Raw genomic sequence first — 56,085 nt, 5'->3', positions numbered from 1 at the left:
GCTTCGCCTACGACGTGGACGACACGATCGTGGACAAGCTCACCGCCATCGCGACCAAGGTCTACCATGCCGACGGCGTCGACTTCACGAGTGCGGCGGCAAAGCAGCTGAAGCAGCTCGAGGAGCAGGGCTTTGGCAACCTGCCCATCTGTGTGGCGAAGACGCAGTACTCGTTCTCGGACGACCAGACCAAGCTCGGCGCCCCGCGCGGCTTCCGCATCACGGTCCGCAACCTCAAGGTGTCCGCCGGCGCCGGCTTCATCGTCGCCCTCACCGGCGACATCATGACGATGCCGGGTCTGCCGAAGGTGCCCGCCGCCGAGAAGATCGACGTCACGTCCGACGGACGCATCGTCGGCCTGTTCTAGGGCCCGCCCGTGGCACCCACGAAGAAGAGGCTCACGGAGCTGAGCTGCGAGGAGTTCGGTGACAGACTCGCCTCGGAGGAGGGCGTGCCCGGCGGCGGCGGTGCTGCTGCGCTCGTGGGCTCCCTCGCCGCGGCGCTCTGCTCCATGGCGGGCGCCCTGACGGTCGGAAAGCCGCGCTTCGCCGACGTCGAGCAAGAGGTCTCCCAGATCATGGAGGAGACCGAGGATGTCCGGTTCCGGCTCCTGGCGCTCGTCGACGACGACGCCGAGGGCTTCTTGCCCCTTCTCGATGCCTACGCGCTCCCGCGCGAGGACCCCTCCCGCGCGGACGCGGTCGTGAGGGCGACGAAGGGCGCCTGCATGGCCCCCCTCGCCATGATGGGGGAGTGCTGCCGCGCGATCGTGCTTCTCGAGGAGATGTCCGAGAGATGCTCGCGCCTGCTCGCCTCCGACGTGGCCTGCGGTGCCCTGCTCGCCGCCGCCGCCCTCCAGGCCGCGAGCGTCAACGTCTTCGTCAACACCTCGTCTCTCCCCGGGGACGACACCGTCGCGAGCATCGAGGCCGCGTGCGACGAGATGCTCGACGAGTTCGTCCCGCGGGCCCGCGCGCTCGCCCGTCGACTGGCGGGGAGGTCGGTTCGCTGATGGCCGTCGAGCTGCGCGGTGCGCCCGTCGCCGCCGCGCTCACCGAGAGGCTCGCCGCGCGCGTCGTCCCTCTCGCCGAGCGCGGACTCGTCCCGACGCTCGCGATCGTGCGCGTCGGCGAGCGTGAGGACGACCTCGCCTACGAGCGGGGCGCGCTGAAGCGCTGCGAGCGCGTCGGCATAGACGTGCGTCGGGTCACGCTTCCGGCAGACTGCGGGCAGGATGACCTTCTCGCCGTGATCGACCGCGTCAACCGGGACGGCTCCGTCCACGGCTGCCTCATGCTCCGCCCGCTTCCGCCGACTCTGGACGAGGCCGCCGCCTGCGCCGCCCTCGCGCCCGAGAAGGACGTCGACTGCGCGACCGACGCGTCGCTCGCCGGCGTCTTCTCAGGCCGTCCCGTCGGCTTCCCGCCGTGCACGGCCGCGGCCGTCCTCGAGATTCTCGACCACTACGATGTGCCCCTCGCCGGGGCCCGCGTCACGGTCGTCGGGCGCTCCCTCGTGATCGGGCGCCCCGTCTCGCTCATGCTCCAGGCTCGCGACGCGACCGTCACCATGTGCCACTCGAGAACCCGCGACCTGGCCTCCGTCTGCCGGCAGGCGGACGTCCTCGTCGTCGCGGCGGGCCGTCCGGGCATCGTCGGACGCGAGTCGGTGCGCGAGGGCCAGGTCGTGGTCGATGTCGGCATCAACTGGGACGAGCGGAGCGCGCGCCTCGTCGGTGACGTAGACTATGACGCCGTCAGCGGCGTCGTCGACGCCATCACGCCCGTCCCGGGAGGGGTGGGCTCCGTCACCACCGCGGTCCTTGCCAAGCACGTCGTCGAGGCCGCCGAGAGGAGCTGCCGATGAGGGTTACCGAGAAGCCGTCCTCGTCCTACAGCGGGGCGATGACGCCGGCGTCGATGGAGCTCAAGAACGAGCGCGTCGCCGAGACGAAGGCGGGCACCGACGTCGTGAGCGCCCTGGTGCTCTCCGTGCTGGCCGGCGTCTTCATCTCCATGGGGGCGACGTTCATGCTCGTCGTCAAGTCCGACGCGACGCTGCCCTTCGCCGCCACCCAGCTCCTTGGCGGGTTCTCCTTCGCGCTGGGCCTCTTCCTGATCCTGGCGGCCGGCGCCGAGCTCTTCACGGGGAACTGCCTCATGGTCATGGGCCCGCTCGCCGGCCGGTTCTCCTGGGGCAGGCTGCTCGCGAGCTGGGGCGTCGTCCTTCTCGGCAACCTGCTGGGGAGCGTGCTCGCCGCGGCGCTCGTGCTCGCCGCCGACGTCGCCTCCGCGAACGGCGGAGCGCTCGGTCAGGCTGCGATCGCCGTGGCGGAGGGCAAGGTCGCGCTCGGGTGGGGCGTCGCCTTCTCCCGCGCGGTCCTGTGTAACCTGCTCGTCTGCCTGGCGGTCTGGGTTGGCCACTCCGCCAACTCCGTTACCGACAAGTTCTTCTCGGCGCTCCTGCCCGTCATGGCCTTCATGGCGGCCGGCTTCGAGCACTGCGTCGCCAACATGTTCTTCCTGCCCTACGCCCTCATGCTCCAGGCGACGGGCGTGGTCGCGGGGGGCGTCGAGCTCTCCGGTGTCATCTCCAACCTGACTGCCGCCACCCTGGGCAACCTCGTGGGCGGCGTGGTACTCGTCGGCGTCTCGTACTGGTTCGTGTACGGGCGCGGAAGGGGGCGCGCGTGAGCGTGGTCGAGAAGAACGAGCAGGGCTTCGGCCCCATCGACAAGCCGCGCGTGGAGGCGGCGGTCCGTGAGCTGCTGCTCGCGATCGGGGAGGACCCGGACCGCGAGGGGCTTCTCGGCACGCCGGATCGCGTGGCGAGGGCCTGCGAGGAGGTCCTCGGGGGCATGCAGGAGGATCCCGGCGCGCACCTGAGGAAGCAGTTCCATGAGCCGGGCAACCAGGAGATGGTGATCGTCAAGGACATCCCGTTCTCGTCGCTGTGCGAGCACCACATCCTTCCGTTCACCGGACGTGCCCACGTCTGCTACATCCCGCGCGACGGGCGCATCACCGGGCTCTCCAAGATCGCCCGCTGCGTCTCGGGCTACGCACGGCGCCTGCAGGTCCAGGAGCGGCTCACGGGCCAGATCGCCGACGCCATGGTGCGGGAGCTCGACCCGCTCGGGGTGCTCGTGGTCCTCGAGGCCGAGCACACCTGTATGACCATGCGCGGCATCCGCGCGGCCGGCGCGCTCACCACGACCTCCGCGGTGCGCGGCTGCCTGCGCGACCTCAAGACCCGCGAGGAGGCCCTGCGCCTGCTCGGGCTGTAGGCCTCGACGCGAGCGCCCGGGCGAGGAACATCCGGCGCTCAAACGGCTTGCCGAGAAGGACGCTCGGCAAGAACTCGCGGCGGACGTTCCCCGCCCGCGCGCCCGCCGCGCGCAATACGAGCTCGTTAACCTCGCGTCAGGGTCTGTGGGCGTGTCCCGCCGCGAGTTCTTTGCCGGACCGGAGGTACGGCAAAGCTGTCTGAGCGCCGGGGCACGCCCACAGACCCCGCCGAACGAGTGACAAGGGAGATAGTTGTGTATCAGCTGCCGTTCGAGGTACCGGAGATGACGTATGCGGAGGCGCTCGCGCACGTGCGCGGGGCGCTGCGCTTCGGGATCTGCCCGCTGCTGGAGACCGTGGAGGACATGCTCGCCGAGCTCGGCGACCCCGACCTCGCGTTCGAGTGCGTGCAGATCGCGGGCACCAACGGGAAGACGTCCACGGCGCGCTACACGGCCGCCATCCTCGCGGGGGAGGGGCTCGACGTTGCCCTCTACACCTCGCCCGAGCTCGTGAGCTACACGGAGCGCATGGAGGTCGGCGGGAGGCCTGTGTCGGAGGAGGCGTTCGCCCACGGCGTCTCCGCAGCCAAGGTCGCCGGCGAGCGCGTGAACGCGCGGCGCTCGGCGGTGGGGGAGCGGCCCTACGACATCACCGAGTTCGACACGCTCACCGTCGCGGCGATGGTCGTCTTCGCCGAGGCCGGCGTCGACGTCGCCGTGCTCGAGTGCGGGCTCGGCGGACGCTGGGACGCCACGTCGGCGGCCAAGTCGATCCGCTCGGTCGCGGTGACCGGCATCGGCCTCGACCACACGCGCATCCTCGGGGACACGCTCGAGGAGATCGCGGGCGAGAAGGCCGCCATCATCAAGCCGGGTCGCACCTGCGTGCTCGGTGCCGGGACCGCGGAGCCCGCTTCGGTTGAGCGGGTCCTTCTCGACCAGGCGCGCACGGCGGGAGTGGTGCCCGTGCTTGTCCTCCCGTCCGAGGAGTCCACGCTTGCCCCTGGCTCAGCGCTCGCTTCGCTCGCTCGCTGCGCGAAATCGCCAGAAACAAGCGCGGGCCCATCGGACGGGCTGCCCGTTGCCAGCTTCCACGTCACCAAGCATCCGCACCGTCTCGGCGCGCCGCTCGAGCTTGACGTGACTACGCCGCGCGCGACCTATGCCGAGCTGGCGGCTCTGAAGCCCGCCTACCAGGCGCAGAACATCGCCTGCGCGGTGGCACTCTGCGAGGAGTACCTCGGCCGCGCGCTCGACGCGGACGCGCTCTTTACCTCGGTCGTCCAGTGCCCGACGCCCGGGCGTTTCCAGCTGCTGCGTCCCGAGCCCCCCGTCCTCATTGACGCCTGCCACAACCCCCAGTCGGTCGAGGCGTTTCTCGCCGCGCTCGCCGACGTCGCCCCCGACCGCGACGAGCGGCCGGTCCTTCTCGCCGCCGTGCTCGCCGACAAGGACGTCGACGGCATCGTCGAGCTTCTCGCCGGGGCGTTCCCCCGCGTCGCGGTCACGCAGACCGCGAGCCCGCGGGCACTTCCCGCCGCGGAGCTGGCGCGCGCCTTCTCGGACGCCGGCGCGGACGTGCTCGGGGCGTACCCCACGGTCGGGGAGGCAACGTCGGCATTGTGTGGAGAATCGTACGTCGCGTGCGGCTCCATCACCCTCGCGGGAGAGCTTGCGGCCCTCTTCCGGTAGCTTTTGCTACAATCCTGCTTGTATGTGGCGGCGTGACGCCGCGCCCATAGTCCGAAGGAGTTCCCGACATGCAAGAACTTATCGACCAGCTCATCACCCCTGAGGTTCGCATGGTCCTCTACCTGATGGTCGTGTGCGTCGTCATGCTCTACGTCCTCTCCATCGTCTACGTCATCCGCGACGCGCAGCGCCGCGGCGCCGAGCCCTGGTGGATGTGGGCCATCATCTCCGTCATCCCCATCGTGGGCCTGCTCGCCTACGTGATCCTGCGCCCCAGCTCCTACCTGATCGACCGCGAGGAGCAGGACCTGGACATCGCCCTGCGCGAGCACCAGCTCTCGCACTACGGCATCTGCCCCAAGTGCGGCGCCCCGATCGACCGCGACTTCGTGGTCTGCCCGATCTGCAACACGCAGGTCCGCAACGTCTGCCCCACCTGCCACCGCCCGCTCAACGCCGACTGGAAGGTGTGCCCCTACTGCCGCACGCGCATCCAGCAGTAGTGCGTCTCGAACATCGTCTCTTCAGGGCCCCGTTCGCGGGGCCTTTTTCGTGCGCGACCGACCCGGCCGGCCCGTTGTGCCGGCGTGCGCTTAAGAAAGTGGAGTAGTTGTAGGTTGGCGTGGCCGCGCTGCTTAGAGAATCGGGGTAGTTGTAGGTCGAGAGGGACTATTCGCTTGTCGAGAAGTGTTTCTTGGCGAGAAACCCCAGTTGGCGCCTCCATGCCGCCAGGCCTCCGCCCCCGCGAACCTACAACGACCCCGATTTCTTAAGCGATCCGCCGACACGGGGCGCGGCGCCACGTCCGGCCCGGGCGAGAGGGGAGTGCGCGCGCTCGCCACTTGTGGTAAACCTATACAGGACCGATTACGAAAGGCAGCACGCAGATGCAGCGCTTCGCCGCACATATCTCCCGAACGCAGACTATCTAGGCGTCTGTCCATCCCGGCCGGCAGGCCCCGGGCAGGCGCCGCATATCGCTCGGCACCGCATGCGCGGTGTGCGGGCGTTTTTCATGTTCACACCCCGCTAGAAAGGTGCATCCCATGAAGGTCCTGTACAACGACGGTCACATCGACGAGTGCCCGGCCGAGGAGGTCACCCACGTCGTCCGTCACAGCGCCGCCCACATCATGGCGCAGGCCATCAAGCGTCTGTACCCCGAGGCCGACTTCGCCTACGGCCCGGCCACCGACAACGGCTTCTACTATGACATCGACCTCCCCGAGGGCCAGAAGATCTCCGAGGAGGACTTCCCGGCCATCGAGGCGGAGATGAAGAAGATCGTGAAGGAGAACCTCAAGTTCACGGTCTTCGAGCTCCCGCGCGCCGAGGCCATCGCCCTCATGGAGGAGCGCGGCGAGAAGTACAAGGTCGAGCACATCGGAGACCTCGACCCGGACGCTCGCATCACCTTCTACCAGCAGGGCGAGTACGTCGACATGTGCGTGGGCCCGCACCTCACCTACACCAAGGCGCTCAAGGCCTTCAAGCTCACCGGCGTCTCGGGCGCCTACTGGAAGGGCGACAAGGACAACAAGATGCTCATCCGCGTCAACGGCACCGCCTTCGCCACGAAGGAGGAGCTCGACGAGCACCTGCGCCTGCTCGAGGAGGCCAAGAAGCGCGACCACCGCAGGATCGGCCGCGAGATGGACATCTTCATGATGCGCGACGAGGCCCCCGGCTTCCCGTTCTTCCTGCCCAACGGCATGACGCTCAAGAACGAGCTGCTCGACTACTGGCGCGAGATCCACCGCGCCGCGGGCTACGTGGAGATCTCCACGCCCATGATCATGAGCAAGGAGCTCTGGAAGACCTCCGGCCACTGGGACCACTACAAGGACAACATGTACTCCACGATCATCGACGACGAGGAGTACTGCGTTAAGCCCATGAACTGCCCGGGCGGCGTGCTCGTGTACTCCTCCAAGCCGCACAGCTACCGCGAGCTGCCCATCCGTGCCGGCGAGATCGGCCTGGTGCACCGCCACGAGATGCGCGGCGCCCTGCACGGCCTCTTCCGCGTGCGCTGCTTCAACCAGGACGACGCCCACCTCTTCGTGCGTCCCGACCAGCTCACCGACGAGATCGTCGGCGTCGTGAACCTCATCGACTCGGTGTACGAGAAGTTCGGCTTCACCTACCACCTCGAGCTCTCCACGCGTCCCGAGGACTCCATGGGCTCCGACGAGGACTGGGCGCGCGCCGAGGAGGCCCTGCGAGTGGCCCTCGAGAAGCTCGGCAAGGACTACGTGGTCAACGAGGGCGACGGCGCCTTCTACGGCCCCAAGATCGACTTCCACCTGGAGGACTCGCTCGGCCGCACCTGGCAGTGCGGCACCGTGCAGCTGGACTTCCAGATGCCGATCAACTTCGACCTCGAGTACACGGACGCCGACGGCTCCAAGAAGCGCCCGATCATGCTTCACCGCGTGTGCTTCGGCTCCATCGAGCGCTTCATCGGCATTCTGATCGAGCACTTCGCCGGCAAGTTCCCCACCTGGCTCGCGCCCTGCCAGGTGAAGGTGCTGCCCGTCTCCGAGAAGAGCCGCGACTACGCGCGCTCGGTCACCGAGAAGCTCGAGGCTGCCGGCATCCGCGCGGTCCTCGACGAGCGCGACGAGAAGATCGGCTACAAGATCCGCGAGGCGCGCAACATCGACCGCCCGCCCTACATGCTGATCATCGGCGAGCAGGAGGTCGAGGCCGGCAACATCTCCGTGCGCGACCGCTCCAACGAGACCGTCACGCGCGAGCTCGACGAGTTCGTCGCCGACGTCACGGCCGAGATCGCCGAGCGCCGCTAGGTGGGCGAGGGACATCTCGACATAGATGCGCTCTCAGCGCTCTCGTCCCAGATAGGGCGGGAGCGCTGGCGCGCCCTGTCCGACTCGGCCCAGGTCGTCGCCAACTACCTTGCGGCCCACCCTCGCGTCGAGGCCGTGCGCTATCCCGGCCTCAAGACGGACCCGGACTTCCCGCGGGCGGCCAACGAGCTCGTCGGCGGCTTCGGCCCGCGCGTGGCGTATCTCGCGGCGGGGGAGTGGCGCCTCTGGGAGGCCGACGAGCGCGACCCGCGCGATCAGGTCATGGAGCTCGAGGCCCTTCTCGCCGGCTGACGTCGGGCTGCGCGCGTCGCTTCACGCCCCGCCCGCCGCCCGCGCCGGCGCGCGCGGCTCCCGATGACGGTCGTTCGTTGCGTCATGGTATACTCAACGCGTATGCACAAATGCGTGCATGTAGGTCCGTACCACAGCGCTTTACCTTGTCCTTTGTACGACCGAGCTGCGATGCGTCGCTGTCCGGTCCGAGAAATAGGAGGAACGCATGGCAGACTACGTCAGGACCCCGATTGACAGCGTCGAGGCGCTGCAGGAGCGCATCAGGGAGATGCGCGTCGCGCAGGCCGAGTTCGCTACGTTCACCCAGGAGCAGGTGGACAAGATCTTCTATGAGGCCGCCATGGCCGCCAACAAGGCCCGCATCCCGCTGGCCAAGATGGCCGTCGAGGAGACCGGCTACGGCGTCATGGAGGACAAGGTCATCAAGAACCACTATGCCTCCGAGTACATCTACAACAAGTACAAGGACATGAAGACGTGCGACGTCATCTCCGACGACCCCGCCTTCGGCTACAAGCAGATCGCCGAGCCGCTCGGCATCGTCGCCGCCGTCATCCCGACGACCAACCCCACCTCCACCGCGATCTTCAAGACGCTCATCTCCCTGAAGACCCGCAACGCGATCCTCATCTCCCCGCACCCGCGCGCCGGCAAGTGCACCGCCGAGGCCGCCCGCATCGTGCGCGAGGCCGCCGAGGCCGCGGGTGCCCCCAAGGGCATCATCGACTGGGTCGACGTCCCGTCCCTCGACATGACCTCCGAGCTCATGCGCTCCGCTGACATCATCCTGGCCACCGGTGGCCCGGGCATGGTCAACGCGGCCTACTCCTCCGGCAAGCCCGCCCTGGGCGTCGGCCCGGGCAACAACCCGGCCATCATCGACGACACCGCCGACATCGAGCTCTCCGTCAACTCGATCATCCACTCCAAGACCTTCGACTACGGCATGATCTGCGCCACCGAGCAGAACGTCATCGTCCTCGACAAGGTCTACAACAAGGTCAAGGCCGAGTTCGAGAAGCGCGGCTGCTACTTCCTCAAGGGCGACGAGATCGCCAAGGTCGGCAACACTGTCATCGTCAACGGCGGCGTCAACGCCAAGATGGTCGGCCAGCCCGCTCCCAAGATCGCCGAGGCCGCCGGCGTGACCGTCCCGGCCAGCACCAAGGTCCTCATCGGCGAGGTCGAGTCCGTCGAGCCGTCCGAGCCGTGGGCGCACGAGAAGCTCACCACGATCCTCGGCATGTACCGCGCCAAGAACTGGGAGGACGCCCTCTCCAAGGCCGAGCGCCTCATCGCCGACGGCGGCTACGGCCACACGAGCTCGCTGTTCATCGACACCCGCGAGACCGAGAAGATGGCCGAGCACGCCAAGCGAATGAAGACGTGCCGCATCCTCATCAACACCCCGGCCGCTCAGGGCGGCATCGGCGACATCTACAACTTCAAGATGCCGCCCTCGCTGACGCTCGGCTGCGGCTCCTGGGGCGGCAACTCCGTCTCGGGCAACGTCGGCCCCCAGCACCTGCTCAACATCAAGTCCGTCGCAGAGAGGCGTGAGAACATGCTGTGGTTCCGTGTTCCCGAGAAGGTCTTCTTCAAGAAGGGCTGCATGCCCGTGGCGCTTCGCGAGCTCTCCGAGGTCTACGGCAAGAAGCGCGCCTTCATCGTCACCGACTCCTTCCTCTACAAGAGCGGCTTCACCAAGAAGATCGAGGCGTCCCTCGACGAGCAGGGCATCGTCTACTCCAGCTTCTGGTCGATCTCGCCTGACCCCAAGCTCCAGGACTGCGAGCGCGGCCTCGAGCAGGTCAAGGCCTTCGAGCCCGACTGCATCATCGCCATCGGCGGCGGCTCCGCGATGGACGCCGGCAAGATCATGTGGATGATGTACGAGCACCCCGAGGCCAAGTTCGAGGACATGGCCATGGACTTCATGGACATCCGCAAGCGTGTCTACACGTTCCCGCAGATGGGCGAGAAGGCCTTCTTCGTGGCCATCCCCACCTCCTCCGGCACCGGCTCCGAGGTGACGCCCTTCTCGATCATCACCGACGCCAACACGGGCACCAAGTGGCCGATTGCCGACTACCAGCTCCTGCCCAACATGGCCATCGTCGACACCGACAACATGATGACCCAGCCCAAGGGCCTGACCGCTGCCTCCGGCGTCGACGTCCTCACGCACGCCCTCGAGGCCTATGTCTCCATCATGGCGTCCGACTACACCGACGGCCTCGCGCTGCGCGCCATGAAGCTCGTCCTCACCTACCTCGAGCGCGCCTATGACGACGGCACCGACGTCGAGGCCCGTGACCACATGGCCAACGCGTCCTGCCTCGCCGGCATGGCCTTCGCCAACGCCTTCCTCGGCGTCAACCACTCCATGGCCCACAAGCTCGGCGCCTACCACCACATCGCGCACGGCCTGGCCAACGCCGTCATCCTCACCCGCGTCATGCGCTACAACGCCGCCGAGCGCCCGGTGAAGATGGGCACCTTCCCGCAGTATGACCACCCCAAGACCCTGGCGCGCTACGCCGAGGCCGGTCGCTTCTGCGGCATCAAGGGCCGCAACGACCAGGAGGTCTTCGAGAACTTCATCGCCCGCATCGAGGAGCTCAAGGCTCACGTGGGCGTGCCCGAGACCATCGCCGGCTTCGGCGTCACCGAGGAGGACTTCCTCGCCACGCTCGACGAGATGTCCGAGAACGCGTTCAACGACCAGTGCACCGGCGCCAACCCGCGCTACCCGCTCATCTCCGAGATCAAGGAGCTCTACCTCGACGCCTTCTACGGCCGCGAGCCCAGCTCCTACGAGGACTAGTCCGCACACGTTCTTCTCGTTGCCCAGAAGGAGGCAGCAATGGAACTTTCTGACAGCAAGCAGGTCATCGTCGAGCGCCACAACAAGGTCGTCTATGTCGACGGCGGTCGCATCGTCAAGGTCTTCAAGTCCACGAAGCCCGCGTCGGACGTCTTCAACGAGGCGCTCAACATCGCCCGCGTCATCGAGGCCGGCGTCCGCGTCCCCAAGGTCCTCGAGGTCTCCCAGGTCGCCGACGGCTCCTGGGCCCTCTCCACGGAGTACGTCGAGGGCGTCACCATGCGCTCGCTGATGGACGCCGCCGAGGGCACCCCCGAGTACGACAAGCTCCTCGAGCAGTTCGTCGACTTCCAGATCGAGATCCAGGGCATCTACGGCTCCGATCTCATGAAGGACCAGAAGACCAAGATTGCCGGCATGGTGGGCAAGGCTCCCGAGCTTGATCCGTCCGTGCGCTACGACCTCCAGATGAGGGCCGACCGCATGGCGCCGGGCCGCAGCATCTGCCACTGCGACTTCAACCCGTCCAACGTGATCGTCGCCGAGGACGGCACCCTCTACGCCTGCGACTGGACCCACGTCACCCGTGGCCTGCCCGAGGCCGACGCCGCGATGACCTACATCCTCTTCAAGATGTATCACCCCGGCCACGCCGACGCCTACCTCGACCTCTTCTCCAAGAAGGCCGACATCGCCAAGCAGAAGGTGCACTACTGGGTGCCCGTCATGGCCGCCGCCGAGCTCTCCCGCGGCCGCAAGGACGCCGAGGAGTTCCTCCGCAGCCAGGTCGACGCCGCGGTCGACACCGACTAGCGTCCGTCGCATCGCACGACTTCGGACCCGTCAGCCTCCCGGCTGGCGGGCCCTTTTCGTCCGCGCTAGTTTGTGGCGCCGCGCGTCATAACCCCATGTCAAACGACCCGAGTGACGGGTTTTACGCATGCGGGCAGGCTTTTCGACCTGGCAGTGCGTGAAACCCGTCACTCGCTCGGGAGGCGTGCTCTGAGAGGCGATAAGGACGAGCGGCTAGCGACGCCCGTAGGTCACGAAGTCGAAGGGGACGCCCTCGGGGGTGACGCCACCCGCGCGGGTCTCGACGATCTCCCAGGCAGGGTCGGCGTCCAGGTCGGGGAAGCGCGTGTCGCAGGGTCGCACGCAGTGGTTGCGCGTCACGACGGCGCGGTTGCAGTGGGGGAGGAGCAGCTCGTAGACCTGTCCTCCGCCGATCACCCACGCCTCGTCCTCGTCCGCGATCGCGGCGAGCGCCTCCTCGACGGAGTGCACCACGTCGACGCCCGCGAGCGAGAAGGACGCGTCGCGCGTGAGCACGACGTTGCGGCGGTTCTTGAGCGGGCGCCCGCCCGGGAAGCTCTCGAGCGTCCTTCTCCCCATGATGACCGGGTGGCCCGTCGTGCAGGCCACGAAGTGCCGCATGTCCTCGCGGTTCTCGACGACCATCCCGCCGTCGAGCCCGATGCCCCAGTCGTCGCACACCGCCACGATCGCACTCAGCTTGCAGCTCATCACTCATACCTTTCTGCATCGTTGGGGGCTCGGCGCATTGCCCCGGCGCTCAGACAGCTTGCCGCAAAGAGCGCGGCAAGAACTCGCGGCGGGACAAAGCGCCGAGCCCGTCGAGCCGAAATGAGTAGGCGAGAAGGGCGTGTCGTCCCGCGCGGAGTTCCGCATGAGCCGGAGGCGACTTGATGTCGCCTCCGTGCGAAGAGGACCTGTTTGAGCACGGGGCGACACGCCCTTCTCGCTGGGCGCTCAGACCGCGATCGGGATGTTCTTGACCTGCGGGCCGTGCTCGTAGTTCTCGACGATCAGATCGTCGGTCGTGAAGTCGTAGAAGTCCGTGACCTCGGGGTTCAGGCGGACGGTGGGGGCGGGGTAGGTGGGGCGCGAGATGAGCTCTCGCACGACGTCAACATGGCGGTCGTAGATGTGGGCGTCGGCGATCATGTGGACGAGCTCGCCGGCGTTCATGTTCGAGACCTGGGCCACCATCATGAGCAGGATCGCATACTGGCACACGTTCCAGTTGTTGGCCGCGAGCACGTCCTGGCTGCGCTGGACGAGCACCATGTTGAGGGTGGGGCGCTCCTCGTCCGGCTCCTGCGTCACGTTGTAGATCGCGTTGTAGGCGCAGGGGTAGAGGTTCATCTCGGACAGGTCGGCGAACGTGTAGAGGTTCGTCATGATGCGGCGGGAGTAGGGGTTCTCGTGCAGGTCCTTGAGGACGCGGTCCATCTGGTCGTAGTCGCCGTCGGGGTAGTGGGACTTCACGCCCACCTGATAGCCGTACGCCTTGCCGATCGAACCCGTCTCGTCGGCCCACTCGTCCCAGATGTGGGGCTTGAGGTCGTGGATGTTGTTCGACTTGCGCTGGTAGATCCAAAGAACCTCGTCCATCGCCGACTTGAGGGCGGTTCGGCGAAGCGTCAGAGCCGGGAACTCCTCGCGCAGGTCGTAGCGGTTGCAGACGCCGAAGCGCTTGATGGTGTAGGCGGGCGTGCCGTCCTCCCAGCGCGGGCGGACCTTCTGGCCCTCGGTCGTGGTGCCGTGCGCGATGATGTCGGAGCACATGGAGATGAAGAGGTCGTCGGCCTTGCTCATGCCCGGCCTCCTTCCGCGCCGCGCGCCCCGGCGGCGACGAGACGGCTCGAGAGCCAGCCGTCGCCCGTCCAGTCGAGGTCGTCGCCGAAGTCGTAGTAGGGGTCGTCGTCGGGGGAGAGGAGCTCGTCGTAGAACTCGTCGTAGAACTCGTCGTACGGGTCGTCGTGCTCGAAGCCGTCGAGGTCGTGTCCGTACGAGTAGTCGTAGGACTGCGCCGCGAGCGTGCTGAGCATGCCGGTGCAGCTCGACACGCCGAGGCAGAGGACGGCGAGCAGGGCGACGGCGACGCCGAAAACGACATAGGCGGCGATTCCGGAGCTTGAGTTCTCGGGGTCGGTCGTGCCGCTCGCGCTCTCGATGACGGGGGGCCTCGAGCTGCCCTCGCCCTGGTCCTCGGTGCGCTGGTCCCTGTCTTCGGCCATGGGTTCTCCTCCCTCGTTGCCCTCAATCATACCAAGACGCTAGAGGAGCTGGTCGGCGAAGGCCTCGTCCCAGTAGTAGGTGAGCGAGCGGGCGAGCGCCACGTCGGCGGGAAGCCACTCCACGTCGAGAAGCTCCTCGCGCTCGAGCCAGCGGAGCTCGCTGTGGACGCCCTCGTTCGCCGCGGGCTCGGCCCCCGGCGCGAGCGTGCAGACGAAGCAGTCCATCGTCAGGTGGAAGTCGGGGTAGTCGTGCTCCACGGTGTCGTAGAGCCAGGCGGCCCCCAGCTCGCAGCCGAGCTCCTCCCGGATCTCCCGACGCAGGGCCTCAACGGGGCGCTCGTCGGCCTCGACCTTGCCGCCCGGCAGCTCCCAGAGCCCCTCCTGCGGCCCCGCGGCCCTTCTCGCCGCCAGGAGCCGACCGTCGCGGTGGATGAGGGCCGCCGCGACCCGTGTGACCTCGCTCATGAGCAGTCCTCCCTGTCCTCGAGCCGCTGGAACCGGACGAGCGCGTAGGTGCCGCCCGACCCGTCTGTCAGCTCGACGTCCCAGCCGCGCTCGCACGGGTACGCCACGGGGACGAGAAGGTCGTCCAGGTGCGCCATCTGGCGATAGAGCACCGAGACGCACCCGCGCGTCCTCGAGAGCACGGCGTCCCCGAGCGCCTCCGCGGCGAACATGACGTACTGCGCGTTGTTCACGTGCCGGTTGGTGTCAAGGTTGTGGGGCCTCACGCGCACGGGTGCGAGCTGGGTGCCCTCGCCGCTCGCCCGCAGGCGTCGGTCGAGCGGGCCCATCTCCAGGCGCGGCGCGTCCGAGCGGTAGACGAGCTGATCCTCGGCGACGCGGGTGGCGTGGCCCCGCTCCGCGTCGAACATGATCCACTGGGAGTCGGCGCGCACCAGCGAGCGGCCGTCGGCCGCCTCGATCTCGAAGCAGCGCAGCGCGTGGGCCCGCGTCATCTCGTAGCACCAGGTGGAGACCCGGATGCGGTCACCGAGCGCGGGCAGGTCCTCGACCTCGATCCGCCACGTGGCGAGCACCCAGGCGAGGTGGCGAGCCTCGAGCGACGCGAACCCCTGACCGAGCTCCTCGGACTGGAACGTGGAGCAGTCCTGCAGGTAGTCGATCGTAGAGACGAGCGAGAGCCGTCCCGTCTCGTCGCACTCGCTGTAGCGCACGCGGCTCTCGAAGCTGTACTTCTCCATGGTCCCTCCTTGTCACAAAGAGAACCATAGCAGGGCGCACGGCGTCGCGCACGGGAGAGGACGGTGTAGAATCGGCTTGGGGCAGACAACGAAGGGAGAGTCATGGGCACGGTTCGTTTCGCGACCATCGGTACGAGCGGCATCTGCGAGCGGTTCCTCGAGGCGCTCGCCGAGGCGGAGGGGGCTGACTACGTCGCTGCCTACTCGCGTGACCTCGACCGGGCCCGCGCGTTCGGCGAGCGGTACGGCGCTCGGCTCTTCTTCGACGACCTCTCCGAGCTCGCCTCGAGCGACGAGGTCGACGCGGTCTACGTCTCCAGCCCCAACGGCCTCCACGCCGACCAGGCGCTTGCCATGATCGCCGGCGGGAAGCACGTGCTCGTGGAGAAGTCGCTTGCCGCCAACGAGCGCGAGGCCCGCAGGGTCTTCGACGCCGCGCGCGAGAAGGGCGTCGTGGCCATGGAGGCCATGCGCAACCTGCACGTGCCTACCTTCGCGGCCATCGAGCGCGTCACGGCCTCCGAGCTCGGCGCCGTTCGCCTGGCGACGCTGCGCTTCTCCAAGGTGACCTCGCGCATGGCGCGGCTGCGCGCCGGCGAGCGCCTGAACATATTCGACCCCGCGCTGGCGGGCGGCGCCCTCATGGACATCGGCGTCTACTGCGTCGAGCCGGCCGTGGCCCTCTTCGGCAGGCCGAAGACCGTCCGTGCCCTCGCCGTCACCGCGCCCGTCCCGGGCTGCGCCGCCGACGACCCCTGCTCCACCATCGACCTCGCCGGCGAGGCTCTTCTCGGCTACGGCGACAAGATCGTGAGCCTCTCCTACGGGAAGATGTGCGATGACGTGATCCCCTCGCAGGTCGAGGGCGAGGAGGGGACGCTCCTGTGGGACCAGACGTCCTGCCCCGTGAACCCCCGCGTGCACGACCACGAGGACAAGGGCCTGATATTCCGCATGGAGGAGGCGTCCACCCGACCCGTTCCCGCCGAGGTCCCCGCCAACGACATGGTCTGCGAGATCGATGACTTCACCGCCGCCGTCCGCGGCGAGGCCGCCGCGCTCGAGGCGGCCGCTCGCTTCGAGCGGGTCACGGTCGACTCCCTGGCCGTCATGGACGAGATCCGCCGTCAGGTCGGCGTGCGCTTCCCCGCGGACCTCGCCGAGTAGCATGCCCGACGCGTCGCTCCGCTCCGACCTCGCCGCCGCCCTACCGGCGGCGCTGCCCGTCATGCTCGGCTACGTCGCCATCGGCATCCCCTGCGGCGTCATGGCCGCCGAGGTGGGGCTGTCGCCGGCCGTCGCGTTTCTCGTCTCGGTGACGTTCTACTCGGGCGCCGGGCAGTTCATGATGGCCTCGCTCGCCCTCGCGGGCACCCCGGTCGCCTCCATGGTGGCGAGCGTGGCGCTCGTGAGCACGCGCCAGCTGCTCTACTCCGCCGCCCTCTCGCGCTATGCCGAGCGCGCCCCCCGGCCGCTCGCCGCGCTCTTCGCCGCCACGGTCACCGACGAGAGCTTCGGGGTGAACATGGGGCGCTTCGTCGCCGACGAGTCCTGGACGGTCCGCCGCGCGACGGCGGTCAACGTGGCGAGCATGCTCTCGTGGGCGGCGGCCAACGCGCTCGGCGCGGCCGTGGGGCCCGCCCTCGCCATCCCCACGGCGATCATGTCGTTCGCGATGACGTCGATCTTCGTCTGCCTGCTCGTGGGGCAGTCGTGGACGCGCGTCAACGTCGTCGTGGTCGTCGCGTCCGTGGCGGCCGTCGTGGCGCTGAAGGCGCTCGGCGCCGGCTCGCTCGCCGTCCTGCTCGGCGCGCTCCTGGGCGTCGCCGCCGGTCTCGTCGCCGGCGCGCTCGAGAGGGGGTCGCGCCATGAGCACCGCTGACTTCCTCGTCTTCTACGGCTGCGTGCTCGCGGTCATTCTCGTCTGCCGCTGCGTCCCGCTCCTCGCCCTCAAGGGTCGCGAGCTCTCCCCGCGCGTGAGCGAGGCGCTCGGGCTCATCCCGCCCGCCGCGTTCGCCGCGCTCGTCGCCAACGACCTCTTCGACCCGGCCGTCGGCCTCTCTTGGCAGCCGCTGCTCGCGGCGGCCCTCGTCGTGGTCGTGGCGAGAAGGACGGGGTCGCTGATCTGGTGCGCGCTCGCCGGCATGGCCGCCTACGCGGCGCTCACGCTCGCGCTCTAGGCGCTGCGCGACCGTCGCCCCGCCCGAGGGCGAGGCTCTCGGAGGCGGTGCGGCCCGCGAGGGGGCGCCCCGTCGTGGCGCTACTTGGGGTAGGCGATGACGTCCGAGCCGCCGAAGCGGGAGGACCCGTCGTCCTCGGTCCCGTAGGGGCTCATCGGGTCGACGACGATGCGCGCCGCGCCGGGCAGGGCCCGCGCCTCGTAGGCGCTCACCAGGCCCGGCATGACCTCGCCGTCGACCTCGAGCGGCATCGCGGTCGAGCACTCGATGCGAATCTCGCGCCCCCTGAGCGACTCGATGTGCGGACGCCCGATGGCGTGTCCGCTGCGGTCCACGAGCCCGAACGCAAGGGGCTTCAGGAGCTGCGCGGCGTCCGAGGTCTCCACGACGATGACGTCGAGGAGCCCGTCGTCCATCCGGCAGTCCGGCACGATCTCGATGTCTCCCTGGATCATGGCGTTGTTGGCGACGAGACAGGTGATGCCCTCGCGCTCGACCGTCTCCCCGTCGACCGTGATGGTGAAGCGCCCGACGGTCGGACGGGGGCTCGAGAGCGCGGCGGCGAAGTACGCCGCCTGCCCCATGACTGCCTTGTTGGGCAGCGCCGCCTGCATGAGCTGGGCGTCGAAGCCGGTGCCCGACATGAGGGCGAAGCCCCGACGTCCCGCCTCGCCGTCGACGGTGGTCCAGGAGATCTCGCCGATGTCGAGCCGGGCCGTCTTGCCGATGCGGCAGGCGCGGGCGAGGGCGGAGGGCTCGGGCGCGTTGCCGATGTTCGCGCAGAGCAGGTTGGCGGTCCCGGAGGGGAATACGCAGGTCGGGATGTCGGCGTCGCGGAGCTCGTGGAGGAGCGTCGAGATGGTGCCGTCGCCGCCCGAGAGGACCACGACGTCGAAGGCGTCCGCCCCGGCGCAGGCGACGGCGGGGTCGAAGTCCTCGTCGAGCACGCGGGTGAGGCACTCGTCGCCGCCCTGGAGCAGGGCACGCTCGAACTGGAAGACGGCGTCCGACCCAAAGCCGGAGCGGGGGTTGTGTATGACGAGGGCGCGCACGGATCTCCTCCCGGGTCGGGCGGGGCGATTGGGTATCATGGTGGGGCGCGTATCGCGCCCAAGACAAGTGTACCCAAACCCCGCAAGGGGAGAATCGAGCGCCTTGTACCTCTCCACATCAGAGCAGCTCGCCGACTTCTGCGAGCAGGCCGCATCGGCCAAGGTGATCGCCGTCGACACCGAGTTCCTCCGCGAGAAGACCTACTACCCCAAGCTCTGCCTCGTGCAGGTCGCGGCGGGGGAGAGCATAGCGGCCATCGACCCCATCCTCATCGACGACCTCTCGCCGCTCGCGAGGCTGCTCGCCGACACGAGCGTCACCAAGGTGCTCCACGCCTGCGGCCAGGACCTCGAGGTCCTTCTCGAGGGCATGTCCGTCGCCTGCGCGCCCGTCTTTGACACGCAGCTCGCCGCCGCCTTTCTCGGAATGCGGCAGCAGGCGAGCTACGCGGCCGTCGTGGAGGCGTACTGCGGCGTCCGCCTGCCCAAGGCCGAGTCGCTCACGGACTGGTCGCGGCGCCCGCTCGACCCCGAGCAGCTCACCTATGCCGAGGACGACGTCCGCTACCTCCCGGCGATCTACGACCAGATGATGTCCGAGCTCGTCTCGAGGGACCGCCTCTCGTGGGTCCTCCCCGAGATGGAGGCGCTCTGCGACCCCGCGCGCCTGCGGAAGGACCCGCGCGAGGCCTACCTGCGCCTGCGTCGGTCGGGCTCGCTCACGCGGCGTCAGCTCGCCGTGGCGCGCGAGGTGTGCGCCTGGAGGGAGGAGTCGGCTGCCCGGCGTGACCTCCCGCGCAAGTGGGTCGCCTCCGACGAGGTCGTCGTCGAGGTGTGCAAGCGCACGCCGAACTCGCTCGACCGGCTCCGCAAGATCCGCGGCACCGACCAGATCCCCGAGCGCGACGCGCGACTCCTGCTCGAGGCGGTCTCCCGCGGCCAGGCGTGCCCGCCCGACGAGTGCCCCAAGGTCGCCCGCCACGCGCGCCCCTCCGCCGAGACCGAGGGGGTCGTCGACCTCATGTACGCCGTGCTGCGCCTGGCATCCGAGGGGAGCGGCGTGGCGACCCAGCTCATCGCCACGCGCGACGACCTTCTCGACTTCGTGCAGAGCCGCGACGAGTCGCCGCTCTCGCGCGGCTGGCGCTGGGAGCTCGCGGGCTCCACGCTCGACAAGCTGCTCTCGGGCGAGGTCGGCCTCACCGTCCGCGAGGGGCGGATCGAGCTGCTCTAGCGCCGCCCGCCCGGCCCGCGCATTGCCGTCCGGCGGCGTGGGTAGAATGGACGCAGTCCAGACGTGATTGGAGACGCACATGCCCTTCTACATCGGATACGGGTTCGACCCGGCCTATCTCGTCGTCGTGCTCGTCGCGCTCGTTCTGGGTACCGCGGCGCAGGGCTACATCAGGAGCACCTACCGCAAGTGGTCCCAGGTCGATGCCGGCATCCCCGGCACCGGCGCCGACGTCGCGCGGCAGATGCTGGCGGACGGGGGCGCTAACGACGTGGGCATCACGCGCGTCGCCGGCTCGCTCACCGACCACTACGACCCGCGTGACAACACGCTGCACCTCTCCGACGACAACTACCGCGGCGCCTCGGTCGCCTCGGTCGCCGTCGCCTGTCACGAGGCCGGCCATGCGATCCAGGCCGCACAGGGCTACGGCTTCTACCGCCTGCGCTCCGCGCTCGTCCCCGTGGTGTCCGTAGCGGAGAACTCCTGGATCCTCGTGCTCCTCGCCGGCGTGTTCCTCAACCTCGCCGGCCTGGTCCAGCTCGCCATCGTGCTCTTCGCGGCCGCCGTGGTATTCCAGGTGGTCACCCTGCCGGTGGAGATCGACGCCTCGAGGCGCGCGGTGGCGTACCTCTCCGCGCGCGGCTCCGGTCTTGACGAGAAGGGCGCCCGGTCGGTCCTCACCGCCGCCGCCCTCACGTACGTCGCCGCAGCGCTGACCTCTCTCATGCAGCTCGTCTACCTGCTCGGACGCTACGGCGGCAGGGACGACTGATGGGCGCCCAGCAGGGCCAGCCGATCACCGTCTCGGACGCCGTCGCCCTCGCGAAGGGGGCGGTCTCCTCGTGGCCGACGCTCGTCGTCGACGGGGAGGTGTCGGGGTTCCGGGGCCCCAACGCCCGCTCGGGCCACTGCTACTTCGAGGTGAAGGACGCCGGCGCCTCCATGAGCGTCATCGTCTGGCGCGGGACGGCCGAGAAGATCGGGTTCGACCTGCGTGACGGGCTCTCCGTGCGGCTCACGGGCAAGTTCGACGTCTACCAGGCCTCGGGCAAGCTCTCGTTCGTCGCCAGGAAGGTCGAGGCTGCGGGCGAGGGCCTGCTGCGCCAGCGGGTCGCCGAGCTCGCGCGCGCCCTCGAGCGCGAGGGCCTCATGGACCCCTCCCGAAAGCGCCACGTCCCCGCGTTCTGCTCGCGCGTCTGCGTGGTGACGTCGCTCTCCGGCAGCGTGGTGGAGGACGTCAAGCGCACGCTCGCGCGTCGCAACCCCCTCGTGGAGATCGACGTCGTCGGCTGCTCCGTGCAGGGCTCCGACGCCCCGGCGACGATCGCCCGTGCGCTCTCGACCGCCGCGGCCGCCCGTCCCGACGCGATCCTGCTCGTCCGCGGCGGCGGCTCGTTCGAGGACCTCATGTGCTTCAACGACGAGGGCGTCGCACGGGCGATCGCGGCCTGCCCCGTGCCGGTCGTGACCGGCATCGGCCACGAGCCGGACACGACGATCGCCGACATGGTCGCCGACCGCCGCGCCTCCACGCCGACCGCCGCCGCCGAGTCGGTGGCGCCCGCCATCGACGAGGTGGAGCGACAGATGCTCCAGCGGCAGGTGCGCCTGGGACGGGCCATGTCGGCGGTGCTGGAGGTGCGCTCCGCGTCCGTCACGTCCCTCGGCAGGCTCATGTCCGGCGCCATGGACGCGACGCTCTCGCGGCGCCGCGTGGCCATCGACGCCCTCGGCGCGCGCCGCTGCCTCTCCGACCCCGCCGCGCCCCTCCGGGACCTTCTCTCCGACCTGCTCCAGACCGAGGAACGCCTCCATGACGCCGTCCCGCGCGGCCTCGCCCGTGACGCCGAGCGCTGCGAGCTCGCGGCGGGGCGCCTCGCGGAGGCCGGCGGACGCCTCCTGCGTCCCGCCGAGGCGACGCTCGCACGGCTCGCCGCGTCGCTCGACGCGCTCTCGCCGCTCTCGGTCCTGGCGCGAGGCTACGCGATCGCCCGTGACGCCTCGGGGCGCGTCGTGAAGCGCGCGTCGGACGTGGCCTGCGGCGACCAGGTGAGCGTGCTTCTCGGCGAGGGGTCCATCGAGGCGACCGTCTCGTCCATCCGAATCGAAGATCGGGCATAGCCCGGGAAGGGGACACCATGGCAGACGAGCCCAGGAAGATCGAAGACATGACGTTCAAGGAGGCCTCCATCGAGCTCGAGCAGATCGTGCGCGCGCTCGAGTCCGGCGAGCTCGAGCTCGAGGACTCGCTCGAGCGCTACGCCCGCGGCGTGGAGCTCCTGAAGAGCCTGCGCGAGCGTCTGAGCACGGCGGAGCAGAAGGTGCGTGTCCTTCTCGACGCCACCGACGAGTCCGCGCCCGTGCGCGACACCGCCTCGGCGCCCAGCACCGCCTACCTGAACGAGTAGCAAGAAGCGAGAGGGGAGCACCATGTCTGACTGCATCTTCTGCAAGATCGCCAACGGCGAGATCCCGAGCGAGTTCCTCTACGAGGACGACAACGTCGTCGCGTTCAACGACCTCAACCCCCAGGCGCCCGTCCACGTGCTCGTGGTGCCCAAGGCCCACCACGACAACTTCGTCGACGACGTCCCCGCCGAGACGCTCGCCTCCATGGAGCGCGCGGTCAAGGCGGTTGCCGAGAAGACCGGCGTCGCGCAGACGGGCTTCCGCTGCATCATGAACACCGGCGCCGCCGCCGGCCAGACCGTCATGCACCTGCACATGCACGTCCTCGGCGGCAAGCCCCTCGGCGAGGGTCTCATTCCCTAGCCCCCCAGACGTAGCTGGCCGGCGCCCGGGTCTTTCTCCGGGAAGTGTGCTCCGCAGAACTTCCCTCCGAAAGACCCTGGCGCCTACCGTTGCCTAGGGCTGGCCGGGCTTCTCGCAGAGAAGTTCCGCGCAGCGCACTTCTCGGAGAGAAGCCCGGCCAGCCCGGCCAGCCCGTTCATCGACGTGAGAGCAACGAGGGCGTCCGACGGGCGTATCATGTGAGTGCTGTGTTTCAACGCTGAGTGGGGGAGACCCCGCGGGAGGAGAGTCATGAACGTCCTTGTTATCAACGCCGGCAGCTCGTCGCTCAAGTACCAGCTCCTTGACGTGGACACGCGCGAGGTCTACGCCAAGGGCAACTGCGAGCGCATCGGCATCGACGGCTCCTTCGTCGGCCACGAGGAGATGGGCGGGGAGAAGCAGAAGCTCGAGGTCGCGCTCCCCGACCACAAGACCGCCATCAAGTACGTCTTCGACATCCTCAAGACCATCGACAAGCCCATCGGCGGCATCGGCCACCGCGTGGTCCAGGGCGGCTGGTACTTCCCCGAGTCCGCCGTCGTGACCGACGAGACGCTCGCCCAGGTCCGCGAGGTCGCGCCGCTCGCCCCCCTGCACAACTACGCCGAGGCCGACGTCATCGAGATCTGCCGCGACATGTTCCCCGAGCTCGGAAACGTCATCGTGCCGGACACCGCCTTCCACTACCACATGCCCGAGCACGCCTGGCGCTACGCCATCCCGCGCGACGTGGCTGACACCTACCACGTCCGCAAGTACGGCGCCCACGGCACGAGCCACCGCTTCATCTGGCGTACCGTTCACGAGATGATGGGCGACAAGACCCACAAGCTCGTGAGCTGCCACCTCGGCTCGGGCGCGTCCCTGTGCGCCATCCAGGACGGCAAGTGCATGGACACCACGATGGGCCTTACCCCGCTCGACGGCCTCATCATGGGCACGCGCTGCGGCACGCTCGACCCGGCGACGGTGTTCTACCTCAGCCGCGAGGCGCACATGAGCATCGACGAGATCGACACGATGATGAACAAGAAGTCTGGTCTTCTCGCCGTGTCCGAGGTCTCCTCCGACTCCCGTGACATCGAGGCCGGCGCCGCCGACGGCGACGAGAAGTGCCAGATGGCGCTCGACATGTTCAACTACCGCGTCTCCCAGCTCTTCGCCGAGATGGCCGCCTCCATGCAGGGCGTGGACACGATGGTCTTCACCGCCGGCATCGGCGAGAACGCGCCCGAGATCCGCGCGGGCATCTGCGAGCTGCTCGGCTGGATGGGCGTCAAGATCGACGCCGAGAAGAACGCGCCGCGCTCCGACGAGCCGCGTGTGATCTCCACCCCCGACTCCGCGATCACCGTCATGGTTGTTCCCACCAACGAGGAGTACATGATCGCGCTCGACGTCGAGGAGCTGCTGGGGTAGGCGGCGGGGACCTCCCCTCTGCGAGTGCTCTCGAAGGGCCCCGACCTTTGCGGTCGGGGCCCTTCTTCGAGAAACTCGCGACGGGGAGGTCCCCGCTGCCAGCCGCCCTCGGGCGAACTTGCCGAAAGATGGGTTAGAGGGCTGTTTCGGGGTGAGACTAATTCCCACCGGATTGGGTACTATTTATACCTATGGAAGGGAACCCTACGGAAAGGACCCCTTATGTCGCTCAACGACCTCATGCTCAACCGCCGCCAGGCGCTCGGCCTCGGCGCTGCCGCCCTCTCCGCCCTCGCCCTCGTCGGCTGCGATGACGCGGAGGCTCCCGCCCCCACCACCGACGACGACGCCGGCGAGGAGAGCCAGCTCGACTCCGCCGCCTACGACGAGCTCATCGCCTCCGGCTTCGTGGCGACCGACGACGAGATCGCCGCCAGCGAGTGGGCTACGGCCGTCAGGGAGGCCGGCACGCTCCGCGTGGGCGGCGTCCAGACCTCGCTGCTCTTCTCGTCCCTCAACGAGCAGGACGGCAAGACCCGCGGCTTCGACGCCGGCCTCTCCCAGCTGCTCACCCGCTACATCCTGGGTGACGAGTCCAAGCAGGAGATCACGCAGGTCACCTCCGACACGCGCGAGTCCGTCCTCCAGAACGACCAGGTGGACACCGTCTTCGCCACCTACTCGATCAACGAGGACCGCATGATGCTGATCTCCTTCGCGGGCCCGTACTACACCACGCAGCAGTCCATCCTCGTCATGGCGGACAACACCGACATCAACTCCCTCGAGGACCTCGCGGGCAAGAACGTCGCCGCCCAGTCCGGCTCCACCGGCCCCTCCATCCTCGAGGAGTACGCGCCCGACGCCCAGGTCCAGGAGTTCAAGACCGATGAGGAGGCCCGCACGGCCCTCTCCCAGGGTCGCGTCGACGCCTACGTCATCGACACCGCCATGCAAATGGGCTCCATGACGCGCAACCCGGGCCGCTATCGCCTGGCCGGCGAGGAGTTCGGCCCGGTCGACGCCTACGGTATCGGCCTGCCGCTCGGCTCCGACGGCGTCGCGTTCGTCAACGCCTGGCTCCAGCGCGTTGAGGACGAGGGCCTGTGGGAGCAGCTCTGGCAGATCTGCATCGGCGACCGCGCCGGCATCTCCGAGGCCCCCGTTCCCCCCACGATCGGCGTGTAGCGCCGGACCCGGCGTGAGGGGTTCTCATGGGGCTTGCTGAGCTTCTCGGCACATACGGACAGAACTACCTCGACGGTCTTCTCGCCACATGGGGGATGACGGCCGTCTCGTTCGTCTTCGTCATGGTCCTCGCCGTGGCGGTGACCGTCGCGCGCGTCTCGCCCGTCGCGCCCCTGCGCGGCGTCGGCGAGCTCTATGTGCAGGTGTTCCGCAACATCCCCGGCGTCGCCCTGCTCATTCTGGTGGCCTACGCCCTGCCGCAGCTGCGCGTGGTCCTGCCGTGGCGCACCTGCGTCATCGTGACCGTCGTGCTCATGGCCTCGGCCTTCGGCTCGGAGAACTTCATGAGCGGCATCAACACCATCGGCGTCGGCCAGATCGAGGCCGCGCGCTCGATCGGCCTCACGTTCGGGCAGATCCTGCGCCATGTCGTGATCCCCCAGGCCCTCCGCACGACGGTCCTCCCCATGACGAACCTCCTCATCGCCGTCATGCTCACGACGGCGCTCGGCTCCCAGGTCCCGCTCACGCCCCAGGAGCTCACGGGCGTGGTCTCCTACGTCAATACGCGCGCCACGGGCGGCATCCTCGCCTTTCTGATCTCCGCGCTCGGCTACGTGCTCACCGCGTTCGCGATCTCGTTCGCCGGCAACCGCCTCGACAAGAGGGTGAGGATCCTCCGATGAGCATGCGCACCCAGACAGCGCCGAGCGTGCGCTCCGCGCTCTACGAGGCGCCCGGCCCGCGCACGCGCCGCCGCATCGCGATCGGCACGGCGATCTCCGCCGTCCTGCTCGCCCTGCTCGCGTTTCTCGTTGTCCGCCAGTTCTACGTGACGGGCCAGCTCGCGCCGCGCTACTGGTCTTTCCTGCTCGAGTGGCCCACGTGGCGCTTCCTGCTGCAGGGCTTCGCGGGCACCGTCGAGGTCGCGCTCACGGCCGGCGTCATCGCGCTCGTGCTGGGGCTCGCGCTCATGCTGGGCCGCACGAGCGGGATCGCCCCGCTCGCGGCCGTCTGCCGCGTGGTCACGGACTTCTTCCGCGGCGTGCCGAGCCTGCTCCTGATCTACTTCTTCTTCCTCGTGGTCCCGCAGTACGGCATCCAGATGCCCGCCTTCTGGATGCTCACGCTGCCGGTGGCGCTCGCCGCCTCGGGCGTGCTCGCCGAGGTCTTCCGCGCGGGCGTGAACGCCGTGCCCAAGGGCCAGGTGGAGGCGGCGTACTCGATCGGGCTCAGCCCGGCCAAGACCATGCGGAGGATCGTGCTGCCCCAGGCGATCCGCTACGTCATCCCCTCGCTCATCGCCCAGCTCGTCGTCGTGGTCAAGGACACGACGGTCGCCTATGTGGTGAGCTACCCCGACCTCATGCAGAACGCGCGCGTGCTCATCACCAACTACGACGCGTTGCTCTCCATGTACCTGGTCGTCGCCGTCATCTACATCCTGATCAACTTCGCCATCAACAAGGCGTCCGTCTACGTGGCGCGGCGCACGGGCGTCAAGATCATTCGCTAGGAGCGGGAGAATGAGCCAAGACAGCGCATCCGAGAAGAACGTGCCGGTGATCGAGCTTCGCCACGTCGACAAGCACTTCGGGGACCTCCACGTGCTTCGCGACGTGAACCTGTCGGTCGGCAGGGGAGAGGTGCTCGTCGTGATCGGCCCCTCCGGGTCGGGCAAGTCCACGATGTGCCGCACCATGAACCGCCTCGAGACCATCGACTCCGGCGAGATCCTCATCGAGGGCGAGCCGCTGCCGCAGGAGGGGCGCGAGCTCGCCCGGATGCGCGCGGAGCTCGGCATGGTCTTCCAGCAGTTCAACCTCTTCGCTCACATGACGATCCTCGACAACGTGACGCTCGGGCCGCGCGAGGTCCTCGGGCAGGGCAAGGAGGAGGCCGAGAGGTACGCGATGGAGCTTCTCGAGCGCGTCGGCGTTGCCGAGCAGGCCCACAAGGTCCCCGCCCAGCTCTCCGGCGGCCAGCAGCAGCGCGCCGCAATCGCCCGCTCGCTCGCCATGCGACCCAAGGCGATGATGTTCGACGAGCCCACGAGCGCCCTCGACCCCGAGATGATCAACGAGGTCCTCGACGTCATGGTCGAGCTCGCGCGGGGTGGCATGACCATGGTGGTCGTCACGCACGAGATGAGCTTCGCGCGCCGCGTCGCCGACCGCGTGGTCTTCATGGCCGACGGGCAGATCGTGGAGGAGGGCTCTCCCGACGAGTTCTTCGACCACCCCAAGACCCAGCGCGCCCGCGACTTCCTCGACTCGATCAAGGGGCACTAGGCATGGCGAGAAGACCGGTCATCTTGGTGGCTCCCCGCTGGGAGGCGCCCGTCACGGAGGGCTCGGAGACGATCGCCCCGCAGGAGGCCATCGCCGACTGCTTCGTCGACGCGATTCTCGCCGCCGGCGGCCTGCCGCTCATGATGGCGCTCGCCGAGGACGAGGGCGTCATCGCGGAGTATGTCGAGCGCGCCGACGGCATTGCCGTCCCCGGGGGACCCGACGTCAGTCCCGCGCTCTGGGGCGACGAGGCGCCCTATGACCCCGCCCTGCTCTGCCCGCAGCGCGACGCCTTTGAGCTGCCGCTCCTGCGCGCCGCCGTTGCCGTCGACAAGCCGCTGCTCACGACCTGTCGCGGCACGCAGCTTCTGAACGTCGCGCTCGGCGGGACGCTCTGCATGGACGTCCCGAGCCTCGGCTCCCGCGAGGGCATGGTCCAGTGGCGCCACACCGGCATCCTGAACGGCGTCTGCCATCCCGTGGAGGTCGAGGAGGGCTCGCTGCTGTCACGCGCCCTCGGCGGGGCCACGCGCGTGCAGACCAACTCGGCGCACCACTGCTGCGTCGACCGCCTCGGCGAGGGAGTACGACTCGTGGCGCACGCGACCGACGGCGTCCCCGAGGGTATCGAGGTCCCCGGCGGGCGCTTCTGCGTCGGTGTCCAGTGGCATCCCGAGTACACGTGGCGTACCGTCGAGACTGACTTCACCCTCTGGAAGAGCTTCGTCGCTGCGTGCCGCTGACCGGGCGGCCCCCGCCCGACATGCTTAAGGATTCGGGGTAGTTGCAGGCGCCGGTCGCCAAGGCGCATAAGAACCAGGGGTCGTTGTAGGTTCGGTGTGGGGCGCGCTTAGCAATCCGGGGTAGTTGTATGCCGAGAAGCGCCTCATGCCGACAACGTCCCAGTTGACGCTCGATTGCATCCCCCTCGATGCCGTCCCAGGGGTGCAACAACCCCAGATTCTTAAGCGGATGGGGACTGCGGACCTGCAACAACCCGGCTTTCCTAAACGAGGCGTGCGTCATCGGCGCAAACAACCCGCTGGCGCGTTGCGACTACCGTACGAAGTGGTATGCGATCCTAGGGGTGCCGTCCTCGACCCAGATCGTGCCGCGTCTGACGAAGCCGCACTTCTCGAGCGCGCGCTGCATGGGGACGTTGTCGGCGTGGGTGTCGACGCGGACGTTGTCATGCTGCGCACAGAGCCACTCGAGCATGCGCGTGCCCGCGCCATGGCCGCTCTCGGCCACGGCGAGGCGATGCATGACCCAGTAGGGCTCGTCGTTCAGCCAGGACTCGCCTTCGATGACGGCGTAGGTTGGGTCCGGTCCGGGGAGCACGCTCATGACGGCGATGGGCCCCCGCCCCTCGTCGAGCACCCAGAGGGCGTCGGCCTCGAGGTCCTCCTCGGCGTCAATGAGACCGGGGTAGTCACCAGGCCATTGGGTGGGGTTGCCGTTGGCGTGCATGAAGCGTCGCGCGGCATCATAGATGGCGCAGACGGCCTTAAGGTCGTCCGTGTTGGCAAGGCGGATCTGCCCCATGGCTAGAAGGGCCTCATGGTGAAGGACCTCACGCAGGTCTCGCCGGGGGCGAGCGTGATGGTCCCGCGCTTCTCCTCGAAGACGTCCGACTCGTCGTAGGCCGTGGCGCAGCCCACCCAGGGCTCGATCGCGACGAACGGGGAGTCGCTCGTGGCGGTCCACACGCCGAGGAAGGCGAACCCGTCGAAGTCGACCTGGATGCCGTGGCCGGCGGGGCCGACGAGCCTCACCGAGCGACCGGGGACGTCGACAAACACGACCGTGAGGAGCTCGTCTATGAGCTCGTGCGTGAGGCGGATCCGGTCCGTGTCGCGGAAGAGCTCGTGCATGTGGCCGAAGTCCTGGAGCCCCTGCTCGTCGATCGACGGGACGCGTGCCGTCCAGGGCTCCGGGAACACGAGCTCGTAGTCCGAGAAGGACGCGCCCCCCTCGCCGGGAACGGGCACATTGAAGGCGGGGTGGCCGCCGAGCGTGAAGGGGAGGTCCACGTTGCCGGTGTTGGTGACCTTGAACGTCTGGGTGAGGCGGCCGTCGGCGAGCGCGTAGGTCATGTTGAGGCAGAAGTCGAAGGGGTAGGCGGCGCGCGTCTCGTTGGTGGAGCGGAGCTCGTAGGTCACGCTCGAGGGCGTCTGCTCCACGACGGCGTGCTCGTAGAGGCGGGCGATTCCGTGGCGCTTGAGGGAGACGTCGCCCTGCGCCGAGGTGGCGTGGTCGCCGCGCAGGCAGCCGACTATGGGGAAGAGCACCGGGGCGCGCCGCGCCCAGTAGCGCTCGTCACCCTGCCAGAGGTACTCGCCGTCGCCGAGTTTCACGCTCATGAGCTGCGCTCCTTGCGCGTCGATCGTGGCGGAGAGGTCGCCGTCGGTAATGGTCGTCAGCTTGGTCATGGTCGTCCCTCCTTGGTCCCTATTTCTCAAAACTCTATTCCCTCCGCGTCCTTCTCGCCTTCTTGGCTAGCTGAATGGGGCGTATGGAGCCGCGAGCGGGGAGTTGTGTCATAATATCCAACCGGTGCCCTCGGAATTTGGGGGACTGCTATGCGTCTTAAGTCGGCGGATACCCGCCTGCCATAAGGAGGCACGCATGATCATCGAGGAACTTCAGCGCTACGGCATAGCCCACACGGAGGAGAAGACCGTCATCGACGCGTCCCCCGCCGTGTTGATCGAGACCGCCGTCGAGCGCGGCGAGGGCGAGCTCACCAGCACCGGCTCGCTCTCCGTCATCACCGGCCAGTACACCGGCCGCTCGCCCAAGGACCGCTTCATCGTCGACACGCCCGACGTCCACGACAAGATCGCGTGGGGCAGCGTCAACGTCCCGTTCTCCGAGGAGAAGTACCAGAAGATCAAGAGCGAGGTCATCGGCCACCTCTCCGAGCGTCGCCTCTTCGTCGTGCACGGCCTCGCCGGTGCCGAGCGTCGCTACTCCCGCAAGATCTGCGCCATCTGCGAGCTCGCGAGCCAGGCGCTCTTCGTCCACCAGATGCTCGTGCGTCCCACCGAGGACGAGCTCCGCGACTTCGGCGAGGCCGACTTCGTCGTCATGGCGGCGCCCTCCCTCAAGCTCGACCCCGAGGTCCACGGCACCCACTCCGAGGCCGCCGTCCTCATCAACTTCCAGGAGCGCACGATCCTCGTCGTCGGCACCCAGTACTCCGGCGAGATCAAGAAGTCGATCTTCTCGGTCATGAACTACCTGCTGCCCGTTGAGGACAACGTGCTCACCATGCACTGTTCCTGCAACATGAACCCGCGCTCTCACGGCACCACGGTCTTCTTCGGCCTCTCCGGCACCGGCAAGACCACCCTCTCCGCCGCCGAGGACCGCCTGCTCATCGGTGACGACGAGCACGGCTGGGCCGAGGACCGCGTCTTCAACATCGAGGGCGGCTGCTACGCCAAGACCATCGACATCACGCCCGAGACCGAGCCGCAGATCTGGAACGCCATCCGCTTCGGCTCCATGTGCGAGAACGTCGTGATCGACGACGAGACGCGCGTGGCGGACTACTTCGACACCTCCCTCACCGAGAACGGCCGCGTGGCCTACCCGGTCGAGTTCGTCCCCGGCGCCGTGGCCAAGGGCCGCGCCAAGCGCACCCCCGACGTCGTGATCTTCCTCACGGCCGACGCCTTCGGCGTGCTGCCCCCGATCGCCAAGCTCGACCGCAACGCCGCCATGTACCACTTCATGACCGGCTTCACCTCCAAGGTCGCCGGCACCGAGCGCGGCATCAAGGAGCCCCAGCCCACGTTCTCCTCGCTCTTCGGCGAGCCGTTCATGCCGCTCGACCCCAACGTCTACGCCCAGATGCTCGGCGAGAAGATTGACAAGGGCGGCGTGCGCGTCTACCTCATCAACACCGGCTGGACCGGCGGCCCCTACGGCGTCGGCAAGCGCATGAAGCTCTCCTACACGCGCAAGATGGTCGAGGCGGCCCAGTCCGGCATCATCGACGACTCCGAGTTCGTCCACGACGAGCGCTTCAACCTCGACGTGCCCACGTCCTGCCCCGGCGTGCCCAGCGAGCTGCTCAACGCCCGCAACACCTGGGAGGACCGCGCGGCCTACGACGACATGGCCGAGAAGCTCGCCCAGATGTTCGTCGACAACGCCGAGAAGCGCCTCACCACGATGGCGCCCGAGGTCCGCGCCGCCGGCCCCAAGCCCATCGGTCGCTAGGCTGAGTTTCATAGACCGCATTTCGCGGGGTCGAGGTCTTTCTCGGCCCCGCGTTTCCTTTTTCGAGGTTGTGCGCACACTTCAATACCTTATGCTCCTCTTGCCAGTGCGTCTACCTGCGGATTTGTCGAGAAACACCTAATATCAAAGCCGAAATTGCGTACACAACATGAGCCAATGCCCTTGAAATCTGCGGTCTGTCTTGGCATGAGAAAGGCCCCGGCGCCATACGGCGTCAGGGCCAGGCAGTAGCAGTTTCGGATGTCCGCTACTAGTGCATCTCGGCCATCTGGGCCTGGACGGCGGTGATGGCCACGACGCCCACGATGTCGTCGGCCACGCAGCCGCGCGAGAGGTCGTTCACGGGCTTGGCGATGCCCTGAAGGATGGGGCCGTAGGCCTCGGCCTGGCCAAAGCGCTGGACGAGCTTGTAGCCGATGTTGCCGGTCTCGAGGTTGGGGAAGACGAGCACGTTGGCGTGGCCCGCGACCTTGCTCTCCGGAGCCTTGAGGGCGGCAACCTCGGGCACGATGGCGGCATCGAGCTGGAGGTCGCCGTCGATGGCGAGCTCGGGGGCCTTCTCCTTGGCAAACTTGGTCGCCTCCTGGACCTTCTTCGCCGTGTCGCCGCCGGCCGAGCCCATCGTGGAGTAGGAGAGCATGGCCACGCGCGGCTCCACGTCGTCCATGAAGGTGGCGAAGGAGTTGGCGGAGGCGATGGCGATCTCGGAGAGCTCGTCGGAGGTCGGGTCGATGTTCAGGCCGCAGTCAGCGAAGACGAGCGTGCCGTCGGCGCCGAACTCCGGGGTCTTGGTGCACATGACCATGAAGGCGGATACGAGCTTGGTGCCCGGGGCGGTCTTCAGGATCTGGAGCGCCGGGCGCAGCGTGTTGGCCGTGGAGTGGCAGGCGCCGGAGACGAGGCCGTCGGCGTCGCCCATCTTGACCATCATGGTGCCGTAGTAGGTGGCGTCCATCATCTGGGCGCGGGCCTGCTCGATCGTGACGCCCTTCTTGGCGCGCAGCTCGGCGAACTTCTGGGCGTAGGCCTCGTGCTTGGGGGCCGTGGGGGAGGTCGGGTCGATGACGGTCACGCCGTCGACGTCGATCTTCGCGGGGTCGCCCAGGATCACGAGGTTGGCCAGGTCCTCAGCCACGATCTTGCGCGCAGCCTCGAGGGTGCGCGGGTCCTCGCCCTCGGGCAGGACGATCGTCTTCTTGTAGGCCTTGGCCGCGGCCTTCATGCGGGCGAGAAAATCGCTCATCGAAACTCCTTCACTATTCGTCCATCCTCGCGCGAGCCCGATTGTGTTCCTCTGTCGGGCATGCGCGCCGCTTTGGTCCATTATAGGTTCGAGGTGGTAGAATCGTGCGGACGAATGGGCGAGCGCACGTCGGCTCGTGACGGCGCGAAGAGAGGATTTCCATGAGCATCGAGAAGGGTCTTCCCACTGGTTTCAACCCTGACTGCTATGACGCGATCGTCGTCGGCGCAGGCTACGCGGGGGCCACCTGCGCGCGTCGACTTGCCGAGTCCTGCGGCTTCAAGGTCTGCGTGCTCGAGCGTCGCGACCACATCGCCGGCAACGCCTACGACTACGAGGACGAGGCGGGCATCCTCATACACAAGTACGGTCCGCATATCTACCACACCGTGAACGACCGCGTGAACGAGTTCCTCTCGCGCTTCACCGAGTGGACCGACTATCAGCACAAGGTGCTCGCCAACATCCACGGCACGCTCATGCCCGTGCCCTTCAACCATCGCTCCCTCAAGCTCGCCTTCGGCGACGAGAAGGGAGAGCGTCTCTATCAAAAGCTGGTGGACACCTTCGGCGAGAACAAGAAGGTTCCCATCATGGAGCTTCGTGAGAAGAATGACCCCGATCTCGTGGAGGTCGCCGACTACGTCTACGAGAATGTCTTCCTCCACTATACGATGAAGCAGTGGGGGCAGACCCCCGACCAGATCGACCCGTCGATTACCGGTCGCGTGCCCGTGTTCGTGGGCGACGACGAGCGTTACTTCCCGCAGGCCCCATACCAGGGCATGCCGGCCGAGGGCTATACCGTCCTCTTCGAGCACATGCTCGAGCATGATCTCATCTCGGTATTCCTGGACGTAGATGCCCGCGACATCCTTAAAGTCTCCGAGACCAGCGTCTCGGTCTGTGGGCGCCCTTACGGCGGGGAGATCATCTACACCGGCCCGCTTGACGAGCTCTTTAACCTTGACCTCGGCGCGCTTCCGTACCGCACGCTCGATATGGTCTTCGAGACGCTCGACTGCGACCAGTTCCAGCCCGTCGGAACCGTTAACTACACGACGAGCGAGAACTTTACGCGCATCACCGAGTTCAAGAACATGACCGGCCAGGTGGTGCCCGGCAAGACGACAATCATGAAGGAGTACTCCAAGGCCTATGAGCCGGGCAGCGGCCAGGATCCGTACTACGCGATTCTCGAGGACGAGAACCTCGAGCTCTACCGTCGCTATCGCGCGCGAGTCGAGGACCTCGTCAACTTCCACTGCGTCGGCCGTCTCGCCGAGTACCGCTACTACGACATGGACGGCGTCGTCGCCTCTGCGCTCGACCTCTCCGACGAGATCATCGCCCAGCACAGCTAGCAAGGGTGCCCTTGACTGCGCCCGCGAGAAGGACAGGCATGAAGAAGACCATCACGTTCGGAATCCCGTGCTATAACTCGTCCGCCTACATGGACCACTGCATCGAGTCCATCCTGGAGGGCACCGGGTACGCGGAGGACGTCGAGATCATCATCGTCGACGACGGCTCGACCAAAGACGACACGCCCCAGCGCGCCGACGCCTGGGCCGAGCGCCACCCGGGCATCATCAAGGCCGTCCACCAGGAGAACGGCGGGCACGGCGCCGCGGTCATGCAGGCCGTGCGCAACGCGAGCGGCACCTACTTCAAGAACATCGACTCGGACGACTGGGTTGACGCCAATGCCGTGCGGGTCCTTCTCGACCAGCTCCGTCGCTTCGAGGAGCTGGGCGAGCATGTCGACCTCGTCATCACCAACTACGTCTACGAGCACGTCGAGGACGACACGCAGAACAAGGTCGACTACCGTCGCGTGCTGCCGGTGGGGCGCATCTTCACCTGGAACGACATGGGTCACTTCATGATGTGGCAGTACCTGCTCATGCATGCGCTGACCTACCGCGTCGACGTGCTGCGTGAGGTGGGGCTCGAGATGCCGCCCCACACCTTCTACGTCGACAACATCTACGCCTACGTGCCCTTCCCGGCGTGCCGCAGCATCTACTACCTCGACGTGGACGCCTACCGCTACTTCATCGGGCGCGAGGACCAGTCCGTCAACGACAAGGTCCTCACCAGCCGCGTCGACCACTACTGGCGCGTCGCGCGCGTCATGATGCACGCCTACCACGTCTACGACGACGTCTCCTCGGCGAAGCTGCGCAGCTACATGATGAACTACTTCACGATCATCATGGCCATCTGCTCGGTCTTCTCCAAGAAGAGCGACCGCCCGGACGCGATGGACGAGCTCCAGAAGCTCTGGGACGAGCTCAGGGCCTACGACCGCCGCATGTACCGCCGCGCCCGTCACGGTGTCGTCGGACTCGCGACCAACCTCCCCGGCACGCTCGGCCGCGCGCTCACGCTGGCCGGCTACCGCGCCGCACAGAAGCTCGTGAAGTTCAACTAGGACGCCCGCGGCCGCGGAAAACCCACCGAGACGCTAGGAATAAACGGCAGCTCATGGCCGTTGACGGGCTATTTCTGCCGCACGCAAGAAACGGTTGCGCACAGGCGTCGAAACGTGTACAAAAAGGTGGTAACCCGGGCAGGGGGTCCGGGCAAGAGAGAGGATTCACACATGAAGGCTACTGTCAACGAGGAGTGCATCGGCTGCGGTCTGTGCGAGGGCACCTGCCCTGACGTCTTCTCCATCTCCGACGACGGCGTCGCCGTCGCCATCGAGGAGGACGTGCCCGAGGACGCCGAGGACGCCGCTCAGGAGGCTGCCGACAACTGCCCCGTCTCCGCCATCGTCGTCGAGTAGATCGACGCGCGTCAACGTGACGTCAAGCGGGGGCCGCTTCGGTCCCCGCTTTCTTTTTGGAGGTAAGCCGTGATACTCGCATCCCAGTCGCCCCGGCGCCGGGAGCTCCTCGGCGACGCCGGCTTTGAGCTCGAGGTCGTCCCCGCCGACATAGACGAGACGCGCCAGGACGGCGAGAGCCCCGTGGACCTCGTGGGCCGCCTCGCCGCCGAGAAGGCCGAGTCCGTGCGCGCGGCGCTGGAGCATGCGCCCGCCGACGGCCTGCTCGTCGCCGCCGACACGATCGTCTGGATGGGCGACGAGGCGCTGGGCAAGCCTGCCGACGCCGCCGACGCCGCGGCGATGCTGCACGAGCTCTCGGGCCGCACCCATCACGTCTCGACCGGCGTCTGCGCGATGCTGCTCGCCCCCGACGGCTCCCTCGAGCGCGAGGCGCGCTTCGTCGAGACGAGCGACGTCACGTTCTGGGAGCTCACCGACGAGCAGGTCGACGCCTATGTCGCCTGCGGAGAGCCGCTCGACAAGGCGGGCGCGTACGGCATCCAGGGCACCGGCAGGCTGCTCGTGCGCGAGGTGCGCGGCGACTACAGCAACGTCGTCGGCCTGCCCGTGGCGCGACTCGTCCGCGAGCTCGGCAAGCTCGTCGGGGGCGGCCGCGACCTCGTGGTACAGTCGATCAGGATCGGAGGGGCCCATGCCTAGCGAGAAGATCGTCCGGAGCGTCACGCAGATTCCCGGCGTGTACGCCGCCCATGCCACCGACGAGGCGGGTGCCACGGGCTGCACCGTCATCCTCTGTCCCTCGGGCGCCGTAGGCGGCGTCGACGTCCGCGGCGGGGCGCCCGCGACGCGCGAGACGGACCTGCTTCGACCTGAGGAGACCGTCCAGGAGCTGCACGCTGTCGTCCTGTCGGGCGGCAGTGCCTTCGGCCTGGCCGCCTCCTGCGGCGTGGCGGAGGAGCTCGAACGGCGCGGCCTGGGCCTTGACGTTGGGGTCGCCCGCGTGCCCATCGTCTCGGGCGCCTGTCTCTTCGACCTGGCCTGTGGCGACGCCCACGCGCGCCCGACGGCCGAGGACGGCCGAAACGCCTGCGCCGCCGCGCTGGACGAGCCCGGGCGCCCGCTCGAGCGCGGCAACGTGGGCGCCGGGACGGGCTGCACGGTCGGCAAGCTCACCGGCCAGGAGCGGGCGATGAAGTCGGGTCTCGGCGAGGACGTGGAGTGCGCCGGCGCCCTCGTCTGCGGCGCCGTCGCCGCCGTCAACGCCTGCGGTGACGTGCGCGACCCGGACACCGGAGAGGTCATCGCGGGGGTCCGCGAGGAGGGGGGCGCGCTGGGGAGCAGCGTCGAGGCGCTTCTCGGCGGCGTCGCCCGCATGCCGCTCGCGCGCGCCAACACCACGATCTCGTGCGTGGTCACCAACGCACGGCTCACCAAGGCGCAGGCAACCAAGGTGGCGCAGATGGCGGCTGACGCCTACGCGCACGCCATCACGCCGACGCACACCACCAACGACGGGGACACCGTCTTCGTCATGGCAACCGGCTCCGTGGACGCGCCGGTCGACGCGGTCGGGGCGCTCGCCGTGCGCGCGCTCGGGCGCGCGATTGCCGACGGCGCCCGCCAGGCGGAGTCGGCGTACGGGTACGTGGCCGCCCGCGACCTGTAGTGTGGGCGCGGCCTCAGGCTCGTGCGCGCTCGAGCAGGGTGACCGTCTCCACGTGGTAGGTCTGGGGGAAGAGGTCCACGGGCGTGACTCGGGTGGGCCTGAATGCCCCGATCTCCTCGAAGCGCGCCAGGTCGCGGGCGAGCGTGGCGGGGTCGCAGCTCACGTAGGCGATGGCGCGCGCGGGCTGCTCGGAGAGACGCGACACGACGTCCGCGGCGAGGCCGGCGCGCGGCGGGTCGACGACGATGACGTCGGCGTCCGTGTCGGGGAACTCGCGTCCGGCGTCGCCCCCCACGGCGTCGACGTTGCCCAGTCCCGCGCGCTCGAGGTTGCGACGCAGGTCGCGCACGGCCGGGCCGTACGACTCGACGGCCGAGACGAAGCCCGCACGTCGTGCGAGCGGGAGCGTGAAGGTGCCCGCCCCGCAGTAGAGGTCCATCGCCTCCTCGTCGGCCTGAGGGTCGAGCGCCTCCATGACGAGCTCCACGAGCTTCTCGGCGCCCCTGGTGTTGACCTGGAAGAAGGACGGCGCGGAGACGCGCATCGACTCCGCGCCCACGACCTCGCCCCACGAGCCGGCGCCCGAGAGGCACTCGACGCCAGCGATGCGACGCGCCTTGGCGGGCCCCTTCTGCATGACGCGAACGACCGACGTGGGGCGCAGGGCGTCGCCGAGCACCTTGGCGACCTGGGCGCGGGGGAACGCGCCCGGCCTCGTCCAGAGGGCAACCTCGAGGTCGCGCGTGCGCCTCGAGGCGCGAATCCCGACACGCTCGAGCTGGAGGTCATGGCTTCCGGCGAGGTATCCGAGCGCGCCCGAGACCGACTTCACGGCCCCGGAATGCGCCTTGTCGAGCAGCGCGCAGCTCTTGACCTGCACGACGTCGCCCTCGCCGCGGCCGTGCATGCCGAGCGTCACCCTGCCGCGCGCATCGCGCGCGACGGCGAGCTCGACCTTGTTGCGGTACCCCCAGGGGTCTCCCGGGGAGACGAGCGGGGAGACGAGCGCCTCGGCGCGCTCGGTGCCCAGGCGCCCGATGCGCGCGAGCGCGTCGACGACGCCGTCGCGCTTGGCGCGCGCCTGCGCCTCGTAGGAGAGCGCCGCCCAGGGGCAGCCCCCGCAGGCGCCCGCATGGGGGCAGCGGGGGACGACGCGCTCGGGCGAGGCCTCGGTCAGCTCGAGGGCGGCCGCGTGGGCCCAACGTCCCTCGTCGCGGTCGATGACGGCGCGGACGCGGTCGCCGACCACGGCGCCGGAGACGAAGACGGCACGGCCGTCGGTGTCATGTGCGAGGGCGTCGGGCCCGTAGGTCATCCGCTCGCAGGTCAGTTCGAGCTCGGGCGACCCGCTCACTCGTCACCCCCGCCGAAGAGGGCGCCGAACGCCTGGCCGAAGAGCGAGAGGGAGCGGGAGAGGCGTCCCCGCCTGGCAGGCTTGGTCGTCGGCGCCACGACGGCGGGCTCGGCGGCGGGAGCGGGCGGCACGTTGACCTCCGGGGCCTCGGCCGCCTCTGCGGGCTCCTGCTCGACCGAGGCGAGGTCCGGGCCGGCGGACGCCTCGGGCTGGATTCGCTCGGCCTTCTGCGCGGCGGCGCGCTCCTCGGCGGCGGCGCGGGCATGCGCGTAGGCCTCCCGGAGCAGCTCCTCCTGGCAGACGACGCGCGGGGCGTCCTCGTCGGCGTCCACGCGCGCCCAGGTCCCCTCCGCCGTGAGCTGACGCGCCTTCACGTTGTCGGAGAGCTGCAGCTCGACGAAGTGGCGAACGATCTCGGAGCACGCGGGGTCGCGCACGGGGTAGGCGATCTCGACGCGCCTCTCGGTGTTCCTCGTCATCATGTCGGCGCTCGAGAGGTAGATCGTGTCCATGTACTCGCCGAACGCGTAGATGCGGGCGTGCTCGAGGAAGCGGCCGGCGATCTGGCGCACCACGAGGCCGTCGGTCTTGCCGGGGACGCCCGCCTTGATGCAGCAGATGCCGCGGACGATCATGACCACCCGTACGCCCGCCTCGCAGGCCTCAGAGATCTTGTCGATGACGTCGCGGTCGGTGAGCGAGTTCATCTTGAGGAAGACCTTCGCGGGCGCACCCTCGCGCGCGCGGGAGATCTCGCGGTCGAGCCCGCGCATGACGAGTGGCTTGAGGCCGACCGGCGCCACGCCGAGGTGCTTGTAGGAGCCGCGGAGGTTGCCGAGCGAGAGGTTGCGGAAGAAGGTGTTGCCGTCGGCGCCGATGCCCTCGTCGGCGGTGAGCAGCATGAAGTCGGAGTAGAGGGCGGCGGTCTTCTCGTTGAAGTTACCGGTGCCGAGGCAGGTGATGCGGCTGATGCCCTCGCGGTCGTGATAGGTGATCTGGCAGATCTTGGAGTGGCACTTGAAGCCCTCCGAGCCGTAGATCACCGTGCAGCCGGCGTCTTCGAGGCGCTCTGCCCAGGCGATGTTGTTGGCCTCGTCGAAGCGGGCGCGCAGCTCCATGAGGACGGTCACGTCCTTGCCGGCCTCGGCGGCACTGATGAGGCTCTCGCAGAGGTGAGAGCTCTTGGCGACGCGGTAGAGCGTGATCTTGATGGAGATGCACGCATCGTCGGAGGACGCCTCGCGCACGAGGCGCAAAAGCGGCGTCATGGACTCGTAGGGATAGGTGAGTAGGACGTCGTGGTCCTCCACCTGGCCGCGCATGGGGAGGGAGAGGTCGACCATGGGGGAGATCTGCGGCTCGAAGGGACGATACACGCAGGCGGTGTGCTCGTGGTCGGGGATGGACGACTCGAGGCCGTAGACGTAGCCGAGGTCGATCGGGCGGTTCAGGCGGAAGATGCGGCGCGGCTCGAGGGAGAGCTCGGCGGCGATGAGGTCCTCGAGCTTCTTGCCGAGCTTGCCGCGGATCTCGAGGCGGATCGGCTGTAGCCTCTGGCGCAGCTTCAGCACCTTCTTCATGTGCTGGCGGTAGTCCTCCTCCTCCTCGACGCCCTCGCCGTCCGGGTCGATGTCGGCGTTGCGCGTGACCCTCAGCACGACGGAGCGCTTGGGGACGTAGTCGCCGAAGCACTGGTCGAGGCAGGTCTCCAGCACGTCCTCGAGCAGGGTGTAGCGATAGGCCTTGGCCGAGGCGGGGAGCGCGACGACGCGCGCCTCGGCGGCGGGGACCTCGATCATGCCGAGAAGCCCCGTCTCCTCGACGCCGTCAAGAGAGCACGCGACGAAGAGGCGCCCGTTCCGCAGGTTCGGGAAGGGGTGGCGCGGGTCGACGATGAGCGGGGAGATGATGGGGGCCAGGCGACGGTCGAAGTGGCGCTGGACGGCGGCACGGTCGGCCTCGGTGAAGTCGGCGGGGGAGACGCGCACCAGCCCATGCTCGGCGAGCGCCGCCTCGACCTGCTCGAGGCCCTTCTCGTGACGCTCGATCAGCGGGGGCAGGGCCTCGAACACGGCGTCGAGCTGCTCCTCGGGGGTCATGTTCGACTTGTTGTCCTTGGGCTGGTTCTTGAGGGAGGCGAGGTCGGAGAGGCCGCCCACGCGGATCATGAACCACTCGTCGAGGTTGGACTCCACGATCTCGCAGAACTTGAGGCGCTCGAACACGGGGACGCTCTCGTCGTATGCCTCGTCGAGGATGCGGTCGTCGAAGCGCAGCCAGCTGATCTCGCGGTTCTGGGTGTAGGAGAAGTCGCGCTCGGTGGCCCGATCGGCCTTCTTCTCGCCCTTCGCGGCCTTGCCCGCCTTCGGCTCCTTGGCGTGCGTCTCCGCCTTCACCGCAGCCTTGCCGTTCTTCTCGGCAGCGTCCTTGCCCATAGCACAGCACCTCTCGTCTCGCGGCGCCCGGGGGCGTCGAATTGTGTCCTCTCATGATGATAGCAGCCGCACATGGGACGAACGGCGCCGCGTGCGTTATGGTTATGAAAGGAACCTCACGGAGGGAGCCCCAATGCACGAGGGACTGAACATTCGCTCTGAGATCGGGCGCCTGCGCAAGGTGATGCTCTACCGCCCGGGAAACGAGCTCCTGAACCTCTCGCCGGACACGCTCGGCCCGCTGCTCTTCGACGACATCCCCTTCCTCGAGGAGGCGCAGCGCGAGCACGACTGCTTCGCCCGCATGCTCGCCGACGAGGGTGTCGAGGTGCTCTACCTCGACGAGCTCGTCGCCGAGGCGCTCGACGCCGTGCCCGGCGCGCGCGCCGAGTTCTGCGAGCGCTGGCTGGACGAGGCGGGCCTCCCCGGTCGCGCCGCGCGGGGTGCCGTGCGCGAGCTCCTGGACTCCATCGACGACACGCGCGCGCTCGTCGACAAGTGCATCGAGGGCGTCCGCGCCGACGAGCTCGACCTCTCCCCGACGCGCGCCGCCTCGCTCGCCGACCTCATGCTCACCGACCGCAACGCCGGCTCGCCCCTGGTCATCGACCCCATTCCCAACATCTACTTCACCCGTGACACGTTCTCGGTCATCGGGTCCGGCGTCTCCCTCAACAGCATGCTCTCGCGCACGCGCCGTCGCGAGGGCGTCTTCGGCGAGTTCCTGCTCCGCTACCACCCGGAGTACGGCGGGACGCCGCTGTGGTACACGAGCGACCGCCCGCACAACATCGAGGGCGGCGACATCCTCGTGCTCGGGCCCGACGTCATCGGCGTGGGCATCTCTGAGCGCACCTCCCCGGCGGCGATCGACGAGCTCGCTGCGCGCCTGCTGTGGGGAGAGCCCGAGTCGGGCGTCGCGCGCGTCTTCGCGTTCTCGATCCCGCACAAGCGCTCGTTCATGCATCTGGACACCGTTTTCACCCAGGTCGACGTTGACACGTTCACGGTTCACCCGGGGATCCTCGGCACGCTCGTCGTCTTCGAGCTCACCCGTGGCGCGCGCGAGGGTGAGGTCGGCATCAGGCGCCTGGACGGCTCCCTCGACGAGATCCTCGCCCGCGCCCTGGGACTCGACGCCGTGCGCCTGATCAAGTGCGGCGGCGATGACCCGATCGCGAGCGTGCGCGAGCAGTGGAACGACGGCTCCAACACGCTCGCCGTCGCCCCCGGCCGCGTCCTCGTGTACCAGCGCAACGCCGTCACCAACGACATCCTCTCGCGCGAGGGCATCGAGCTTCTGGAGATCCCCTCCGCCGAGCTCTCGCGCGGCCGCGGCGGCCCGCACTGCATGTCGATGGCCTTCTGGCGAGACGCCGTGTAGGGGGAGTTGAGAGGGACGCCCCTCTCGCCCCTTGCGCTACAATCGGCTGCGGACCAGCCACCCCCGAAGGGAGAAGAACATGGCCGTAAGCCTCACCGGACGCAACTTCCTCAAGCTCCTCGACTTCACGCCGGAGGAGATTCGCTACCTGCTGGACCTCTCGGCCGAGCTCAAGGCCAAGAAGCACGCGGGGGAGCCGCACCGCTACCTCGAGGGGAAGAACGTCGCCCTCATCTTCGAGAAGACCTCCACGCGCACCCGCTGCTCCTTCGAGGTTGGTGCCGCCGACCTCGGCATGCACGCCGTGTACCTCGACCCGAGCGCGTCCCAGATCGGCAAGAAGGAGTCCATCGCCGACACCGCCCGCGTCCTCGGCCGCATGTTCGACGGCATCGAGTACCGCGGCTACGGCCAGGAGCGCGTCGAGGAGCTCGCGGAGTACGCGGGCGTCCCGGTGTGGAACGGCCTCACGACCGAGTTCCACCCCACGCAGATGATCGCCGACGTCCTCACGATGGAGGAGGAGTTCGGCCGCGGCGGCATGCGCGGCCGCAAGGTGACCTTCATGGGCGACGCCGGCAACAACGTCGGCAACTCGCTCATGGTCGTCTGCGCCAAGCTCGGCATCGACTTCTGCGCCTGCGGACCGGCCGAGCAGATGCCCGACGCGGCGCTCGTTGAGACCTGCCGCGCGGTCGCCGCCGAGACGGGCGCCACGATCACCCTGACCGCGGACGTCGACGAGGGCGCACGCGGCGCCAGCGTGATCTACACCGACATCTGGGTCTCCATGGGCGAGAGCGCCGAGCTGTGGGGCGAGCGCATCCGCCTGCTGTCCCCCTACCAGGTCAACGCCGAGCTCATGGCCAAGACCGAGCCGGACGCGATCTTCATGCACTGCCTCCCGAGCTTCCACGACCGCAAGACCGACATCGGCGAGGAGGTCTACCAGAAGTTCGGCCTGCCCGAGCTCGAGGTCACCGACGAGGTCTTCGAGGGGCCGCGCAGCCGCGTCTTCGACGAGGCCGAGAACCGCCTCCACAGCATCAAGGCGGTGATGCTGGCGACGCTGCGCTAGCGTTGACGCAGGCGAGCCCGTCGTCCCCGCGGGCATCGCGACCACAAATCCCGTGCTGCGCGTGCTCTTCGTACCAAGAATCCCGAGCAGCGCATTCAAACGGACAAGAATCCCGAACGACGCATTCCGAACTCCTCTGCGGAGCATGCGTCGCTCGGGATTCTTGGTACGCGGACAAAAAACCCGAGCGGTGCGTTCTTCTCGCCATGCGCCGCTCGGGATGTATGGTTCCGGCTGTCTCTGGGGGCAAAGGCCGTTGTGCCTAGTACACCATGCCCATGGCCTCGCGGACCTCGTCGAGGGTCGCGGACGCGATCTCGCAGGCACGGCGGTTGCCCTCGTGCAGGACGTCCGCAACGTATCCCATGTCCTTCGCGAGCTCCTCGCGACGCTCGCGGATGGGGGCGAAGTAGTCATTGACCGCCTCGGTGACGTAGCGCTTGAGCTGGCCCGCGCCGCCCATGCCGATCTCCTCGGCGATCTCGCGCGGGTCGCGGCCGGTGCAGATGCCGGCGGTGGTGAGCAGACCGGAGATCTCCGGGCGGTTCTCGGGGTCGAAGGTGATGTTGCGCTCGGAGTCGCTCTTGGACTTCTTGATGAGCCTGGCCGTCTCCTCTGCCGTCATGGAGATGGAGATCGCGTTGCCGTAGGACTTGCTCATCTTGCGGCCGTCGAGGCCGGGGAGCAGCGGAGTTGAGGTGAGCAGACCCGTCACCTCGGGGAAGACCTTCCCGTAGCGCTCGTTGAAGCGACGGGCGATCTTAGAGGTGATCTCGATGTGGGGGAGCTGGTCGCGTCCCACGGGCACGATGTTGCCCTTGCAGAAGAGGATGTCGCACGCCTGGTGCACGGGGTAGGTGAGCAGCAGCCCCGTGAGCGCGTGGCCCGAGGCCTCCTGCTCGGCCTTGACGGTGGGGTTGCGCTCCATCTCGGCCTCGGTCACGAGCGAGAGGAACGGCAGCATGAGCTGGTTGAGCTCGGGCACCGCGGAGTGCGTGAAGATCATGGTCTTCTCGGGGTCGAGCCCGCACGCGAGGTAGTCGACGACCATGTTGTAGACGTTATCGCGGATGTGCTCGGTGGTGTCGCGGTCGGTGATCACCTGGTAGTCCGCGATGATGACGTTGGTACGCACGCCCATGTCCTGCAGGCGGACGCGGTCGACGAGCGTGCCGAAGTAGTGGCCGAGGTGAAGCCGCCCCGTCGGACGGTCCCCCGTGAGCATCGTGTACTTCTCGGGATTGACGAGCAGGTCGGCGTGGACCTCGTCGCTCTTGCGCTTTGCGGCCTCGTAGCTACCCTCGTTGGGCATGGTGCCTCCATCCGATCACGCGCGGTCGCGCTTGTCTCAACCAGCGCACCATGGTACGGCAAACACGTCCGATGTGCGAACGCGGAGTCGAGAAACCCTGATAGAATGAATGGGTCTGACTCAGCGCGTGGAGGAGGCTCCCTTGGCAAGCTCATATGGCACCGACGCCGACAAGAGCTCACTGCGGAGCAACTACCTCGCCGCGCGTCGCACCATCCCCGCGCGCACCCGCATCCAGAGCGACTCCTCAATCCTGAGCGCGCTCAAGGCGTTCCCGATCTTCGCCGAGGCGCCCCTCGTGCTCACCTACGTCTCCCGCGCCGCCGAGGTCGGGACGCTCGACCTCATAGAGGCCGTCCTCGCCGAGGGTCGCCGCGTCGCCGTCCCCCGCGTCAACCGGGACGAGCACGCCATCTCCTTCCACGAGATCTCCTCGCTCGACGAGCTCGTGCCGGGCACGATGCGAATCCTGGAGCCGGCGGCCGACGTCCCTGCGCTCGACGACCCCGCTCAGCTCGTCGGATCCGTCTGTCTGGTCCCGGGCCTCGTCTTCGACGGCGACGGCCACCGCGTCGGCTACGGCGGCGGCTACTACGACCGCTTCCTCGCCTTCTATCCCGGCGACAAGATCGGACTCGCGAGGACCACCATGCTCTCCTCGAACCCGCTCCCCACGGACGGCCACGACGTCCCCGTCGACTTCATCGCCACGGAGGGCGGCGTCTGGAGCTGTCGCGGACGGTAGCGCCCGGCGAGAGGGGACTACAGGCCGAGGTAGGCGGCGAGGTCGAGCATCGCCTTGCGATAGCCCTCGATGCCCATGCCGGAGACCGTCTCGAAGCAGGCGTCGCGTATGTAGGACACCTGGCGGAACTCCTCGCGCTCGTCGACCTTGGAGATGTGCACCTCGACCATGGGCAGGCCCACGGCGCGGGCGGCGTCGAGAATGGCGATGGAGGTGTGCGTGTAGGCACCGGGGTTGATGATGATGCCGGCATAGGTGCCGTACGCGTCCTGTATGGCGTCGATGAGGTCGCCCTCGTGGTTGGACTGGAAGCAGGTGCACTCGGCAAAACCCGCCTCCTTGGCGCAGCCGTGGCAGAGCTGCAGCATGGCCCGGTAGGAGTCATGCCCGTAGATGTCAGGCTCGCGCATCCCGAGCAGGTTGATGTTGGGCCCGTTGATCACGAGCACGCGCGCCGTGGTGTGGAGCGTGTCCTCCTCGGCGTCGTCGAGGTCCGAGTCGTCGGCCGGGGCGCCTGAGTCGATCGCGCCGAGCAGGCTGACCAGGTCGTCGACGCCGTCAGAGCCTCCCGAGACGTCCTCGGGGTCGTCTGCCTCCTGCTGGACGCGGGCGGCGTCGCGCAGCGGGTTCTGCGAGATGTGGACATGCAGGGGGGCCGCAACCGTCCCTGCGGGAGACTCGAAGGCCTCCTCGTCGCCCTCGAGGCCCGTGAGACGAACGAGCGCCTCATGGACCGCCTCGACCTTGCCGGGCCCAAACACGACCTCGATGCCGTTCGACCCGCGCCGCACGTATCCCAGCACACCGCGTGCCGCGGAGAGCTGCTCGGTGTCCACGAGCGCCGGGTCCTCGGTGAGGATCCTGAGACGGGTCATGCAGATGTCGTTCGCGGTGACGTTGTCCCTGCCGCCCACGGCCGCAAGGACCTCCCGCGCTATCTGCTCTCTGTCCACTTCGCGACCCTTCCGTCGTCGAATCGCAAGTGGGAGCCCCGTCTCCTCACTCACCCATCATGTCACGTGCTTCGTTCCAAAGAAGTATAGGGTCCGCGCCGCCGATGGGGCGGCACGTCGGCGAGCGGTCTCGCAGACGGCGAGAAATGCGGTGTATTTGTGCCTTTTCCGACGTCTCGCGGGCGAGTCGATCACCCGAGGGCGAGGCGCTCTGCGATGGCGCGGGCGTCCCCGGCCGCCGACCCGGTGCAGGGCAGGACCAGGTCGGCCCACGAACGGTACAGCGGCATGCGCTCGGCGGCCAGCTGCTCGAGCCCCCGCGCCCGCGAGACGGGCCGCCCCTCGACGCTCAGGTCTCCGAGCGGGCGCTCGAGCTGGACGACCGTGCCGTTCTGCCTCAGAAGGTCGTGGTTCTCGGCGCGCGTGACGATGCCGCCGCCGCAGGCGATGACGAGGCCCGCGCGGGAGCCGTAGGTCCCCGCGACCCGGGTCTCGACGTCACGGAAGGCAGCCTCGCCGTCCTCGGAGATGATCTGCGCCGGCGTTCGCCCGGACTCTATGGTGACGGCGTCGTCGAGGTCGACGAAGGGCCGCCCGAGCAGTCGTGCGAGCTCGCGCCCGCAGCTCGACTTGCCCACGCCCGGCATGCCGACGAGCACGACATTGCGGGTGCGGGCGAGCAGGTCGCGCTCGACCGCGTCGACGAGCGCGTCGTCGAGCTCCCTTCCTTGGAAGAGCTCGCTGGCGTAGAGCGCCTGCGCGACGAGCATGGCGAGGCCGGACTCGGCGGGCAGGCCCAGGCGCTCGGCCGCGAGACAGAGGCCGGTCCGAAGCGGGTTGTAGATCACGTCGAGCACGCCGAGGAGGGACGTGAGCGCGGAGAGGGTCTCCACGGGGACCGGCGATGCCGGGCATGCGGGGTACATGCCCACGGGGGTGGTGTTGACGAGAAGAGCGGCGTCGGAGTGCCGCTCGGCGAGGCTGTCGTAGGTCTCGGGGCCGCCGCGCGAGATCGTCGCTGCCTGAGCGCCCACCACGTGCTCGAGCGCGTCACGCACCGCGGCGGCGGCTCCGCCGCTGCCGAGGACGAGGACCTTGCGACCCCCGAGAAGCTCGTGCGGGGATCCGCCCAGCCGCGTGCGACAGAAGCGGTCCAGCATCCACGAGAAGCCGAGGACGTCGGTGTTCTCGGCGACGATTCGCCCGTCCCCGTCTCGGACGAGCGTGTTGGCGGCACCGAGCCGGACGACGGCAGGGGAGCGCACGTCGGCGACTTCCGCCGCCAGGCGCTTGTAGGGGATGGTCACGTTGAGGCCCTGCCAGGCGCCGCCGCGAAGGAACGCCTCGACCTCGTCGGGGCCGAGGTCGTGGAGGGCGTACGGCTCCGAGCCCAGACGCTCGTGGATCTGCGGCGACCAGCTGTGGCCGAGCGGGTGTCCGACCAGGCCGTAGGGGACGGATGTGGGCCGTTCCCCCGTCGTCTCGACCGTGCGGCCCTTCTCGTCGTCCACGCTAGAGCACCTCCGCGTAGCTGCCGAGATAGCGGCACTCCTGGCAGAGTCCGCCGATCGTGGCCATGAGTGACGAGAACTCCGGGGCCGCGACGGGGCACTCGAGGTCGAAGTAGAACATGAACTCGAAGTCGCGCTCCGGGATGGGGCGGCTCTCGAGCTTCAGGAGGTTGATGTCGAGCGCGTAGAACTTCGCGAGCAGCTTGTAGAGCGAGCCGGGCTCGTGCGGCAGCACGATCATGAACGAGGTCCGGTCCGCTCCGGGATAGACCTCGAGCTCCTTGGAGATGCAGGCGAAGCGCGTGTAGTTGTTGTCGCGGTCCTGGACGCTCGCGGAGAGCACCTGGAGCCCGTAGAGGTCGGCGCAAGGGAGCGACGAGAGGGCGGCGGCGTCCGTGCGGCCGGACTCGGCGACGCGCTGGGCGGCCACGGCGGTGTTCTCGCACACGTGGACGCGGACGTCGGGCAGACCGGAGAGGAACTCGGCGCACTGGGAGATCGCCTGCTCGTGGCTGTAGATGTCGCGCAGCCCGGAGAGCGTGGCGCCGGCGTTGGCCAGCAGGTTGTGGTCGACCTTGACGCGCGTGGTGCGCACGATGTGGAAGGAGTGCTCCATCATGAGGTCGTAGAGCTGGTTCACCGACCCGGCAGTCGAGTTCTCGAGCGGGAGCACGCCGTAGCGGGCCAGGCCCTGCTCGACGGCCGAGAAGACCCCGTCGAAGGTGGGGGAGTAGGCGATCTGCGGTCGCCGGAAGATCTTCTCGGCTGCGATCTGCGAGTAGGCGCCCTCCACGCCCTGGCATGCGACGCGCGCCGACGGCGGGAAGAGCTCGGGCGTCGCGGCGCGGGCGGCGTTGATGCGCCTCAGCGTGTCGTCCTCTGCGACGTCGCCGAGGAGCTCGTGCTGGCGGGCCCGCGACGCCTCCATGAGGACCTCCATCATGACCTGGGCGTAGGTCGCGAGGTCATCCGGGACGCGCGCGGCGGCGTCTGCGACCTTGGCGCGCTCGCGGGCAGGGTCGAAGACCCGTATCCCGCTCTCGCGCTTGTAGGCGGCGACGCCCTCCGCGACCTCGGCGCGCTGCGTGAAGAGGTCGAAGATGCGCGCGTCGATGTCGTCGATCCGTCTCCTGAGTTCAGAGAGCTCTGCCATGTTCCGCCTTTCGTACGTGGTTGGACTCCCGGGTGCCCCGGTAGGCTACTCCGCCGGCCAGGCGAGCAGCGCGTCCGCAATGCCGAGCGCGCAGACGGCCTCGACGACGGGCACCGCGCGGATCACGGCCGTGGTGTCGTGGCGGCCGCGGACCTCGAGCCTCGCCGGCTCCATCGTGCCGAGGTCCACGGAGTCCTGCTCGACCATGACACTAGAGATGGGCTTGAAGGCGCAGCGCACGAGCAGCGGCGCGCCGGTGGTGATGCCGCCGAGGATGCCGCCCGCGTTGTTGGTCCGCGGCACGCAGGCGCCGTCGCGCACCTCGTAGGCGTCGTTGTTCTGCGTCCCGCGCAGACGCGCGGCGGCAAAGCCCCGACCGAACTCCACGCCCTTGACCGAGGGGATCCCGAAGAGGTCGCGCGCGAGGACGTTCTCCATGCCGTCGAACATCGGCGAGCCCGTGCCGGCCGGCAGCCCGGTGGCGACGCACTCCACGATGCCGCCCAGCGTGTCCTTCTCGGCGCGCGTCGCCATGACGGCGTCAACCATGAGCTCGCCCGCCCGCGGGTCCACGGTCGGCACGCGACGGCCGTCGGCGAGGGCGTCCATCTGCCGTGCGAGCTCGGCGTTCGCCGCGAGGGAGTTGTCGAGCGCCGAGAAGGGCGTGTCCTCGATGCCGGCGAGCTCGGCGACGTGCGCGCGCACGGTCACGCCGCGCGTGGCGAGCCACTGCAGCGCGATGCCGCCCGCCACGCAGAGCGGGCCGGTGAGACGTCCCGAGAAGTGCCCGCCGCCCGGCACGTCCTGCGCGCCGTGCCACTTCGCCCAGGCGGTGAAGTCAGCGTGGCCGGGACGCGGCACGTCGAGCAGGTTGTCGTAGTCGTGCGAGCGCGTGTTGGTGTTCTCGATCACGGCGGCCAGGGGCGCCCCGCAGGTCTCCCCGCGCGAGTTCAGGCCGGAGACGATGCGAGGCACGTCCGGCTCCCTGCGCGGGGTGCCCCAGGGGTCTGAGCCCGGCGCCCGGCGCGCCACGAAGGCCGCGAGCGCGTCCTGGTCGACGCACAGGCCGGCGGGCAGGCCCTCGACGACGCAGCCGACGGCGGGAGAGTGGGACTGGCCGAACACGCTCACGCGGAGCGCGGTTCCGAGCGTAGAGGGCATCAGGCCTCCTTCTGCCAGGCGCCCCCGAGCGAGGTGAGGTCCTCGTAGAAGCGCGGGTAGGACTTGTCGGCGCACTCGGCGCCGAGGATGGTCACGGGTGAGGCGCAGCGCGCGGCGAGCACCGCCGCCATCATCGCGATGCGATGGTCGTTGGCGGCGTCCACGGTTCCTCCGGAGAGCTGCGTCCGACCATCGATCACGAGGCCGTCATCGGTGACGGCCGCGCTTCCGCCGAGCGCGCGCAGCGCGGCCGTGACGGTCTCGAGTCGGTCGGACTCCTTGAGGCGAAGGCGCGCGGCGCCGCATATCCGGGTGGTGCCCTCGGCGCAGGCGGCGACCGCGGCGAGCGGCGGCACGAGGTCGGGGCAGTCGCTCACGTCAAGGGTGGCGCCCCTGAGGCGCCCCGGTCGTACGGCTGCCCCCTCGGGCGAGCGCAGAACGTGCGCGCCGAGCAGGGAGAGCGCGGCGAGGATGCGCCGGTCGCCCTGGGCGCTGCGGGGGTCGAGCCCGCGGACGGCCACGCCCGAGGCGCCGAGCGCCCCTGCCGCGAACCAGAACGCGGCGTTCGACCAGTCGCCCCCGACCTCGAGCGACCCGGGCGACGTCAGGCCGTTCGGGGCGCAGACGTCCCATGCGAGCGCCCCGCGGCCGGAGTCGGGCATGCGACGCTCGCAGGTGACCTCGACGCCGAAGCGCTCCAGCACGTATGCGGTGAGGTCGATGTAGGGGCGCGACTCGACCGGCTCCGTGACGACGACCTCGACCGGCGCGCGCAGCAGCGGCGCGGCGAGGAGCAGCCCGCTCACGTACTGAGAGGAGACGTTGCCGGGCAGCTCGTAGCGCCCGGGGCGCAGCCTTCCGGCGACCTCGAGCGGCATCTGGCCCTGAGGGGAGAGCTCCGCGCCGTGGGCGACGAGCTCCTCGTAGAGCGGGGAGAGCGGTCGCTCGGGGAGCCTGCCGCGGCCGACGAGGGAGGCGCCGGTCCCGAGCGCGCAGGCCACGGGCAGCATGAAGCGAAGCGTCGACCCGGACTCCCCGCAGTCGAGCGTCGCGTTTGCGTGCGGCGAGGGGACGTTGTCCGTGGCGGAGCTGCCGGGTACGGGGCGCACGCGGAAGCCGACCCTCGTCCGGGTCACGCGCGCCCCGAGTGCCTCGAGGCAGCGAACCGTGGCATCGATGTCCGCCGAGGTCGTAGAGCAGGCGAGGTCGGTCGTCCCCGGCGCGAACGCGGCGCAGATCAACGCGCGATGGGCCTCCGACTTGGAGGCGGGGGCGCGGACCTCGCCGGTGAGCGCTCCGGGTTGTACGGTGATGTTCAAGCTGCCGCCGTTCCTCTCGGGTGTGTGCGCGTCCATGCTAGCGCGTTGTCGACAACGGCGCGCGCGCCGACACAGGCGAGAAACGCGGCCGCTCCTCCGGCGCTTTCTGCGCGATTTGGATGGTATGCGCAAATCGCTGTGGTATGCGCAATTCGGCCTTCCAAGTATCCGCAGCTAGTGCGCGTGGTGAGAAGTGCGGGCGATTGACGAGTTGCGCATACCGCAAGCGATTGCGCATAGTGCGCGGAATGTGCTGCCTAGTTGCTCAGCAGCGTCTGAACCAGGTCGTGCTGGAGGCGGTCGAAGCGCTCGTCGCTCGGGAGGGCGCGCCCGAAGCGCCTCATGACCCGGGAGACCAGATGGCGGCGCATGGCGTCGTTGCCGAGCATGCCCGCCGTGACGGAGCGCACCATCCAGCCTTGGTCGCGCAGCCCCTCGTTGCGGGTGCTGTCAGAGTCGACGGCAAGGGCGCTGGAGTGCCATAGGTAGCTGTCATACTCAAGGATGATGCGCTGCTCATCCCAGCACAGGTCGACCACTACGTATGGCTTCCCTATTGCCGCGCGGAGTTCGGGCGAGATTTCCACCCGCACATTTAGCCGGGGCGCGGGCAGGCCGCATCCGCCCAGCTCGACTGGGAGCGTGAAAAGCAGGACCACCACGGTCTCCATTGGGGATCGTGAGCCGGCGATCGCATGGGCAACGGCCGCGCGGGCGTGGCGAACGCCATAGCTGTGGTTTGTCCGGAAATGCTCGGTCAGCTGCTCGGGCGTGGCAAGGGGGCTTCGCTTGTAGAAGCCGCCCGGCGCCGATGCGCAGCGACCATAGCCACCACAGATCTCCATTGCCGCCAGCGCGCCTCTGACCTCCCCGTATCTTGTGGCTATTCCCTGGAGGCAGAAGGCGGGGGATGCGATGAGCACCCGGGGAGTCAGCTGGAACAGCGCTCCGTCGGGAAGACTCGCGGACCACACGTGCGAGATCACGCCGCGGCGTCGAATTCGACGCGAGGGGTCGTCAACGATGACGTGAAGCGGGGCCTGGACGTCTGCTACCAGGCCCGCCGCCCTGAGGACGGACTCGTCCTTGACGTCATCAAGGCTTGTCGACCAGTCAGGGGGAGGTGGTTTAGGGGCGGAGAGCCTCTGGGATAGGCCGGGCTCCGACCAGCGGGCGAGTGCGGATATGTCATCTACGGCGATCATGGGCGCCACTATACTCGGCGCCGCTTTCAGCAATCTGACGCTAACTGTCACCAAACTATCCTGCCCGCATCTGGTCAGCTCAAGAGGCGTGTCGCCAGGCTGGGGTCAGCCCGACGAGTTCGTGGGCGGCAATCTATTGGCCGCGAGCGTCGCGCCCTTCTCGCCGACTGGGGAGGTGCCGTGCGGCAGTGAACAAAGGGGGACAATTTGTGAGCGATCCACGCGGTATGCGCAAGTCGCTGTGGTATGCGCAATTCGGCCTTCCAAGTATCCGCAGCTAGTGCGCGTGGCGAGAAGTGCGGGCGATTGACGAGTTGCGCATACCGCAAGCGATTGCGCATACCGTAGGAGCGGCGGCAGGCGAGAAACGCGGCCGCGCTAGCGGCCGAGCTCGACGAGCTCGCGGAGCTCGGACAGGCTCACGCGCCGCACCTCGCAGCTGCCGACCTCGCGCGGGACGACGACGTTGACGCCGTCGCCGTGCCGCTTCTTGTCATGTGCCACGAAGCTCATGAGCACGTCTGCGGGGAGGTCGGAGCCCGTGGGGAGGCCATGTGCGGCGACGCAGCGCTCGACGCGCTCGCTCGTCTCGTGCGCGCACCAGCCGCGCGCGGCCGCCGCGCGCGCCATCATGCAGAGCCCGGCCGCGACGCACGAGCCGTGACCGAGCGAGAAGTCGCTTGCCGCCTCTATGGCGTGGCCGATGGTGTGCCCGAGGTTGAGGGTCTGGCGAAGCCCGCGCTCGCGCTCGTCCGCGCTCACCACGTTGCGCTTGATGGCGACGTTGCGGGCCACCACGTCCTCGAGGCGCCTGGCGTCGCGGAAGGATGTGAGCGGCCGTTGCGCGAGCTCCTCGAGCATCTGCGCGTCGGCGAGCACCGCATGCTTGACGACTTCGCCGCAGGAGTCCCGGAAGAGCTCGTTGGGGACCGTGGTGAGCGTCTCGACGTCCGCCACGACGAGGCTCGGCTGCCAGAACGCGCCCACGAGGTTCTTTCCGGCCGGCAGGTCCACTGCCGTCTTCCCGCCGACGGAGGAGTCGACCATCGCCAGCAGGGACGTGGGAACCTGCACGACGGCAATCCCTCGCAGGTAGAGGGCCGCGGCAAGCCCGGCCATGTCGCCCGTCACGCCGCCGCCGACCGCGATCACGACGTCGTCTCTCGTGAGCTCGCGTTCCGCGAGGCCCCCGAGGATGGTGGCGAGCGTGGCGAGCGTCTTGCTCGCCTCGCCGGCGGGGAAGGTGATGCGGGGCGCGACCTCGAGTCCCGCGGCGGCGAGGGACACCTCGACGGCCTCGGCGTAGAGCGGGCCCACGTTGGTCTCGGTCACGACGCAGCAGCGCGCCGTCCCGACAACGTCTCGCAGGAGGTCCCCGAGCCGGGCGAGCAGGCCCGCACCCACCACGACGTCATAGGCCCTCGAGCTCGCGTCGACTCGTATCCTCCTCATGGCTACCTGCCCTCGATCTCGCGCTTGATTCGGTCGCCCTCGGCGAGAAGCGCCTCGAGCCGCTCCGCGTCGCGCGCGGCGAGCGCGTCGCGGTATGCCGACAGGCTCTCTATGACGGTGTCGAGCTCCTCGCCGAGGAAGTCGGCGTTGTCCAGGAAGAGCTCGGTCCACATGGGGGCGTTCAGGCGCGCCACGCGGGTGAGGTCCTTGTAGCTTCCCGCGGAGAAGCCCCGGTGGTCTCGTGCCGTCGGGCTCTTGACGTAGGCGTTGGACACCACGTGGGCGAGCTGCGAGGTGAAGGCGATGTTGCGGTCGTGCTCCTCTGCGGTGGCCAGCGTGAAGCTGCCGAACTGGCAGGGCTCGAGCAGCCCCTTCAGGCGCTCGAGCACCGTCGCGCGCTCGAGGTCGTCCATCTCGGGCGGGACGACCACCATGGGCGCGCCCTTGAACATGTTGGCCCGGGCGCGGGCGAAGCCGGAGTACTGCGTCCCCGCCATCGGGTGGCACCCGACGAACGTGAACGGGTACGGCTCGCACAGCGCCTCGCAGCGCTCGCAGATGACGCGCTTGACGCCCACCGTGTCGATGACGATGGCGCCGGGCGAGACGAGCGCGGCGTAGCGCTCCAGCCACTCGATCGTGGAGGCGGGGTAGCCGGCGAGCACGATGAGCTCGCAGGTGGGGATCGTCGTCTCGTCGAGCTCGCCCGTCACGGTCTCGATCATGGCGAGCTCGAGCGTGGAGCGCGTGCGGTTCCAGGCGAAGACCTCTACGCCGGCGGCGGCGAACGCCTTGGCGAAGGAGCCGCCCATGAGACCGAGGCTCACCACACCGCAGCGGCCGGGGACGAACGTCGGCGACGGGTTCCTCTCTTCAGACACCTAGGCCTCCTCGACGGGTGCGACGACGGCCTCGCGGATGAGCGCGATGCGCCGCATGGCGTCCGCGAACTGCGCGGGCGTGAGCGCCTGGGAGCCGTCCGACCATGCGCGGCTCGGGCAGTCGTGGACCTCTATCTCGAGGGCGTCGGCGCCGGCGGCGACGGCCGCGTAGGCGCCCGGGCGGACGTAGCGCGTGTAGCCCGTGGCGTGGCTCGGGTCGCCCACGACGGGCAGGTGCGTCAGGTGGTGGAGCACCGGAATGGCGTTGACGTCGAACGTGTTGCGGGTCCGCGTCTCGAAGGTGCGGATGCCGCGCTCGCAGAGCATGACGTTGGCATTGCCCTCGCTCATCACGTACTCGGCGCCCATGAGCAGCTCGTCTATGGTCTCCGACATGCCGCGCTTAAGAAGGACGGGCACGTTGGTCTTGCCGACCTCGCGCAGGAGCGTGAAGTTCTGGGCGTTGCGCGCGCCGATCTGCAGGACGTCGACGCCCTTGTCGAGGAAGAGCTGCACGTCGCGCGGGTCCATGACCTCGCTCACCACCGGCATGTCCAGCTCGGCGCCCGCCTCCATGAGGAGGTCGAGGCCGCGTGCGCCCATGCCCTGGGAGGTGTAGGGGCTCGTGCGCGGCTTGAAGGCACCGCCGCGCAGCATCGTGGCGCCGGCGGCCTTCACGGCCCGCGCGATCTCGATGAGGTTGTCGCCCTCCACGGAGCACGGCCCGGCGATGACCTGGAAGTTGCCGCCGCCCACGAGCACGCCGTGGCCGCAGTCGACGACGGTGTCCTCGGGGTGGAACTTGCGGTTGGCGAGCTTGTAGGGCTCCGAGACGCGCTGCACGC

The 56,085-nt window shown here is 68.7% G+C and carries 55 protein-coding genes (2 of these 55 cut by a window edge); 34 read left to right on the top strand and 21 right to left on the bottom strand.

Annotation, left to right across the window (positions count from 1 at the left end; translation table 11 throughout):
• The 11 genes from INF26_RS08030 to INF26_RS07980 all read left to right on the top strand — a co-directional run.
• Window positions 1–368, top strand: partial view of a formate--tetrahydrofolate ligase gene (locus tag INF26_RS08030; RefSeq protein ID WP_193530422.1) — the end only. Its footprint begins 1,306 nt before the window's first position; 368 of the gene's 1,674 nt are visible here — the last part of the coding sequence; the start codon falls outside the window, past its left edge; the stop codon is at window positions 366–368.
• Window positions 369–377: 9 nt separating this feature from the next.
• Window positions 378–1,013 carry a cyclodeaminase/cyclohydrolase family protein gene (locus INF26_RS08025; RefSeq protein WP_193530421.1) on the top strand — a complete coding sequence of 212 codons (636 nt, stop codon included), beginning with the start codon at window positions 378–380 and terminating at the stop codon, window positions 1,011–1,013.
• Complete coding sequence (locus INF26_RS08020; RefSeq protein ID WP_193530420.1) at window positions 1,013–1,867, top strand: bifunctional 5,10-methylenetetrahydrofolate dehydrogenase/5,10-methenyltetrahydrofolate cyclohydrolase; 855 nt, start codon at window positions 1,013–1,015, stop codon at window positions 1,865–1,867. Before INF26_RS08025 ends, INF26_RS08020 begins: the two co-directional genes overlap by 1 nt.
• A complete protein-coding gene (locus INF26_RS08015) occupies window positions 1,864–2,694 on the top strand; it encodes a formate/nitrite transporter family protein (protein WP_193530419.1) in 831 nt (276 codons plus the stop codon). The genes INF26_RS08020 and INF26_RS08015 overlap by 4 nt, the downstream gene beginning before the upstream one ends.
• A 2-nt stretch (window positions 2,695–2,696) precedes the next feature.
• Window positions 2,697–3,287, top strand: coding sequence for a GTP cyclohydrolase I FolE (gene folE, locus INF26_RS08010; RefSeq protein ID WP_193530507.1), 591 nt, complete (start codon window positions 2,697–2,699; stop codon window positions 3,285–3,287).
• A 255-nt stretch (window positions 3,288–3,542) separates the two neighbouring features.
• Window positions 3,543–4,982 carry a bifunctional folylpolyglutamate synthase/dihydrofolate synthase gene (locus INF26_RS08005; protein WP_332307346.1) on the top strand — a complete coding sequence of 480 codons (1,440 nt, stop codon included), beginning with the start codon at window positions 3,543–3,545 and terminating at the stop codon, window positions 4,980–4,982.
• Window positions 4,983–5,050: 68 nt separating this feature from the next.
• Window positions 5,051–5,485: a zinc ribbon domain-containing protein gene (locus INF26_RS08000; RefSeq protein ID WP_193530418.1), complete on the top strand. Its 435-nt coding sequence runs from the start codon at window positions 5,051–5,053 to the stop codon at window positions 5,483–5,485.
• A 543-nt stretch (window positions 5,486–6,028) separates the two neighbouring features.
• Window positions 6,029–7,792: a threonine--tRNA ligase gene (thrS, locus tag INF26_RS07995; protein WP_193530417.1), complete on the top strand. Its 1,764-nt coding sequence runs from the start codon at window positions 6,029–6,031 to the stop codon at window positions 7,790–7,792.
• Window positions 7,793–8,104 (top strand): PLP-dependent transferase, encoded by a 312-nt coding sequence (locus tag INF26_RS07990; RefSeq protein ID WP_193530416.1) that lies wholly within the window; start codon window positions 7,793–7,795, stop codon window positions 8,102–8,104.
• A gap of 208 nt (window positions 8,105–8,312) precedes the next feature.
• Window positions 8,313–10,934 (top strand): bifunctional acetaldehyde-CoA/alcohol dehydrogenase, encoded by a 2,622-nt coding sequence (gene adhE / locus INF26_RS07985; protein WP_193530415.1) that lies wholly within the window; start codon window positions 8,313–8,315, stop codon window positions 10,932–10,934.
• A 39-nt stretch (window positions 10,935–10,973) separates the two neighbouring features.
• Window positions 10,974–11,747, top strand: a complete 774-nt coding sequence (locus INF26_RS07980) for a phosphotransferase (RefSeq protein ID WP_193530414.1) — start codon at window positions 10,974–10,976, stop codon at window positions 11,745–11,747.
• A 213-nt stretch (window positions 11,748–11,960) separates the two neighbouring features.
• Here INF26_RS07980 and INF26_RS07975 read toward each other — a convergent pair whose 3' ends face one another.
• The 5 genes from INF26_RS07975 to INF26_RS07955 all read right to left on the bottom strand — a co-directional run bounded on the left by INF26_RS07975 (window position 11,961) and on the right by INF26_RS07955 (window position 15,180).
• Complete coding sequence (locus tag INF26_RS07975; protein WP_193530413.1) at window positions 11,961–12,458, bottom strand: dihydrofolate reductase; 498 nt, start codon at window positions 12,456–12,458, stop codon at window positions 11,961–11,963.
• Window positions 12,459–12,704: 246 nt separating this feature from the next.
• A complete protein-coding gene (thyA, locus tag INF26_RS07970) occupies window positions 12,705–13,553 on the bottom strand; it encodes a thymidylate synthase (protein WP_193530412.1) in 849 nt (282 codons plus the stop codon).
• Window positions 13,550–13,975, bottom strand: a complete 426-nt coding sequence (locus INF26_RS07965; protein WP_193530411.1) for a hypothetical protein — start codon at window positions 13,973–13,975, stop codon at window positions 13,550–13,552. The genes thyA and INF26_RS07965 overlap by 4 nt, the downstream gene beginning before the upstream one ends.
• A 39-nt stretch (window positions 13,976–14,014) precedes the next feature.
• Complete coding sequence (locus INF26_RS07960) at window positions 14,015–14,440, bottom strand: (deoxy)nucleoside triphosphate pyrophosphohydrolase (protein ID WP_193530410.1); 426 nt, start codon at window positions 14,438–14,440, stop codon at window positions 14,015–14,017.
• The gene (locus INF26_RS07955) at window positions 14,437–15,180 is read right to left on the bottom strand and encodes an acyl-[acyl-carrier-protein] thioesterase (protein ID WP_193530409.1); all 744 of its coding nucleotides are present in this window, start codon (window positions 15,178–15,180) and stop codon (window positions 14,437–14,439) included. The genes INF26_RS07960 and INF26_RS07955 overlap by 4 nt, the downstream gene beginning before the upstream one ends.
• Window positions 15,181–15,282: 102 nt before the next feature.
• Here INF26_RS07955 and INF26_RS07950 point away from each other — a divergent pair, with 102 nt between their 5' ends.
• Genes INF26_RS07950 through INF26_RS07940 form a run of 3 tightly spaced genes read left to right on the top strand, consistent with a single transcriptional unit; the run spans window position 15,283 to window position 17,360 of the window.
• The gene (locus tag INF26_RS07950) at window positions 15,283–16,347 is read left to right on the top strand and encodes a Gfo/Idh/MocA family protein (protein ID WP_193530408.1); all 1,065 of its coding nucleotides are present in this window, start codon (window positions 15,283–15,285) and stop codon (window positions 16,345–16,347) included.
• Between the two features lies 1 nt (window position 16,348).
• Window positions 16,349–17,062 (top strand): AzlC family ABC transporter permease, encoded by a 714-nt coding sequence (locus INF26_RS07945; protein ID WP_226371965.1) that lies wholly within the window; start codon window positions 16,349–16,351, stop codon window positions 17,060–17,062.
• Window positions 17,049–17,360, top strand: coding sequence for an AzlD domain-containing protein (locus INF26_RS07940; RefSeq protein ID WP_193530407.1), 312 nt, complete (start codon window positions 17,049–17,051; stop codon window positions 17,358–17,360). Before INF26_RS07945 ends, INF26_RS07940 begins: the two co-directional genes overlap by 14 nt.
• 80 nt (window positions 17,361–17,440) lie before the next feature.
• On the opposite strand, the gene INF26_RS07935 is transcribed toward INF26_RS07940, so the two are convergent.
• Window positions 17,441–18,412 (bottom strand): diacylglycerol/lipid kinase family protein, encoded by a 972-nt coding sequence (locus tag INF26_RS07935; protein WP_193530406.1) that lies wholly within the window; start codon window positions 18,410–18,412, stop codon window positions 17,441–17,443.
• A 103-nt stretch (window positions 18,413–18,515) separates the two neighbouring features.
• On the opposite strand from INF26_RS07935, the gene rnd reads away from it, so the two are divergent.
• The 11 genes from rnd to INF26_RS07880 all read left to right on the top strand — a co-directional run bounded on the left by rnd (window position 18,516) and on the right by INF26_RS07880 (window position 28,083).
• The gene (rnd, locus tag INF26_RS07930) at window positions 18,516–19,646 is read left to right on the top strand and encodes a ribonuclease D (RefSeq protein ID WP_193530405.1); all 1,131 of its coding nucleotides are present in this window, start codon (window positions 18,516–18,518) and stop codon (window positions 19,644–19,646) included.
• 79 nt (window positions 19,647–19,725) lie between these two features.
• Complete coding sequence (locus tag INF26_RS07925; protein WP_193530404.1) at window positions 19,726–20,421, top strand: zinc metallopeptidase; 696 nt, start codon at window positions 19,726–19,728, stop codon at window positions 20,419–20,421.
• Window positions 20,421–21,770, top strand: coding sequence for an exodeoxyribonuclease VII large subunit (xseA, locus tag INF26_RS07920; protein WP_193530403.1), 1,350 nt, complete (start codon window positions 20,421–20,423; stop codon window positions 21,768–21,770). The genes INF26_RS07925 and xseA overlap by 1 nt, the downstream gene beginning before the upstream one ends.
• Before the next feature lie 17 nt (window positions 21,771–21,787).
• Complete coding sequence (gene xseB, locus INF26_RS07915) at window positions 21,788–22,057, top strand: exodeoxyribonuclease VII small subunit (RefSeq protein WP_193530402.1); 270 nt, start codon at window positions 21,788–21,790, stop codon at window positions 22,055–22,057.
• Window positions 22,058–22,079: 22 nt separating this feature from the next.
• Complete coding sequence (locus INF26_RS07910; protein WP_193530401.1) at window positions 22,080–22,421, top strand: histidine triad nucleotide-binding protein; 342 nt, start codon at window positions 22,080–22,082, stop codon at window positions 22,419–22,421.
• A 270-nt stretch (window positions 22,422–22,691) separates the two neighbouring features.
• Window positions 22,692–23,861: an acetate/propionate family kinase gene (locus INF26_RS07905; protein WP_193530400.1), complete on the top strand. Its 1,170-nt coding sequence runs from the start codon at window positions 22,692–22,694 to the stop codon at window positions 23,859–23,861.
• 222 nt (window positions 23,862–24,083) lie between these two features.
• Complete coding sequence (locus INF26_RS07900) at window positions 24,084–25,049, top strand: glutamate ABC transporter substrate-binding protein (protein WP_193530399.1); 966 nt, start codon at window positions 24,084–24,086, stop codon at window positions 25,047–25,049.
• 26 nt (window positions 25,050–25,075) lie between these two features.
• Entirely contained in the window at window positions 25,076–25,735 is a 660-nt protein-coding gene (locus INF26_RS07895; protein WP_193530398.1) for an amino acid ABC transporter permease, read from the top strand.
• Entirely contained in the window at window positions 25,732–26,565 is an 834-nt protein-coding gene (locus INF26_RS07890; RefSeq protein WP_193530397.1) for an amino acid ABC transporter permease, read from the top strand. Before INF26_RS07895 ends, INF26_RS07890 begins: the two co-directional genes overlap by 4 nt.
• A gap of 10 nt (window positions 26,566–26,575) precedes the next feature.
• A complete protein-coding gene (locus INF26_RS07885) occupies window positions 26,576–27,340 on the top strand; it encodes an amino acid ABC transporter ATP-binding protein (protein ID WP_193530396.1) in 765 nt (254 codons plus the stop codon).
• Between the two features lie 2 nt (window positions 27,341–27,342).
• A complete protein-coding gene (locus INF26_RS07880) occupies window positions 27,343–28,083 on the top strand; it encodes a gamma-glutamyl-gamma-aminobutyrate hydrolase family protein (protein WP_193530395.1) in 741 nt (246 codons plus the stop codon).
• A 313-nt stretch (window positions 28,084–28,396) separates the two neighbouring features.
• Here the strand turns inward: INF26_RS07880 and INF26_RS07875 are convergent, their stop codons facing one another.
• Both INF26_RS07875 and INF26_RS07870 read right to left on the bottom strand, forming a co-directional pair.
• The gene (locus INF26_RS07875) at window positions 28,397–28,885 is read right to left on the bottom strand and encodes a GNAT family N-acetyltransferase (protein ID WP_193530394.1); all 489 of its coding nucleotides are present in this window, start codon (window positions 28,883–28,885) and stop codon (window positions 28,397–28,399) included.
• Window positions 28,886–28,887: 2 nt separating this feature from the next.
• Window positions 28,888–29,772 carry an aldose 1-epimerase family protein gene (locus INF26_RS07870; RefSeq protein ID WP_193530393.1) on the bottom strand — a complete coding sequence of 295 codons (885 nt, stop codon included), beginning with the start codon at window positions 29,770–29,772 and terminating at the stop codon, window positions 28,888–28,890.
• Between the two features lie 196 nt (window positions 29,773–29,968).
• Between INF26_RS07870 and pckA the strand changes: the two genes are divergently transcribed.
• Entirely contained in the window at window positions 29,969–31,570 is a 1,602-nt protein-coding gene (gene pckA / locus INF26_RS07865) for a phosphoenolpyruvate carboxykinase (ATP) (RefSeq protein ID WP_193530392.1), read from the top strand.
• A 271-nt stretch (window positions 31,571–31,841) separates the two neighbouring features.
• Here the strand turns inward: pckA and pta are convergent, their stop codons facing one another.
• Window positions 31,842–32,876: a phosphate acetyltransferase gene (gene pta, locus INF26_RS07860; protein ID WP_408647525.1), complete on the bottom strand. Its 1,035-nt coding sequence runs from the start codon at window positions 32,874–32,876 to the stop codon at window positions 31,842–31,844.
• 119 nt (window positions 32,877–32,995) lie between these two features.
• On the opposite strand from pta, the gene glf reads away from it, so the two are divergent.
• The 5 genes from glf (at window position 32,996) to INF26_RS07835 (ending at window position 37,297) form a co-directional block, all read left to right on the top strand.
• Window positions 32,996–34,198 carry a UDP-galactopyranose mutase gene (glf, locus tag INF26_RS07855; RefSeq protein WP_193530390.1) on the top strand — a complete coding sequence of 401 codons (1,203 nt, stop codon included), beginning with the start codon at window positions 32,996–32,998 and terminating at the stop codon, window positions 34,196–34,198.
• 38 nt (window positions 34,199–34,236) lie between these two features.
• Complete coding sequence (locus INF26_RS07850; protein ID WP_193530389.1) at window positions 34,237–35,271, top strand: glycosyltransferase family 2 protein; 1,035 nt, start codon at window positions 34,237–34,239, stop codon at window positions 35,269–35,271.
• Window positions 35,272–35,385: 114 nt separating this feature from the next.
• Window positions 35,386–35,628: a ferredoxin gene (locus INF26_RS07845; protein WP_332307345.1), complete on the top strand. Its 243-nt coding sequence runs from the start codon at window positions 35,386–35,388 to the stop codon at window positions 35,626–35,628.
• Window positions 35,629–35,697: 69 nt separating this feature from the next.
• The gene (locus INF26_RS07840) at window positions 35,698–36,330 is read left to right on the top strand and encodes a Maf family protein (RefSeq protein WP_193530387.1); all 633 of its coding nucleotides are present in this window, start codon (window positions 35,698–35,700) and stop codon (window positions 36,328–36,330) included.
• Window positions 36,323–37,297 carry a P1 family peptidase gene (locus tag INF26_RS07835; RefSeq protein ID WP_193530386.1) on the top strand — a complete coding sequence of 325 codons (975 nt, stop codon included), beginning with the start codon at window positions 36,323–36,325 and terminating at the stop codon, window positions 37,295–37,297. The genes INF26_RS07840 and INF26_RS07835 overlap by 8 nt, the downstream gene beginning before the upstream one ends.
• A 13-nt stretch (window positions 37,298–37,310) precedes the next feature.
• On the opposite strand, the gene rlmD is transcribed toward INF26_RS07835, so the two are convergent.
• Window positions 37,311–38,612, bottom strand: coding sequence for a 23S rRNA (uracil(1939)-C(5))-methyltransferase RlmD (gene rlmD, locus INF26_RS07830; RefSeq protein ID WP_193530504.1), 1,302 nt, complete (start codon window positions 38,610–38,612; stop codon window positions 37,311–37,313).
• A gap of 35 nt (window positions 38,613–38,647) precedes the next feature.
• A complete protein-coding gene (gene ppk1, locus INF26_RS07825) occupies window positions 38,648–41,086 on the bottom strand; it encodes a polyphosphate kinase 1 (protein WP_193530385.1) in 2,439 nt (812 codons plus the stop codon).
• A 133-nt stretch (window positions 41,087–41,219) separates the two neighbouring features.
• On the opposite strand from ppk1, the gene INF26_RS07820 reads away from it, so the two are divergent.
• Window positions 41,220–42,470 (top strand): arginine deiminase, encoded by a 1,251-nt coding sequence (locus INF26_RS07820; RefSeq protein ID WP_193530384.1) that lies wholly within the window; start codon window positions 41,220–41,222, stop codon window positions 42,468–42,470.
• A gap of 79 nt (window positions 42,471–42,549) precedes the next feature.
• Window positions 42,550–43,548 carry an ornithine carbamoyltransferase gene (gene argF / locus INF26_RS07815; RefSeq protein ID WP_193530383.1) on the top strand — a complete coding sequence of 333 codons (999 nt, stop codon included), beginning with the start codon at window positions 42,550–42,552 and terminating at the stop codon, window positions 43,546–43,548.
• A gap of 262 nt (window positions 43,549–43,810) precedes the next feature.
• On the opposite strand, the gene trpS is transcribed toward argF, so the two are convergent.
• Window positions 43,811–44,860 (bottom strand): tryptophan--tRNA ligase, encoded by a 1,050-nt coding sequence (gene trpS / locus INF26_RS07810; RefSeq protein WP_193530382.1) that lies wholly within the window; start codon window positions 44,858–44,860, stop codon window positions 43,811–43,813.
• A gap of 142 nt (window positions 44,861–45,002) precedes the next feature.
• Between trpS and INF26_RS07805 the strand changes: the two genes are divergently transcribed.
• Entirely contained in the window at window positions 45,003–45,605 is a 603-nt protein-coding gene (locus INF26_RS07805) for a 5-formyltetrahydrofolate cyclo-ligase (protein ID WP_193530381.1), read from the top strand.
• 17 nt (window positions 45,606–45,622) lie between these two features.
• Here INF26_RS07805 and INF26_RS08640 read toward each other — a convergent pair whose 3' ends face one another.
• The 9 genes from INF26_RS08640 to aroF all read right to left on the bottom strand — a co-directional run.
• A complete protein-coding gene (locus INF26_RS08640; protein WP_193530380.1) occupies window positions 45,623–46,558 on the bottom strand; it encodes a type II 3-dehydroquinate dehydratase in 936 nt (311 codons plus the stop codon).
• Between the two features lie 191 nt (window positions 46,559–46,749).
• On the bottom strand, window positions 46,750–48,069 hold the full coding sequence (locus INF26_RS07795) for a shikimate kinase (protein ID WP_193530379.1): 1,320 nt from the start codon (window positions 48,067–48,069) through the stop codon (window positions 46,750–46,752).
• Between the two features lies 1 nt (window position 48,070).
• Complete coding sequence (locus tag INF26_RS07790) at window positions 48,071–49,222, bottom strand: bifunctional chorismate mutase/prephenate dehydratase (protein ID WP_193530378.1); 1,152 nt, start codon at window positions 49,220–49,222, stop codon at window positions 48,071–48,073.
• Between the two features lie 45 nt (window positions 49,223–49,267).
• Window positions 49,268–50,383 (bottom strand): chorismate synthase, encoded by a 1,116-nt coding sequence (gene aroC, locus INF26_RS07785; RefSeq protein WP_193530377.1) that lies wholly within the window; start codon window positions 50,381–50,383, stop codon window positions 49,268–49,270.
• A complete protein-coding gene (aroA, locus tag INF26_RS07780) occupies window positions 50,383–51,738 on the bottom strand; it encodes a 3-phosphoshikimate 1-carboxyvinyltransferase (protein WP_226371962.1) in 1,356 nt (451 codons plus the stop codon). The genes aroC and aroA overlap by 1 nt, the downstream gene beginning before the upstream one ends.
• A gap of 221 nt (window positions 51,739–51,959) precedes the next feature.
• A complete protein-coding gene (locus INF26_RS07775) occupies window positions 51,960–52,241 on the bottom strand; it encodes a hypothetical protein (RefSeq protein WP_193530376.1) in 282 nt (93 codons plus the stop codon).
• 1,044 nt (window positions 52,242–53,285) lie between these two features.
• Window positions 53,286–54,359 carry a 3-dehydroquinate synthase gene (gene aroB, locus INF26_RS07770; protein WP_193530375.1) on the bottom strand — a complete coding sequence of 358 codons (1,074 nt, stop codon included), beginning with the start codon at window positions 54,357–54,359 and terminating at the stop codon, window positions 53,286–53,288.
• Window positions 54,360–54,361: 2 nt separating this feature from the next.
• Window positions 54,362–55,240, bottom strand: a complete 879-nt coding sequence (locus INF26_RS07765; protein ID WP_332307344.1) for a prephenate dehydrogenase — start codon at window positions 55,238–55,240, stop codon at window positions 54,362–54,364.
• Window positions 55,241–56,085: the 3' portion of a 3-deoxy-7-phosphoheptulonate synthase gene (gene aroF / locus INF26_RS07760; protein WP_193530374.1), read on the bottom strand. It continues 181 nt past the right edge of the window; only the last 845 of its 1,026 coding nucleotides appear in the window; its start codon lies beyond the right edge, outside the window; the stop codon is at window positions 55,241–55,243. It lies immediately after the preceding gene.

It is taken from the genome of Thermophilibacter gallinarum, from assembly GCF_014982725.1.
Classification (GTDB): Bacteria; Actinomycetota; Coriobacteriia; order Coriobacteriales; family Atopobiaceae; genus Thermophilibacter; species Thermophilibacter gallinarum.
The sequence above is the reverse complement of the archived record's forward strand: the minus strand, read 5'-3'. Positions and strand labels throughout refer to the sequence as shown.

What these genes read in the sequence shown, in the direction of transcription:
- INF26_RS08020 (WP_193530420.1), top strand. Translation starts at nt 1,013, where the DNA reads ATGGCCGTCGAGCTGCGCGGTGCGCCCGTCGCCGCCGCGCTCACCGAG.
- INF26_RS08015 (WP_193530419.1), top strand. Translation starts at nt 1,864, where the DNA reads ATGAGGGTTACCGAGAAGCCGTCCTCGTCCTACAGCGGGGCGATGACG.
- INF26_RS08000 (WP_193530418.1), top strand. Translation starts at nt 5,051, where the DNA reads ATGCAAGAACTTATCGACCAGCTCATCACCCCTGAGGTTCGCATGGTC.
- thrS (WP_193530417.1), top strand. Translation starts at nt 6,029, where the DNA reads ATGAAGGTCCTGTACAACGACGGTCACATCGACGAGTGCCCGGCCGAG.
- adhE (WP_193530415.1), top strand. Translation starts at nt 8,313, where the DNA reads ATGGCAGACTACGTCAGGACCCCGATTGACAGCGTCGAGGCGCTGCAG.
- INF26_RS07980 (WP_193530414.1), top strand. Translation starts at nt 10,974, where the DNA reads ATGGAACTTTCTGACAGCAAGCAGGTCATCGTCGAGCGCCACAACAAG.
- INF26_RS07975 (WP_193530413.1), bottom strand. Translation starts at nt 12,458, where the DNA reads ATGAGCTGCAAGCTGAGTGCGATCGTGGCGGTGTGCGACGACTGGGGC.
- thyA (WP_193530412.1), bottom strand. Translation starts at nt 13,553, where the DNA reads ATGAGCAAGGCCGACGACCTCTTCATCTCCATGTGCTCCGACATCATC.
- INF26_RS07965 (WP_193530411.1), bottom strand. Translation starts at nt 13,975, where the DNA reads ATGGCCGAAGACAGGGACCAGCGCACCGAGGACCAGGGCGAGGGCAGC.
- INF26_RS07960 (WP_193530410.1), bottom strand. Translation starts at nt 14,440, where the DNA reads ATGAGCGAGGTCACACGGGTCGCGGCGGCCCTCATCCACCGCGACGGT.
- INF26_RS07955 (WP_193530409.1), bottom strand. Translation starts at nt 15,180, where the DNA reads ATGGAGAAGTACAGCTTCGAGAGCCGCGTGCGCTACAGCGAGTGCGAC.
- INF26_RS07950 (WP_193530408.1), top strand. Translation starts at nt 15,283, where the DNA reads ATGGGCACGGTTCGTTTCGCGACCATCGGTACGAGCGGCATCTGCGAG.
- INF26_RS07945 (WP_226371965.1), top strand. Translation starts at nt 16,349, where the DNA reads ATGCCCGACGCGTCGCTCCGCTCCGACCTCGCCGCCGCCCTACCGGCG.
- INF26_RS07940 (WP_193530407.1), top strand. Translation starts at nt 17,049, where the DNA reads ATGAGCACCGCTGACTTCCTCGTCTTCTACGGCTGCGTGCTCGCGGTC.
- INF26_RS07925 (WP_193530404.1), top strand. Translation starts at nt 19,726, where the DNA reads ATGCCCTTCTACATCGGATACGGGTTCGACCCGGCCTATCTCGTCGTC.
- xseA (WP_193530403.1), top strand. Translation starts at nt 20,421, where the DNA reads ATGGGCGCCCAGCAGGGCCAGCCGATCACCGTCTCGGACGCCGTCGCC.
- xseB (WP_193530402.1), top strand. Translation starts at nt 21,788, where the DNA reads ATGGCAGACGAGCCCAGGAAGATCGAAGACATGACGTTCAAGGAGGCC.
- INF26_RS07910 (WP_193530401.1), top strand. Translation starts at nt 22,080, where the DNA reads ATGTCTGACTGCATCTTCTGCAAGATCGCCAACGGCGAGATCCCGAGC.
- INF26_RS07905 (WP_193530400.1), top strand. Translation starts at nt 22,692, where the DNA reads ATGAACGTCCTTGTTATCAACGCCGGCAGCTCGTCGCTCAAGTACCAG.
- INF26_RS07900 (WP_193530399.1), top strand. Translation starts at nt 24,084, where the DNA reads ATGTCGCTCAACGACCTCATGCTCAACCGCCGCCAGGCGCTCGGCCTC.
- INF26_RS07895 (WP_193530398.1), top strand. Translation starts at nt 25,076, where the DNA reads ATGGGGCTTGCTGAGCTTCTCGGCACATACGGACAGAACTACCTCGAC.
- INF26_RS07890 (WP_193530397.1), top strand. Translation starts at nt 25,732, where the DNA reads ATGAGCATGCGCACCCAGACAGCGCCGAGCGTGCGCTCCGCGCTCTAC.
- INF26_RS07885 (WP_193530396.1), top strand. Translation starts at nt 26,576, where the DNA reads ATGAGCCAAGACAGCGCATCCGAGAAGAACGTGCCGGTGATCGAGCTT.
- INF26_RS07880 (WP_193530395.1), top strand. Translation starts at nt 27,343, where the DNA reads ATGGCGAGAAGACCGGTCATCTTGGTGGCTCCCCGCTGGGAGGCGCCC.
- INF26_RS07875 (WP_193530394.1), bottom strand. Translation starts at nt 28,885, where the DNA reads ATGGGGCAGATCCGCCTTGCCAACACGGACGACCTTAAGGCCGTCTGC.
- INF26_RS07870 (WP_193530393.1), bottom strand. Translation starts at nt 29,772, where the DNA reads ATGACCAAGCTGACGACCATTACCGACGGCGACCTCTCCGCCACGATC.
- pckA (WP_193530392.1), top strand. Translation starts at nt 29,969, where the DNA reads ATGATCATCGAGGAACTTCAGCGCTACGGCATAGCCCACACGGAGGAG.
- glf (WP_193530390.1), top strand. Translation starts at nt 32,996, where the DNA reads ATGAGCATCGAGAAGGGTCTTCCCACTGGTTTCAACCCTGACTGCTAT.
- INF26_RS07850 (WP_193530389.1), top strand. Translation starts at nt 34,237, where the DNA reads ATGAAGAAGACCATCACGTTCGGAATCCCGTGCTATAACTCGTCCGCC.
- INF26_RS07835 (WP_193530386.1), top strand. Translation starts at nt 36,323, where the DNA reads ATGCCTAGCGAGAAGATCGTCCGGAGCGTCACGCAGATTCCCGGCGTG.
- rlmD (WP_193530504.1), bottom strand. Translation starts at nt 38,612, where the DNA reads ATGACCTACGGGCCCGACGCCCTCGCACATGACACCGACGGCCGTGCC.
- ppk1 (WP_193530385.1), bottom strand. Translation starts at nt 41,086, where the DNA reads ATGGGCAAGGACGCTGCCGAGAAGAACGGCAAGGCTGCGGTGAAGGCG.
- INF26_RS07820 (WP_193530384.1), top strand. Translation starts at nt 41,220, where the DNA reads ATGCACGAGGGACTGAACATTCGCTCTGAGATCGGGCGCCTGCGCAAG.
- argF (WP_193530383.1), top strand. Translation starts at nt 42,550, where the DNA reads ATGGCCGTAAGCCTCACCGGACGCAACTTCCTCAAGCTCCTCGACTTC.
- trpS (WP_193530382.1), bottom strand. Translation starts at nt 44,860, where the DNA reads ATGCCCAACGAGGGTAGCTACGAGGCCGCAAAGCGCAAGAGCGACGAG.
- INF26_RS07790 (WP_193530378.1), bottom strand. Translation starts at nt 49,222, where the DNA reads ATGGCAGAGCTCTCTGAACTCAGGAGACGGATCGACGACATCGACGCG.
- aroC (WP_193530377.1), bottom strand. Translation starts at nt 50,383, where the DNA reads ATGCCCTCTACGCTCGGAACCGCGCTCCGCGTGAGCGTGTTCGGCCAG.
- aroA (WP_226371962.1), bottom strand. Translation starts at nt 51,738, where the DNA reads ATGGACGCGCACACACCCGAGAGGAACGGCGGCAGCTTGAACATCACC.
- aroB (WP_193530375.1), bottom strand. Translation starts at nt 54,359, where the DNA reads ATGAGGAGGATACGAGTCGACGCGAGCTCGAGGGCCTATGACGTCGTG.